This is a genomic window from Streptomyces sp. 1114.5, from assembly GCF_003635085.1.
Classification (GTDB): domain Bacteria; phylum Actinomycetota; class Actinomycetes; order Streptomycetales; family Streptomycetaceae; genus Kitasatospora.
The window spans coordinates 3030059-3086737 of sequence record NZ_RBXE01000001.1 but is presented as its reverse complement, the minus strand read 5'-3'; the positions used below and the strand labels follow the sequence as shown (position 1 = coordinate 3086737).

The 56679-nt window shown below is 71.2% G+C and carries 51 protein-coding genes and 1 pseudogene (1 of these 52 running past the window's edge); 31 read left to right on the top strand and 21 right to left on the bottom strand.

Annotated features, from left to right (window positions below; all coding sequences use genetic code 11):
* Together sucB and BX285_RS13620 are read left to right on the top strand one after the other, a co-directional pair.
* Positions 1-1704, top strand: the 3' portion of a protein-coding gene (sucB, locus tag BX285_RS13625) for a 2-oxoglutarate dehydrogenase, E2 component, dihydrolipoamide succinyltransferase (protein ID WP_121175281.1). Its footprint begins 78 nt before the window's first position; only the last 1704 of its 1782 coding nucleotides appear in the window; the start codon falls outside the window, past its left edge; its stop codon occupies positions 1702-1704.
* Positions 1705-1837: 133 nt separating this feature from the next.
* Positions 1838-2353, top strand: a complete 516-nt coding sequence (locus BX285_RS13620; protein WP_097238206.1) for a DUF4240 domain-containing protein — start codon at positions 1838-1840, stop codon at positions 2351-2353.
* Between the two features lie 78 nt (positions 2354-2431).
* On the opposite strand, the gene BX285_RS37885 is transcribed toward BX285_RS13620, so the two are convergent.
* The gene (locus BX285_RS37885) at positions 2432-3523 is read right to left on the bottom strand and encodes a DUF2510 domain-containing protein (RefSeq protein ID WP_121175280.1); all 1092 of its coding nucleotides are present in this window, start codon (positions 3521-3523) and stop codon (positions 2432-2434) included.
* A gap of 134 nt (positions 3524-3657) precedes the next feature.
* Positions 3658-4155 (bottom strand): GNAT family N-acetyltransferase, encoded by a 498-nt coding sequence (locus BX285_RS13610; protein WP_097238205.1) that lies wholly within the window; start codon positions 4153-4155, stop codon positions 3658-3660.
* 81 nt (positions 4156-4236) lie between these two features.
* Here BX285_RS13610 and BX285_RS13605 point away from each other — a divergent pair, with 81 nt between their 5' ends.
* Both BX285_RS13605 and BX285_RS13600 read left to right on the top strand, forming a co-directional pair.
* The gene (locus BX285_RS13605) at positions 4237-5142 is read left to right on the top strand and encodes a TIGR01777 family oxidoreductase (protein WP_097238204.1); all 906 of its coding nucleotides are present in this window, start codon (positions 4237-4239) and stop codon (positions 5140-5142) included.
* 414 nt (positions 5143-5556) lie between these two features.
* The gene (locus BX285_RS13600) at positions 5557-6888 is read left to right on the top strand and encodes an FAD-dependent oxidoreductase (protein ID WP_259470525.1); all 1332 of its coding nucleotides are present in this window, start codon (positions 5557-5559) and stop codon (positions 6886-6888) included.
* A gap of 111 nt (positions 6889-6999) precedes the next feature.
* Here the strand turns inward: BX285_RS13600 and BX285_RS13595 are convergent, their stop codons facing one another.
* A complete protein-coding gene (locus tag BX285_RS13595; RefSeq protein ID WP_259470524.1) occupies positions 7000-8898 on the bottom strand; it encodes a regulator in 1899 nt (632 codons plus the stop codon).
* Between the two features lie 309 nt (positions 8899-9207).
* On the opposite strand from BX285_RS13595, the gene BX285_RS13590 reads away from it, so the two are divergent.
* The 7 genes from BX285_RS13590 (at position 9208) to BX285_RS13560 (ending at position 16933) form a co-directional block, all read left to right on the top strand.
* The gene (locus BX285_RS13590) at positions 9208-9969 is read left to right on the top strand and encodes a 3-hydroxybutyrate dehydrogenase (RefSeq protein WP_121175278.1); all 762 of its coding nucleotides are present in this window, start codon (positions 9208-9210) and stop codon (positions 9967-9969) included.
* Between the two features lie 187 nt (positions 9970-10156).
* Positions 10157-11518: an MFS transporter gene (locus tag BX285_RS13585; RefSeq protein WP_121175277.1), complete on the top strand. Its 1362-nt coding sequence runs from the start codon at positions 10157-10159 to the stop codon at positions 11516-11518.
* An 84-nt stretch (positions 11519-11602) separates the two neighbouring features.
* Positions 11603-13639 carry a GAF domain-containing protein gene (locus tag BX285_RS13580; RefSeq protein WP_121177486.1) on the top strand — a complete coding sequence of 679 codons (2037 nt, stop codon included), beginning with the start codon at positions 11603-11605 and terminating at the stop codon, positions 13637-13639.
* Positions 13640-13792: 153 nt separating this feature from the next.
* Positions 13793-14563, top strand: coding sequence for a lipoyl(octanoyl) transferase LipB (lipB, locus tag BX285_RS13575; RefSeq protein WP_097240288.1), 771 nt, complete (start codon positions 13793-13795; stop codon positions 14561-14563).
* 153 nt (positions 14564-14716) lie between these two features.
* Positions 14717-15670 (top strand): lipoyl synthase, encoded by a 954-nt coding sequence (gene lipA / locus BX285_RS13570; protein WP_030061100.1) that lies wholly within the window; start codon positions 14717-14719, stop codon positions 15668-15670.
* 197 nt (positions 15671-15867) lie between these two features.
* On the top strand, positions 15868-16071 hold the full coding sequence (locus BX285_RS13565; RefSeq protein ID WP_373560570.1) for a hypothetical protein: 204 nt from the start codon (positions 15868-15870) through the stop codon (positions 16069-16071).
* A 163-nt stretch (positions 16072-16234) separates the two neighbouring features.
* Positions 16235-16933: a DUF4191 domain-containing protein gene (locus BX285_RS13560; protein WP_373560514.1), complete on the top strand. Its 699-nt coding sequence runs from the start codon at positions 16235-16237 to the stop codon at positions 16931-16933.
* 89 nt (positions 16934-17022) lie between these two features.
* Here BX285_RS13560 and BX285_RS13555 read toward each other — a convergent pair whose 3' ends face one another.
* Positions 17023-17490: an RDD family protein gene (locus tag BX285_RS13555; protein WP_097238198.1), complete on the bottom strand. Its 468-nt coding sequence runs from the start codon at positions 17488-17490 to the stop codon at positions 17023-17025.
* Between the two features lie 295 nt (positions 17491-17785).
* Here BX285_RS13555 and glnA point away from each other — a divergent pair, with 295 nt between their 5' ends.
* The 5 genes and pseudogenes from glnA (at position 17786) to BX285_RS13530 (ending at position 23745) form a co-directional block, all read left to right on the top strand.
* The gene (gene glnA, locus BX285_RS13550; RefSeq protein WP_097238197.1) at positions 17786-19198 is read left to right on the top strand and encodes a type I glutamate--ammonia ligase; all 1413 of its coding nucleotides are present in this window, start codon (positions 17786-17788) and stop codon (positions 19196-19198) included.
* A gap of 344 nt (positions 19199-19542) precedes the next feature.
* A pseudogene (locus BX285_RS13545) lies at positions 19543-20181 on the top strand (IS5 family transposase); the annotation flags it as partial.
* Between the two features lie 162 nt (positions 20182-20343).
* Positions 20344-21438, top strand: a complete 1095-nt coding sequence (locus tag BX285_RS13540; RefSeq protein WP_259470523.1) for an ABC-three component system protein — start codon at positions 20344-20346, stop codon at positions 21436-21438.
* Complete coding sequence (locus BX285_RS13535; protein ID WP_121175276.1) at positions 21435-21911, top strand: ABC-three component system middle component 2; 477 nt, start codon at positions 21435-21437, stop codon at positions 21909-21911. Before BX285_RS13540 ends, BX285_RS13535 begins: the two co-directional genes overlap by 4 nt.
* A 31-nt stretch (positions 21912-21942) precedes the next feature.
* The gene (locus BX285_RS13530; RefSeq protein WP_259470522.1) at positions 21943-23745 is read left to right on the top strand and encodes a hypothetical protein; all 1803 of its coding nucleotides are present in this window, start codon (positions 21943-21945) and stop codon (positions 23743-23745) included.
* A 339-nt stretch (positions 23746-24084) separates the two neighbouring features.
* Here the strand turns inward: BX285_RS13530 and BX285_RS13525 are convergent, their stop codons facing one another.
* Positions 24085-25041 (bottom strand): hypothetical protein, encoded by a 957-nt coding sequence (locus tag BX285_RS13525; protein ID WP_147465157.1) that lies wholly within the window; start codon positions 25039-25041, stop codon positions 24085-24087.
* 197 nt (positions 25042-25238) lie between these two features.
* Complete coding sequence (locus BX285_RS13520) at positions 25239-26510, bottom strand: hypothetical protein (RefSeq protein WP_121175273.1); 1272 nt, start codon at positions 26508-26510, stop codon at positions 25239-25241.
* 485 nt (positions 26511-26995) lie between these two features.
* On the opposite strand from BX285_RS13520, the gene BX285_RS13515 reads away from it, so the two are divergent.
* Complete coding sequence (locus tag BX285_RS13515) at positions 26996-29065, top strand: Shedu anti-phage system protein SduA domain-containing protein (RefSeq protein WP_121175272.1); 2070 nt, start codon at positions 26996-26998, stop codon at positions 29063-29065.
* A 441-nt stretch (positions 29066-29506) separates the two neighbouring features.
* Here the strand turns inward: BX285_RS13515 and BX285_RS13510 are convergent, their stop codons facing one another.
* Positions 29507-30355, bottom strand: coding sequence for a helix-turn-helix transcriptional regulator (locus tag BX285_RS13510; protein ID WP_121175271.1), 849 nt, complete (start codon positions 30353-30355; stop codon positions 29507-29509).
* A 235-nt stretch (positions 30356-30590) separates the two neighbouring features.
* Here BX285_RS13510 and BX285_RS13505 point away from each other — a divergent pair, with 235 nt between their 5' ends.
* The 3 genes from BX285_RS13505 to BX285_RS13495 all read left to right on the top strand — a co-directional run bounded on the left by BX285_RS13505 (position 30591) and on the right by BX285_RS13495 (position 32957).
* Complete coding sequence (locus BX285_RS13505; RefSeq protein ID WP_259470521.1) at positions 30591-32030, top strand: aldehyde dehydrogenase family protein; 1440 nt, start codon at positions 30591-30593, stop codon at positions 32028-32030.
* Positions 32031-32066: 36 nt separating this feature from the next.
* Entirely contained in the window at positions 32067-32423 is a 357-nt protein-coding gene (locus BX285_RS13500) for a nuclear transport factor 2 family protein (RefSeq protein WP_097238195.1), read from the top strand.
* 66 nt (positions 32424-32489) lie between these two features.
* Positions 32490-32957, top strand: coding sequence for a nuclear transport factor 2 family protein (locus BX285_RS13495; RefSeq protein WP_121175270.1), 468 nt, complete (start codon positions 32490-32492; stop codon positions 32955-32957).
* A gap of 48 nt (positions 32958-33005) precedes the next feature.
* Here BX285_RS13495 and BX285_RS13490 read toward each other — a convergent pair whose 3' ends face one another.
* The gene (locus BX285_RS13490; protein WP_121175269.1) at positions 33006-33800 is read right to left on the bottom strand and encodes an SDR family NAD(P)-dependent oxidoreductase; all 795 of its coding nucleotides are present in this window, start codon (positions 33798-33800) and stop codon (positions 33006-33008) included.
* Positions 33801-34138: 338 nt separating this feature from the next.
* On the opposite strand from BX285_RS13490, the gene BX285_RS13485 reads away from it, so the two are divergent.
* Genes BX285_RS13485 through BX285_RS13475 form a run of 3 tightly spaced genes read left to right on the top strand, consistent with a single transcriptional unit; the run spans position 34139 to position 37483 of the window.
* On the top strand, positions 34139-35629 hold the full coding sequence (locus BX285_RS13485; protein WP_121175268.1) for an FAD-dependent monooxygenase: 1491 nt from the start codon (positions 34139-34141) through the stop codon (positions 35627-35629).
* 28 nt (positions 35630-35657) lie between these two features.
* Positions 35658-36995 (top strand): amidohydrolase family protein, encoded by a 1338-nt coding sequence (locus BX285_RS13480; RefSeq protein WP_121175267.1) that lies wholly within the window; start codon positions 35658-35660, stop codon positions 36993-36995.
* A 2-nt stretch (positions 36996-36997) separates the two neighbouring features.
* Positions 36998-37483 (top strand): VOC family protein, encoded by a 486-nt coding sequence (locus BX285_RS13475; protein WP_121175266.1) that lies wholly within the window; start codon positions 36998-37000, stop codon positions 37481-37483.
* A 304-nt stretch (positions 37484-37787) separates the two neighbouring features.
* Here the strand turns inward: BX285_RS13475 and BX285_RS13470 are convergent, their stop codons facing one another.
* The 3 genes from BX285_RS13470 to BX285_RS13460 form a co-directional block, all read right to left on the bottom strand.
* Complete coding sequence (locus BX285_RS13470; RefSeq protein WP_121175265.1) at positions 37788-38414, bottom strand: TetR/AcrR family transcriptional regulator; 627 nt, start codon at positions 38412-38414, stop codon at positions 37788-37790.
* 363 nt (positions 38415-38777) lie between these two features.
* The gene (locus BX285_RS13465) at positions 38778-39131 is read right to left on the bottom strand and encodes a nuclear transport factor 2 family protein (protein ID WP_121175264.1); all 354 of its coding nucleotides are present in this window, start codon (positions 39129-39131) and stop codon (positions 38778-38780) included.
* 58 nt (positions 39132-39189) lie between these two features.
* Positions 39190-39975, bottom strand: coding sequence for an SDR family oxidoreductase (locus tag BX285_RS13460; protein WP_121175263.1), 786 nt, complete (start codon positions 39973-39975; stop codon positions 39190-39192).
* A gap of 99 nt (positions 39976-40074) precedes the next feature.
* Here BX285_RS13460 and BX285_RS13455 point away from each other — a divergent pair, with 99 nt between their 5' ends.
* Together BX285_RS13455 and BX285_RS13450 are read left to right on the top strand one after the other, a co-directional pair.
* A complete protein-coding gene (locus BX285_RS13455; RefSeq protein WP_183107069.1) occupies positions 40075-40593 on the top strand; it encodes a helix-turn-helix domain-containing protein in 519 nt (172 codons plus the stop codon).
* Between the two features lie 69 nt (positions 40594-40662).
* Positions 40663-40893, top strand: a complete 231-nt coding sequence (locus BX285_RS13450) for a hypothetical protein (RefSeq protein ID WP_121175262.1) — start codon at positions 40663-40665, stop codon at positions 40891-40893.
* On the opposite strand, the gene BX285_RS13445 is transcribed toward BX285_RS13450, so the two are convergent.
* The gene (locus BX285_RS13445) at positions 40862-41779 is read right to left on the bottom strand and encodes a glutaminase (RefSeq protein WP_121175261.1); all 918 of its coding nucleotides are present in this window, start codon (positions 41777-41779) and stop codon (positions 40862-40864) included. The genes BX285_RS13450 and BX285_RS13445 overlap by 32 nt on opposite strands.
* A 147-nt stretch (positions 41780-41926) precedes the next feature.
* On the opposite strand from BX285_RS13445, the gene BX285_RS38345 reads away from it, so the two are divergent.
* Positions 41927-42052, top strand: coding sequence for a hypothetical protein (locus tag BX285_RS38345; RefSeq protein WP_259470520.1), 126 nt, complete (start codon positions 41927-41929; stop codon positions 42050-42052).
* 510 nt (positions 42053-42562) lie between these two features.
* Here the strand turns inward: BX285_RS38345 and BX285_RS13440 are convergent.
* Together BX285_RS13440 and BX285_RS13435 are read right to left on the bottom strand one after the other, a co-directional pair.
* Positions 42563-42760: a hypothetical protein gene (locus BX285_RS13440; protein WP_121175260.1), complete on the bottom strand. Its 198-nt coding sequence runs from the start codon at positions 42758-42760 to the stop codon at positions 42563-42565.
* Positions 42757-44097: a hypothetical protein gene (locus tag BX285_RS13435; protein WP_259470519.1), complete on the bottom strand. Its 1341-nt coding sequence runs from the start codon at positions 44095-44097 to the stop codon at positions 42757-42759. Before BX285_RS13435 ends, BX285_RS13440 begins: the two co-directional genes overlap by 4 nt.
* 334 nt (positions 44098-44431) lie before the next feature.
* On the opposite strand from BX285_RS13435, the gene BX285_RS13430 reads away from it, so the two are divergent.
* On the top strand, positions 44432-45334 hold the full coding sequence (locus BX285_RS13430; protein ID WP_259470518.1) for a hypothetical protein: 903 nt from the start codon (positions 44432-44434) through the stop codon (positions 45332-45334).
* A gap of 137 nt (positions 45335-45471) precedes the next feature.
* On the opposite strand, the gene BX285_RS13425 is transcribed toward BX285_RS13430, so the two are convergent.
* The 3 genes from BX285_RS13425 to BX285_RS13415 all read right to left on the bottom strand — a co-directional run bounded on the left by BX285_RS13425 (position 45472) and on the right by BX285_RS13415 (position 49474).
* Positions 45472-46686, bottom strand: a complete 1215-nt coding sequence (locus BX285_RS13425) for an acyltransferase (RefSeq protein ID WP_121175257.1) — start codon at positions 46684-46686, stop codon at positions 45472-45474.
* Between the two features lie 141 nt (positions 46687-46827).
* Complete coding sequence (locus tag BX285_RS13420; RefSeq protein ID WP_121175256.1) at positions 46828-47979, bottom strand: PP2C family protein-serine/threonine phosphatase; 1152 nt, start codon at positions 47977-47979, stop codon at positions 46828-46830.
* Positions 47980-48226: 247 nt separating this feature from the next.
* Complete coding sequence (locus BX285_RS13415; protein WP_259470517.1) at positions 48227-49474, bottom strand: cytochrome P450; 1248 nt, start codon at positions 49472-49474, stop codon at positions 48227-48229.
* A 224-nt stretch (positions 49475-49698) separates the two neighbouring features.
* Here BX285_RS13415 and BX285_RS13405 point away from each other — a divergent pair, with 224 nt between their 5' ends.
* Positions 49699-50055, top strand: coding sequence for an arsenate reductase family protein (locus tag BX285_RS13405; protein WP_097238180.1), 357 nt, complete (start codon positions 49699-49701; stop codon positions 50053-50055).
* A gap of 24 nt (positions 50056-50079) precedes the next feature.
* Here the strand turns inward: BX285_RS13405 and BX285_RS13400 are convergent, their stop codons facing one another.
* Positions 50080-50550, bottom strand: a complete 471-nt coding sequence (locus tag BX285_RS13400) for a pyridoxamine 5'-phosphate oxidase family protein (protein WP_121175255.1) — start codon at positions 50548-50550, stop codon at positions 50080-50082.
* Positions 50551-50657: 107 nt separating this feature from the next.
* On the opposite strand from BX285_RS13400, the gene BX285_RS13395 reads away from it, so the two are divergent.
* Complete coding sequence (locus BX285_RS13395; RefSeq protein WP_121175254.1) at positions 50658-51227, top strand: DUF1697 domain-containing protein; 570 nt, start codon at positions 50658-50660, stop codon at positions 51225-51227.
* Between the two features lie 202 nt (positions 51228-51429).
* On the top strand, positions 51430-51975 hold the full coding sequence (locus tag BX285_RS13390; protein WP_097238177.1) for a DUF1707 and FHA domain-containing protein: 546 nt from the start codon (positions 51430-51432) through the stop codon (positions 51973-51975).
* Positions 51976-52024: 49 nt separating this feature from the next.
* Here BX285_RS13390 and BX285_RS13385 read toward each other — a convergent pair whose 3' ends face one another.
* From BX285_RS13385 to BX285_RS13375, 3 genes are all read right to left on the bottom strand, one after another.
* Positions 52025-52987, bottom strand: coding sequence for a DUF1152 domain-containing protein (locus BX285_RS13385; protein WP_121175253.1), 963 nt, complete (start codon positions 52985-52987; stop codon positions 52025-52027).
* 166 nt (positions 52988-53153) lie between these two features.
* Positions 53154-54017: a hemerythrin domain-containing protein gene (locus BX285_RS13380; RefSeq protein WP_121175252.1), complete on the bottom strand. Its 864-nt coding sequence runs from the start codon at positions 54015-54017 to the stop codon at positions 53154-53156.
* 329 nt (positions 54018-54346) lie between these two features.
* The gene (locus BX285_RS13375) at positions 54347-55396 is read right to left on the bottom strand and encodes an esterase family protein (protein WP_259470516.1); all 1050 of its coding nucleotides are present in this window, start codon (positions 55394-55396) and stop codon (positions 54347-54349) included.
* 424 nt (positions 55397-55820) lie between these two features.
* Between BX285_RS13375 and BX285_RS13370 the strand changes: the two genes are divergently transcribed.
* Complete coding sequence (locus tag BX285_RS13370) at positions 55821-56564, top strand: SDR family oxidoreductase (RefSeq protein ID WP_121175250.1); 744 nt, start codon at positions 55821-55823, stop codon at positions 56562-56564.
* The last annotated feature ends 115 nt before the right edge of the window (positions 56565-56679 follow it).

The window sequence follows — 56679 nt, the reverse complement described above, 5'->3', positions numbered from 1 at the left end:
GGTGAGCGTGTCGAGGTCGACGAGCCGCTGCTCGAAGTCTCGACCGACAAGGTCGACACCGAGATCCCGGCCCCGGCTTCCGGCATCCTCTCCTCGATCAAGGTCGGCGAGGACGAGACCGTCGAGGTCGGCGCCGAGCTGGCGATCATCGACGACGGCTCCGGCGCCCCGGCTGCCGCCCCGGCCGCCGAGGCTGCCGCTCCGGCCGCCGCTGCTCCGGCTCCGGTCGCCGAGGCCCCGGCTGCCGCTCCGGCCGCCCCCGCCGCCCCGGCTGCCGCTCCGGCTGCTCCGGCCGGCGACGCCACCCCGGTGCTGCTGCCCGCCCTGGGCGAGTCCGTCACCGAGGGCACCGTCACCCGCTGGCTGAAGGCCGAGGGCGAGACGGTCGAGGTCGACGAGCCGCTGCTTGAGGTCTCCACCGACAAGGTCGACACCGAGATCCCGTCGCCGGTCGCCGGCACCCTGGTGAAGATCCTGGTCGGCGAGGACGAGACCGCCGAGGTCGGCGCCCAGCTCGCGCTGATCGGCGCCGCGGGTGCGGTCGCCGCCGCTCCGGCCCCGGCCGCTGCTCCGGCTGCTCCGGCTCCGGCTGCCCCGGCTCCGGCTGCCGCTCCGGCTCCGGCCGCCCCGGCTCCGGCCGCCCCGGCCCCGGTCGCCGCTCCGGCTCCCGTTGCCGCCCCGGCTCCCGTTGCCGCCCCGGCTCCGGTCGCGGCTCCGGCCCCGGTCGCCGCCCCCGCTCCGGTCGCCCCGGCTGTCCCGGCTGCCCCGGCTGCCGACAACGGTGACGCCTACGTCACCCCGCTGGTGCGCAAGCTCGCCGCCGAGCACGGCGTCGCGCTGTCCTCCATCGCTGGCACCGGCGTCGGCGGTCGCATCCGCAAGCAGGACGTCATCGCCGCCGCGGAGGCCGCCAAGGCCGCTCCGGCCCCGGCCGCCGCTGCCGCCCCGGCTGCCGCGCCGAAGGCCGCCGCCGCGCCGTCCGCCCTGCGCGGCCAGACGGTCAAGATGACCCGCATGCGCAAGGTCATCGGCGACAACATGATGAAGGCCCTGCACGAGCAGGCCCAGCTGACCAGCGTGGTCGAGGTGGACGTCACCAAGATCATGTCGCTGCGCGGCAAGGCCAAGGACTCCTTCCTGGCCCGCGAGGGCGTCAAGCTGTCCCCGATGCCGTTCTTCGTCAAGGCCGCCGCCCAGGCGCTGAAGGCCCACGCGGTCATCAACGCCCGGATCAACGAGGCCGAGGGCACCATCACCTACTTCGACACCGAGAACATCGGTATCGCGGTGGACTCCGAGAAGGGTCTGATGACCCCGGTCATCAAGGGTGCGGGCGACCTCAACATCGCCGGCATCTCGAAGAAGACCGCCGAGCTGGCCGGCAAGGTCCGCGACAGCAAGATCACCCCGGACGAGCTGTCCGGCGCCACCTTCACCATCAGCAACACCGGCTCGCGCGGTGCGCTGTTCGACACCGTGATCGTGCCGCCGAACCAGGCCGCCATCCTGGGCATCGGCGCCACCGTCAAGCGCCCGGTGGTCATCGAGGCCGACGGCGGCACCGCCATCGGCATCCGTGACATGACCTACCTGTCGCTCTCCTACGACCACCGCCTGGTGGACGGCGCCGACGCCGCCCGCTACCTGGTCGCGGTCAAGGAGATCCTGGAGGCCGGCGAGTTCGAGGTCGAGCTCGGCCTCTGACCCCTCCACGGTCCCCGCGGAACCCCGCGTCGTCCCCGGACGGCGCGGGGTTCCGCCGTTCCCGGCGCCACGCCGCGCCGGGGCGGGGGCAGGGCATGCGCGGACGCGGACGAACGGGGATGCTGGAGCGGTGATGGACGAGACGGACTTCTGGCAGATCATCGACGACACCCGGGACGCCGCCGACGGCGACCCCGACGAGCAGGCCGACCGGTTGGTGGATCGGCTCGTCCAACTGACCCCGGACGACGTGATCGACTTCGCCCGGCTGTTCGAGGCCCGGTTCCAGCGCGCCTACCGCTCCGACCTGTGGGGCGCGGCCTACCTGCTGCTGGACGGCGCCTCCGAGGACACCTTCGACTACTTCCGCTGCTGGCTGATCGCCCAGGGCCGGGAGGTCTTCGAGGGCGGGCTGGCCGAGCCCGACGACCTGGCGGACCTGCTGCCCGAGTTCGACGAGGAGGAGGACGGCGAGGCCGAGGACATCGGCTACGCCGCCGACGAGGCGTACGAGCGGCTGACCGGGCTGCCGCTGCCCGAGGTGGGCGGGCGACAGGCCGGACGGCCGTCCGGGGCGTCGCTGGACTTCGACGACCCGGACGTGATGGCGAAGCGCTTCCCCAAGCTCTGGGAGCGGTACGGGGACTGAGCGGGCGCGCGTGAGCAGGTGGCCGGGCCCGCGGCGGCCGGCCGGCGGTTCCCGGGCGGAACTGCCGGCCGGTGGTTCTCAGGCGGAACTGCCGGACGAGCCGTCCTGCTTGACGCCCTTGAGGATCTGGTCCAGCACCGAGGAGTCCGGGGCGGCCGGGTCGTCGTCCACGCCGCCCTGGAAGACCACGTAGCCGCCGCCCTTGGCCGGGACGGCGGCCAGCAGGACGTAGCCCTGGGTGCCGTCCGAGGTGCGCACGTGCCAGCGGGTCGCGTAGCCGAGCACGCCGGCGACGGTGACGTAACCGGAGCCGTAGTCGGTGTGCGAGGTGATTCCGGTGAAGATCTGCCCGGCGTAGGTGGGCATCGCGGCGTCGGCGGCCGCCTTGGGGGTGGTGCCCTGGATGGTGTCCTTCTCGATCGAGAACTGGCCGCGGATGCAGGAGTTGCCGTCCGGGCAGGTGTACTGGCCGCTGCCGAGGAAGACCGTCGAGTGCGAGGGGTTGGGCGCCGCGTCCCAGCCGTCGAAGACCGGGACGGTGATCGCGTGCTGGGGGTCCGGGACGGTGGTCTTGAGGGCCGGCACGGGCTTGGGCACCGGAACCGTGGGGCTGGTGGTCGGCCGGGTCGGGGTCGGCGTGGGGCTGCTGCTCTGGGTGACGGTGACCGTGGGGTTCGGCGTCAGGTCCGCCTCGGGGTCGCCGCCGCCGTAGAGCGCGATCCCGGCGACGATCCCGCCCACGGCGAGCACGCCGACCGCGATGCCGACGATCATGCCGGTCCGGCTCTTCGCCGGGCCCTGCGGCGGGTAGCCCGGGCCCGGGTAGCCGTAGCCGGCGCCCTGGGCCGGGTAGCCGGCCTGCCCCTGGTACGGGTTCTGGCCCTGGTAGGCGTCCTGGGCGGGGTAGCCGTAGCCGGCCGCCGGGACGGCGTCCTGACCCGGGTAGCCGTAGGACGGGGCCGGGGCGGTGCCCGGGTACCCGTAGCCGGGCTTCTGCTCGGAGGACTGCCAGGTCGTCTGGGTCGGGGCGTCGGCGAGCGGGCCCGCGACGCCGCCCTGGAGCGGCCGGACCTCGCTGGTCCAGGCGTTGCCGTCCCACCAGCGCTCGTGACCGGGGGTGCCGTCCGCACCCGGAACCGGGTACCACCCGGGAGGCGTCGAGTTGCTCACGGCCGTACGGTACCCGGCGCGGCAGTGGTCCAGACAGGGCGGGTGTGTCACGACTCTGCACCGCCCCGGACACCGTTCGGGAGGCCGTCGGACGGGGTCCGGGGGGCGGTCGGACGGGCCGGGTCGGGGAGGGGTCAGTCGGCCAGGCGGCGGGCCATCCAGACGTCGTCCACGTAGGAGCCGTCGATCAGGAACTCCTCGGCCAGCGAGCCCTCGACGGCGAAGCCGCAGCTCTCGTAGAGGCGGCGGGCCGGGGTGTTCCAGCCGAGCACCCGCAGGCTCAGTTTGCGGGCGCCCTCGGCCCGGGCGGCGGCGCAGGCCGCCTCGACCAGGCGGCGGCCGATGCCCCGGCCGCGGACCGTGCCGTCGACGCCCAGGCCCTGGATCTGGCGGACGTGACGGTTGCTCGCCAGCGGGGTGGCCGGGACCTGGCGGACGTAGCCGACGATCCGTCCGTCCAGGATCGCGAGCAGGAACTGCTCCGGGGTGTGGCGCTCGTCGAAGACCGCGTCATCGGCGGGCGGTTCCGGGGAGACGTCGGAGAGCGTGGACCAGGCGGCGCGGTTGAGGACGGCGAGCTCGCGCTCGTCCTCGGGCTGCGCCGGACGGATGATCAGATCGTCATCGGGCATGCGGGCCATGGTAAGGCGTGCCTGACGGCCATTCGGGCCGCTGGGGACGGCCAGGAGCGTTCGGCCTGCGAGGATGGGCGCATGCGCATCGCTGTCACAGGCTCCACGGGATTGATCGGTTCGGCGCTCGTCCGCTCCCTGCTGGCGGACGGCCATGAGGTGGTCCGGCTGGTCCGGCACCGGTCCAGGACGGGCCCGCAGCCCGACGGCAGTACGGCGATCGGCTGGAACCCGCTGCTCGGCGAGGTCGAACGGGACGGGCTGACCGGCGTCCAGGCCGTGGTGCACCTGGCCGGCGCCGGGGTCGGCGACCACCGCTGGACGGACGCCTACAAGCGGGAGATCCGGGAGAGCCGGGTCTACGGCACCGAGACCCTGGCGGTCGCCCTGGCCGCGCTCAAGGAGCCGCCGCAGGTGCTCGTCAGCGCCTCCGCGGTCGGCTGGTACGGGCAGACCGGCGACCGGGTGATCGACGAGGACTCCCCCGCCGGTGACGACTTCCTCGCCGAGGTCTGCCTGGAGTGGGAGGCCGCCGCCAGGCCCGCCGAACGGGCCGGGATCCGGGTCGTCCACCCGCGCACCGGCATGGTGCTGTCCACCGCCGGCGGGGCGGGCGGGCGGCTGTTCCCGCTGTTCCGGCTGGGCCTGGGCGGGCGGCTCGGCAGCGGGCGGCAGTACTGGAGCTTCATCTCGCTGCACGACGAGGTGGCCGCGCTCCGCTTCCTGATCGACCACGAGGACCTGTCCGGCGCCTTCAACCTGACGGCGCCGAACCCGGTGACCAACGCCGAACTGACCACGGCGATCGGACGGGCGCTGAAGCGGCCGACGCCGTTCCCGGTGCCGGAGCCGGTGCTCAAGGCAGTGCTGGGCGAGCTGGCGGTCGAGGTGGTCGGCAGCCACCGGGTGGTGCCGCGGCGGCTGCTGGACGCGGGCTTCCGCTTCACGCACCCGGACGTGTACTCGGCGGTGCTCGCGGCGCTGTGACGTACGCGCGCCGGGCCTGGGCGGGCGGCGCTGTGACGTACGCGCGCCGGGCCTCGTGCGTACCTCCGGCTACGGCATCCGCCCTGGCCAGGGGCATATGCCGGGCGGGGGCCGGACGGAATCGGGCGGGGGTCGGACGGGGCTCCGGGAGGGGGCGCACGGGAGCACATGGCGGGCGCGTCGCACGCCCCCGGTGACCGTGCGCGCCCGTCGACCCCCGAACCCGGCCGCCGCGGCGCACTGTCCGTGACCGCGCCCCCGTCCGGCGCCGCACAACCCTGCCCGGCCCCCGGATCCGGTCCGATGTGCTTGTCTGATGCTCACACTGACTGGGCATCACCTTCCTCGGACCGTGTCCCGGCACCCCGCTGCCTGCGTCGGCCGGAGCCCCGGGACCAGGGAGGGAGCACCCCAGTGCCCACGTACGACTTCACCCGCCGCGCCCGTCGGCCGTCCGACCCGGACGTCGTCGTGGTCGGCGCCGGACTCGCCGGTCTGGCCGCAGCCCGGGCGCTCACCGGCCACGGCCTCACCGTTCAGGTCCTGGAGACCACCGAGCGGATCGGCGGCCGGATGGCCACCCGCGAGCTGGACGGATTCCGGCTGGACGACGGCAGCCACCTGCTGAACACCGCCTTCCCCGAGCTGCGCCGCACGCTCGACCTCGACCGCCTCGACCTGCGCCCGCTCGCGCCCGGCGTACTCGTGCACAGCGGCGGCCGCCGGTACCGCGCCGGGGACCCGCAGCTCACCGCCGCCCGGCAGGCCGCCACTCGGGCCCCGCTCGGCAGCCCGCTGGACAAGGCCCGCCTCGGCAGCTGGCTCGGCCGGCTCGCCACCACCCCGGTCAGCCGGCTGCAGGCCCGGCCGGAGACCACCGCCGCCCGCGCGCTGGCCGGCCACGGACTCGCCCCGCGCACCGTCGACGGCTTCCTGCGCCCGCTGCTCAGCGCCCTGCTCGGCGATCCGGCGCTCGGCACCAGCAGCCGGGTCGCCGACCTGGTGCTGCGCTCCTACGCCCGCGGGCGGCTCTGTCTGCCCGCCGGCGGGATCGCGGCCGTGCCGGCCCAGTTGGCCGCCGCCCTGCCCGCCGGCACCCTCCGCACCGGTGTCCAGGTCACCTCGATCGCCGCGGACGGCGTGGAGACCCTCACCCACGGGCGGATCGGCGCCCAGGCCGTCATCGTCGCCACCGACGCCCGCTCCGCCGCCGACCTGCTGCCCGGGCTCCGGCTGCCCGACTTCCACCCCGTCACGACCTTCTACCACGCGGCCGACCGCTCCCCGCTGGGCGAGGCCGTCCTGCTGCTCGACGGCGAACGGCCGGACGGGCACCCGCCGTTGGTCTCGCACTCGCTGGTGCTCAGCGAACTGCACCCGTCCTACGCCCCGGCCGGCCAGGCGCTGATCGCCACCACCGTCCTCGGGCGGCGCGCCTTCGACGCGGGCGGCCCCGCCGGGCTGGAACCGGCCGTCCGGGCCCGGCTCACCGAGCTGTACGGCGCCTCGACGGGGGACTGGCAGTTCCTCACCGTGCGGCACGTCCCGGACGCGCTGCCCGCGATGCCGCCGCCGCACAACACCCGGCGCCCGGTGCGGCTGCTGGCCGGGCTGTACGTCGCCGGGGACCACCGGGACACCAGCACCGTGCAGGGCGCGCTGGTCTCCGGACGGCGGGCGGCGCGGGCGGTGCTGCGCGACCTCGGTGTCCCGGCCGACGCGCGGGAGGCGGAGGCGGCGGCCTGAGGGCGGCGTCGCGTCGCGTCGGGCGGGGGGGACGTCGAGGATCCGGGCCGAGAGCTGGTGGCCCTCGGCCCCGCACGCCGGGACCCGGGGGACAGGCCCTGGGTCAGGCTCTCAGATCACCCCCGCCTGGCGGGCCGTCTCCTCGAAAGCGCGGGCCACCGGGCTGCCACGGTAGGGGGTGAGGCGGCGGTGGAAGTCCCGGACGTACTCCAGCGAGCGGGCCGAGCGCATCTCCCCCGCCGCACGCAGCGCGTCGGTGGCCATGGTGCAGGCCTCGTCCAGGTCACCCATGCCGAGCCGGGCGGTGGCCAGCACCAGCCGGCAGAAGATCCGGCTGCGCGCGTAGGCGGGCGAGCGCAGCCGCAGCGACTTCTCGGCGTGCTGCGCGGAGGTGCGCCACTGCTGGAGGTCGCGGTAGCAGTGGGCGAACTCGTCGGAGAGCTGGGCCTCGTCGAAGTACCGTGCCCAGGAGGGGAGTTCGTCGCCACTGCGGGCTGCCGCCAGGGCCCGCTCGGCGCGCACCAGGGCGGTGGTGCAGGACCGGACGTCGCCCAGCAGCCCGTGCCCGCGCGCCTCGGCGGCGTGCATCAGCGCCTGGACCACCGGCGGCACGGCGGTGCCCACTCCCTGCTGGGCGACCCTGGCGAGCTGCACCGCCTCCCGGCCGTGGCCCAGGTGGACGGCCTGCTGGCTCATCGTCACCAGCACGTAGCCGCCCAGTGCACGGTCCCCCGCGGCCTGGGACAGCCGCAGCGCCTGGACGAAGTAGCGCTGGGCCAGGCCGTGTGCGGCGATGTCGAAGGACGTCCAGCCGGCCAGCCTGGTCAGGTCGGCGACCGCGCCGAACAGGGCCCGGCCGATCTGCTCACCGTAGCGGCCGCGCAGCATCGGCTCGGCCTCGCTCTCCAGGTAGCGGACCAGTGCCTGGCGGGCGTGGCCGCCGCCGTAGGCGTGGTCGAGCGCGCGGAAGAGGTCGCCGACGGCGCGGATGGCGGCGATGTCGCCGCGGCCGACCCGCAGGACCGGACGGGACTCGCGGGCCGGGTCGGTGTACGGCGGTTCGACGGCGACCGGCGGGCGGCGGCTCTGGGTGGGCACCCGGCCGATGGTGGGGGCGGTGCCGGTCGTCCCGGCCGTGCTGCGTGCGGTGGGCGCGGCGGGCGGGTTGGGGGCACCGGGGGCGCCGACGGCCTGGCCGCGCGCCGGGCCCGTGGCGGACGCGCCGGGCGCGCCGGGCCCGTTCTGCGCGGGGGCGCCGGTGGCGGACGTGGCGGCGGCGGACGGTGGGCCCGTGGCGGCGTCCGGGCGGACCAGGGTGGAGCCGTCCCGGGCGACCCGCTCGTCGGTGCGGCCGATCAGCCAGTCCCGGCTGGGGACGACCAGGCCGGCCGGGGTGAAGGCGATCCGGCGCAGCTCGGACTGCGGGCCGTTGTCCTTGCGCCACATGCTCGCCACGATGTCCACCGCCTCCTGCGGGGTCTCGGCGAACTCCAGGCCGGCGTAGACCGGGGCGCAGGCGTCCAGACCGAGGTCCTGGGCGGTGAGGCGGCGGCCGAGGCGGCGGGTGAAGACCTCGGCGATCAGGGCGGGGGTGGCGCCGCGGGGCTGCTGGCCGCGCAGCCAGCGAGTCACCGAGGTCTTGTCGTAGCGCAGGTCGAGGCCGTGCTCCAGGCCGAGCTGGTCGACCCGGCGGGCCAGGCCGGCGTGCGAGAAGCCGGCTTCCTCGATCAGTGCGGCGAGCTGGCCGTTCTGCGGGCCCGGACCCGCGTGGCCGGTGCCCCGCGGGGCGGCGGGGGCGGCGGAGGTCTCGTGCCGGTCGGGTGTGGCCTGCGCGGGCAGCCGCAGTTCGTCGGCGGTCGGGGCGTCGGCGGTCAGCGTGTCGCCGGTCAAGGCGTTGGGGGCCAGGGCGTCGGGGGCGTCCGGAAGGGTCCGGCCGACCGGCCCTCGGTGCTGGCCGAGCGGGTCGAGCGGTCCGTACGCCGGGCTGTCGGTTGCAGGCCGTTGGGGCATGTCTGTCAACACCTCTCGGACGTCGCACCGGGCTCTACCAGCACTTCGGCTGCCTGGGGCGGCGCCCCCTGTCGGGAATCGGCGTGAATGTAGCGAGCATTCGGGCGCTATGGGTGGATCTGACCGAGCAATCCTCCGAACGGGTGAAGCAACCGCGCCCATTGTGGGGAAGCGGGGTCACCATGGGTTTGGCCTTCCGCGGTCGAACCGTCGATCGACCTTCGTAGTGGTTGCCGCCACAGCTCCCGGGGACGCTGTGGCGGCCCGCCACATGGGAGCCGGGGCGGCGGATTCCTACCGTTCTCGGCCATGGACACCACTTCAGCCCGCCCGCTCGACGGCCGCACGGCCCTGGTCACCGGGGCCGCCTCGGGCATCGGCCGGGCCTGCGCCGAGGCCCTCGCCGCGGCCGGCGCCCGGGTCTACGTCGTCGACCTCTCGGCCGGCCCGGCCGAGGAGCTCGCGCAGCGGATCGGCGGCCGCGCCATCGTCACCGATCTCTCCGACCCCGCGGCCGTGGACGCCCTCCCGGACGACGCCGACATCGTGGTCAACAACGCCGGGCTCCAACACGTCGCGCCGGTGCACGAGTTCCCGCCCGACCGCTTCACGCTCCTCCAACGCGTCATGGTGGAGGCCCCGTTCCGCATCCTGCGCCGGACCCTGCCGCACATGTACGAGCAGGAGTGGGGCCGGATCGTCAACGTCTCCTCCGTCCACGGGCTGCGCGCCAGCGCCTTCAAGTCCGCGTACGTCACCGCGAAGCACGCCCTGGAAGGCCTGAGCAAGACCGTGGCCCTGGAGGGCGCACCGTACGGCGTCACCAGCAACTGCATCAACCCGGGGTACGTGCGGACCCCGCTGGTGGAGAAGCAGATCGCCGCCCAGGCGCTCGCCCACGGCATCCGCGAGGACGAGGTGGTGGAGCGGATCATGCTCGACCGCACCGCCGTGAAGCGCCTCATCGAACCCGAGGAGGTCGCCCAACTCGCCGTCTGGCTCTGCTCCCCCGCCGCGTCCTACATCACCGGCACCAGCCTCCCCGTCGACGGCGGCTGGACGGCGCACTGACCGGCGCACTGGCCGACCCACTGACCGGCGCGGGGCAGTGGCTCCTGCCACCACGCCTGTGCCGACCGCTGTGTGATCCGCCCACATGGGCCTCCGCACGGCGGATTCCTACCTTGTGGCGACGTCGTCTCCCCGACGTCTCCTCCTCGTCTTCTCCCTCCTCCCCCGGCCCTGGAAGTGGTGGCACATGAACGCCCCTGCAAGCGCTGCGGCTACGCGCAGTTCACTCCCGAGAGTGGTGGCTGCCAGCCTGATCGGCACGACCATCGAGTGGTACGACTACTTCCTGTACGGAACGGCCGCGGCCCTGGTGTTCGGGAAGCTGTTCTTCCCGCACAGCGATCCGCTGACCGGAACGCTGCTGTCGTTCCTCACCTACGCCATCGGTTTCGCGGCGCGGCCGCTCGGGGCGTTGGTGTTCGGTCACTTCGGGGACCGGGTGGGGCGCAAGCGGCTGCTGGTGGTGAGCCTGCTGCTGATGGGCGGCTCGACCACGGCGATCGGGCTGCTGCCGACGTACGACTCGATCGGGGTCGCGGCGCCGGTGCTGCTGACGGCGCTGCGGCTGGTGCAGGGGTTCGCGCTCGGCGGTGAGTGGGGCGGCGCCGTCCTGCTGGTGTCGGAGCACGGGGACCAGCGGCGGCGGGGGTTCTGGGCGTCCTGGCCACAGGGCGGGGCGCCGGCCGGGAACCTGCTGGCGGCGGGCGTGCTGTCGCTGATGACCACGCTCCAGTCGGACGCGGACTTCCTGACCTGGGGGTGGCGGGTGCCGTTCCTGCTGTCGGCGGTACTGGTGGGGGTCGGGATGTGGATCCGGCTCGCGGTGGAGGAGTCGCCGCTGTTCCGGCAGGCGATCGCGAACAAGGCGAACCAGCCGGAGGCCGAACAGGCCCCACTGGTCGGGGTGTTGAAGCACCACTGGCGGGAGGTGCTGGTGGCCATGGGGGCGCGGATGGCGGAGAACATCTCCTACTACGTGATGACGACCTTCGTGCTCACCTACGCCGTCAGCCACGCGCACTTCGGCAAGCAGAGCGCGCTCAACGCCGTACTGATCGCCTCCGCCATCCAGTTCGCGCTGATCCCGCTGTTCGGCGCGCTCTCCGACCGGGTCGGACGCAAGCCGGTGTACCTGGTGGGCGCGGCCGGGGTCGGGGTCTGGGCGTTCGTGTTCTTCGGGCTGGTGGACACCCGCTCGTTCCCTCAGCTGGTCCTCGCGGTGACCGTCGGACTGGTCTTCCACAGCGCGATGTACGCACCCCAAGCCGCCTTCTTCTCCGAGCTGTTCGCGACCCGGCTGCGCTACTCGGGCGCCTCCATCGGCGCCCAGTTCGCCTCGGTGGCGGCCGGCGCCCCGGCCCCGCTGATCGCCACCGCGCTCCTCAAGGACTACGGCAGCTCCACCCCGATCTCGGTGTACGTCGCCCTCGCCGCCGTGGTCACCGTGCTGGCCGTGCTGTGCGGACGGGAGACCAGGGGGCGGGACCTGACCCGGATCGAGGAGCAGCCGGCCGACGGCGCCCCGGTCGGAAAGCCCGCGGTGGCCTGAGCGTTGAGCCGATAGCATCGCGAGTTCTCGCACCTCGCGAGTACCCGCACCCGTCGGAACCGACGCCGATTGGCGGCCCGCACCATGAACCACCCCGACGAGAGCGCCGCGCCCGCACTGCGGCGGCTGCTCGACCTGCTCGCCTCGGGCGCCGCCACCGAGGACTTCGCCGACGTGCTGGCCGACGCCCGCCACCGCGGGGCGCCGGCCGCCGTCCTCGCCGAGATCGACGACGCCACCTGGCAGGCCCTGCGGGTTCACCGGACCCTGCGCCAACACCGGCGCCGGGAAGCCGAGTTGACCGCCCTGTTCGACACCGCCGGGGACCTCGCCGCCTCCCGGGAGCTGGACACCGTACTCCAGGCGATCGTCCGCCGGGCCCGGATGCTGCTCGGCACCGACACCGCGTACCTGACCCTGCCGGACGAGGCCGCGGGCGACACCTACATGCGGGTCACCGACGGCTCGGTCTCCGTGCTGTTCCAGAACCTGCGGCTCAGCCTCGGCGACGGCCTGGGCGGGCTGGTCGCACAGACCGCCCGCCCGTACGCCACCCCCGACTACCGCACCGACGAACGCTTCCACCACACCGGCACGATCGACGCGGGCGTGCTGGACGAGGGCCTGGTGGCGATCATCGGGGTGCCGCTGCTGCTCGGCGGGCAGGTCATCGGCGTCCTGTTCGCCGCCGACCGCTCGGCGCGCGCCTTCTCCCCCGACGAGGTCGCCCTGCTCTGCACCCTGGCCGCGCACGCCGCGATCGCCCTGGACACCGCCAAGTCCCTGGCCGACACCCGGGCCGCGCTCGCCGAGCTGAACGCCGCCAACGAACTCGTCCGCGCCCACTCCGCCGCCGTCCAACGCGCCGAGCAGGCGCACGACCGGCTCACCGACCTGGTGCTGCGCGGCGCCGAGGTACCGGACGTCGCCGCCGCCGTCGCGGCGCTGCTCGGCGGGGAGATAGCGGTCCTGGACGCCGAGGGCGAACCGCTGGCCGGACGGTCCGTACCCGCCGCCGAACTGGCCGGGGCCGTCGCCGCCTCCCGCGCCGAGGGCCGGTCCGTACGGCACGGCGAGCAGTGGGTCTGCGCGGTGCTCGCCGGGCACGACACGCTCGGCACCATGGTGCTGCGCGGACGGCCCGACCTCGACGACGCCGACCGGCGGCTGTTCGAGCGGGCCAGCGTGGTCACCGCGCTGCTCCTGCTGCTGCGCCGCTCGGTGGCCGAGACCGAGAACCGGGTCCGCGGCGAGCTGGTCACCGACCTGCTGACCGCTCCCGAGCGCGACCCGGCCGGGCTCACCGCCCGCGGCCGGCGGCTCGGCGTCGACCTCGCCCGGCCGCACCTGGTGCTGGTCGCCGAGCCTGCGACTGCGGCTACGACTGCGGCTACGGCTGCGGCTACGGCTACGGCTACGGCTACGGCTACGGCCGGCGACGTGACCGGCACCGCGACCGCCGGGGGAGCCGGTCGCGGTGCCGGTGCCGTCGCCGACCGGGGGCGGCTGGCGGGCGCGGCCCGGCGGTACCTGTTCGGCTCCCGGGGCGTCAGCGCCGAACACGGCGAGGCGGTCGTCCTGCTGGTACCCGTCGAGACCGGCGGCGCCCAGCACCCCGAGAACCCCGGAGACCCCGAGGAGGCCGCCCGGCAGGCCGCCGAACGGCTGGCCCGGCTGGCCGGCTTCCCCGTCACCGTCGGCGCCGGCCGCCCGGCCGCCGGCCCGCCCGCGCTGGCCGCCTCGTACGCCGAGGGCCTGCGCTGCGTACGCGCCCTGCGGGTGCTCGGCCGCGCCGGCGAGGGCGCCTCGGCCCGCGCCCTCGGCTTCCTCGGGGTGCTGCTCGGCGACGGCCACGACGTGGACGGCTTCGTCGGCGCCGCCCTCGGCCCGCTGCTGGAGTACGACGCCCGGCGCGGCACCGAGCTGGTCCGCACCCTGCGGGCCTACTTCGACTGCGGCGGCAGCCTCACCCGGGCCAAGGACGAGCTGCACGTCCACGTGAACACGGTGGTCCAGCGGTTGGACCGGGTGGAGGCGCTGCTCGGGCGGGACTGGAACCACCCGGAGCGGTCGCTGGAGCTCCAGCTCGCGCTGCGGCTGCAGTTGCTCGCCGGGGACTGACGCCCGCGAGGGTCCGGTTCGCCGGGGGCCGAGCGGGACGGCCGAGCGGGACGGCTGACGGGGACGAACCGGGCTGGGCGTACAGTGGCGAGGTTGGTCTCGAACGCCTGGCAAGGAGCGGCAGCGGTGAGCGAGAACGTGCGTTTCGTTTCGATGGGCATAGGTGAGCGCACCGTGCCCTACCAGGAGGCGTGGGAGGAGCAGCAGCGGCTGCACGCGCTGCGGGTCGCGGACGAGATCCCCGACACGGTCCTGCTGCTGGAGCACCAGTCCGTCTACACGATGGGCAAGCGCACCAACCCCGCCGACCTGCCGCTGGACGGCACCCCGGTGGTCGAGGTCAACCGGGGCGGCGAGATCACCTGGCACGGCCCCGGTCAGCTGGTCGGCTACCCGATCGTCAAGCTGCCCGATCCGATCGACGTCATCGCCTACGTCCGCCGGCTGGAGGAGGCGCTGATCCGCGCCGCCGCCGAGTTCGGCGTCGGGACCACCCGGGTCGAGGGCCGCAGCGGGGTCTGGGTGCTGGGCCAGTCCATCCCGGACGCCGTGGTCGACCCGGCCCAGGTCGTCGACCTCGGCAAGCTGACCCTGCGGATGGGTCTGCCGCTCGGCATCGACCCGCGGCTGGCCGGCCCCGAGTACGCGCCCTCCAACGCAGGTCAGCGCGGCGACGACCGCAAGCTCGCCGCGATCGGCGTGCGGGTCGCCCGCGGGGTGACCATGCACGGCTTCGCGCTCAACTGCGACCCCGACATGACCTGGTTCGACAAGATCGTGCCGTGCGGCATCCGGGACGCGGGCGTGGCCTCGCTCTCCGGCGAGCTGGCGCGCGGGCTCTCCGTCGCCGAGGCGGCACCGGTGGTCGAGCGGCACCTGGCGGAGGTCTTCGCCGAGCTGCCCGAGCCGGCGCTCGCCCGCTGAAGCCCTCTGAAGCCCTCGGCATGAGGCCGCAGCGCTGGGAATCTACTGACCGGTAGCCGTGTTGCCCTGCGATTGCAGGGCGGCAGGCCCGGCGAAGGCCGTACAACCACAGGCGTACCCTGGGGGTACCCCGTCTAGTTCTAGGAGTCGCACGTGTCCGCTGTCGCGCCCGACGGCAGGAAGCTGCTCCGCCTGGAGGTCCGCAACAGCGAGACCCCCATCGAGCGGAAGCCCGAGTGGATCAAGACCCGCGCGAAGATGGGCCCGGAGTACAACGCCCTCCAGTCGCTGGTGAAGAAGGAGGGGCTGCACACGGTCTGCCAGGAGGCCGGCTGCCCCAACATCTTCGAGTGCTGGGAGGACCGCGAGGCGACCTTCCTCATCGGCGGCGACCAGTGCACCCGCCGCTGCGACTTCTGTCAGATCGACACCGGCAAACCCGCCGAGTTCGACCGTGACGAGCCCCGCCGCGTCGCCGAGTCCATCGTCACCATGGACCTCAACTACGCCACCATCACCGGCGTCGCCCGCGACGACCTGGAGGACGGCGGCGCCTGGCTGTACGCCGAGACCGTGCGCCAGGTCCACGCGATGACCGCCGACCGCGCGGCCGGCCGCACCGGCGTCGAGCTGCTCATCCCCGACTTCAACGCCGTCCCCGAGCAGCTGGCCGAGGTCTTCTCCTCCCGCCCCGAGGTACTGGCGCACAACGTCGAGACCGTGCCGCGGATCTTCAAGCGGATCCGCCCGGCCTTCCGCTACGAGCGCTCGCTGGACGTCATCACCCAGGCCCGCGCGGCCGGGCTGGTGACCAAGTCCAACCTGATCCTGGGCATGGGCGAGACCCGCGAGGAGGTCAGCCAGGCGCTCGCCGACCTGGTCGGCGCCGGCTGCGAGCTCATCACCATCACCCAGTACCTGCGCCCCTCGCTGCGCCACCACCCGGTGGAGCGCTGGGTGAAGCCGCAGGAGTTCGTCGAGCTCCAGGAGGAGGCCGAGGAGCTGGGCTTCGCCGGCGTCATGTCGGGCCCGCTGGTGCGCTCCTCGTACCGAGCCGGCCGGCTCTACCGCCAGGCGCTGGAGCGGCGCGAGCAGGCCGCGGTCTGACCGGGCACGGTTCCCCGGCGCGTTTGAGCCATTGAGCTGTTGGAAGGGCGGAGCTGCGGCTCCGCCCTTCCGGTTTTCACCACGCTTTGACTGCCTGGTCACGGACTGGTAACACGGGGTGGGGACGATGGACGCCCAGCAAGCGTTCGATTCTTCTCAGCCACGATCAGTCACGAGAGGAGCTGTTCGGCATGGCGATGGGAATGCGGATCCGGTCGGTGCGATCGGTTCGGTCGGTCGGGGCGGCGCTGCGGTTCGCCGAGAGCGTCCTGCTGGCGCCGGGCCAGCAGCACGCGCGCCGCAACGCGTGGACGGCGGTGTGCGAGAACCGCCGGTACGCGGCGGACCGCCGGCACGACGCGGTCGCCGCCGGAGCGACGGCGAAGCCCGTACGGCCGTGAAGCCCGGACGACCTGAAGCCCGTACGGCCGTGAAGCTCCCGTCACGCTGAAGTCCCTACCGCCGTGAGGCCCGTCGCTGTCCGCGACGGCGTACGGGCACAAGGGTCACGGTTCGGGCGAACGGGTACCCGGGCTTGGATATCCCGTACCCGTGCCACGTACCATGAGCGTTATGGCGAGGGAAACATCCGAGAACCCCGGACGGCTGAAGCAGATCCGTCTGGCGTACACCATGACCAAGAAGGTCGACACCAAGATCGGCCTGATCATCGCCGGCGTCGGCCTGCTGACCTTCGGCGTGTTCCTCGCCATCGGCTTCGCGATCGAGCACCCCGTCTATCTGGGCATCCTGGGCTTCATCGTGGCCGTGCTGGCCATGGCGATCGTCTTCGGGCGCCGGGCCGAGCGCGCCGCGTTCGGGCAGATGGAGGGGCAGCCGGGCGCCGTCGCGGCGGTGCTGAACAACATCCGACGCGGCTGGAGCTCCAACACCACGCCGGTGGCGGTCACCCGTAACCAGGACGCCGTGTACCGCGCGGTGGGCCGGGCGGGCATCGCGCTGATCGGCGAGGGCAACCCGAACCGGGTGCGCCAGCTGCTGGCCTCCGAGAAGAAGAAGATGGCCCGCGTGGTCGGCGACGTGCCGGTGCACGACATCGTGGTGGGCAACGGCGAGGGCGAGATCCCGCTGAAGAAGCTGCAGATCCACCTCATGCGACTGCCCCGCGCCATCACCGCCGCCCAGGTCACCGAGACCAACGACCGCCTGCGCGCGCTGGGCGACCTGCTCTCCAAGGCCCCGATCCCCAAGGGCCCGATGCCGAAGGGCGCCCGGATGCCCAAGGGCGGCCAGGTCCGCTGACTCTCCCCCTCCCCTGACGACACGAGAACGGCCCCGCCGCGGAGCTTCCGCGGCGGGGCCGTTCCGACGTTCCGGCTCGGCGGAGCCGGTTAGATCCGCACCTCGACCGTGCCGACCGCCTTGTCGTGCAGGCCGCGGTGGTCGCGGTCCCAGACCAGCGGGGGCACCACCAGGCAGAGCAGCAGGGTGCGCAGCAGGACCTGCGGGATGGTCGCGCGGCCGCCGTCCAGGCGGACCACCCGGAGGCCGAACAACCGCTTGCCGACCGTCGTCCCGGTGGTCGACAGCAGCAGGGCCGCGACCAGGAAGAACAGCGGGCTCGTCCACAGGTTGGCCTCGGCCTGGTCGCCGCGGGCGATCAGCCCGTAGGAGATCAGCGCGACCAGCCAGCCGTCCACGAACAGCGCGCCGATCCGGCGGCCGGGGCCGGCGATCGAGCCGGAGCCCTCCTCGGGCAGGCCGAGGCGTTCGCCGCGGTAGCCGAAGTCGGCGCCCATCTTCTCGGCGGCCGCCTTGGGGCCGTCGATCCACGATCCCAACGCTTCTCTGGTGTCCACGAATCCACACTAACCGGGCTGACGGTCCGGACCGCCACCGGCTCCCCTCCGGGCGGGGCGCCGTCGCGGCGCCGTCCCCTGGGGAGTGAATCCCAGCACCTGGGCGTTCCCGACGGCTTTTCCAGTGGTCCAGACCACTTGTCGGAGCCCGCCCAGGTGGGAGGGGCGTTTTGCCCCGTCCCGTACATCTTTGCCGCCCGCCCGGGGGCCGTGGTTAACATCTAGGAAACGAGCGGGTCACCGTCCGGAAACGACCCATTCCTAGGGTGAGCCCCATTCGCACCGAGGAGGATGGATGTTCAACAACGCCGCCGAAGTGAAGCAGTACATCCAGGACAACGACGTGAAGTTCGTCGATGTCCGGTTCTGTGACCTGCCGGGCGTCTTGCAGCACTTCTCCGTACCCGCGGCGACCTTCGATCCGTCCGAGATCCTGATGTTCGACGGCTCGTCGATCCGCGGCTTCCAGGCCATCCACGAGTCCGACATGGCCCTCGTCCCGGACCTCGCCACCGCGCGGCTCGACCCCTTCCGGGCCGAGAAGCACCTCAACATCAACTTCTTCATCCAGGACCCGGTCACCGGCGAGGCCTACAGCCGCGACCCGCGCAACGTCGCCAAGAAGGCCGAGGCCTACCTCGCCTCCTCCGGCATCGCCGACACCGCGTTCTTCGGACCCGAGGCCGAGTTCTACGTCTTCGACTCGGTCCGCTTCGACACCAGCGCCAACGCGTCCTTCTACCACATCGACTCGGAGGCCGGCGCCTGGAACACCGGCGCCGCCGAGGGCGACGCGCGCGGCTACAAGGTCAAGTACAAGGGCGGGTACTTCCCCGTCCCGCCGGTGGACCACTTCGCCGACCTGCGCGCGGAGATGTCGCTGGAACTCGCCAAGGCCGGGCTGGAGGTCGAGCGCCAGCACCACGAGGTCGGCACGGCCGGCCAGGCGGAGATCAACTACAAGTTCAACACCCTGCTGCACGCCGCCGACGACCTGATGCTGTTCAAGTACATCATCAAGAACGTCGCCTGGCGCAACGGCAAGACCGCCACCTTCATGCCGAAGCCGATCTTCGGCGACAACGGCTCGGGCATGCACGTCCACCAGTCGCTGTGGACCGAGGGCTCCCCGCTCTTCTACGACGAGCAGGGCTACGCCGGCCTCTCCGACACCGCCCGCTACTACATCGGCGGCCTGCTCCGGCACGCCCCGTCCCTGCTGGCGTTCACCAACCCCTCGGTGAACTCCTACCACCGCCTGGTCCCGGGCTTCGAGGCGCCGGTCAACCTGGTCTACTCCCAGCGCAACCGCTCGGCCGCGATCCGCATCCCGATCACCGGCTCCAACGCCAAGGCCAAGCGCATCGAGTTCCGCGCCCCGGACCCGTCCTCCAACCCGTACCTGGCCTTCTCCGCCATGCTGATGGCCGGCCTCGACGGCATCCGCAACAAGATCGAGCCGCTGGAGCCCGTCGACAAGGACCTCTACGAGCTCGCCCCCGAAGAGCACGCCAACGTCCCCCAGGTGCCCTCCTCCCTCCCGGCCGTCCTCGAAGCCCTCGAAGCCGACCACGAGTACCTCCTCGCCGGCAACGTCTTCACCCCGGACCTGATCGAGACCTGGATCGACTTCAAGCGCACCAACGAAATCGCCCCCATCGCCCTCCGCCCCCACCCGCACGAGTTCGAGCTGTACTACGACCTGTAGGAGCACCGCTGACCTGCGGAAACGCAGTTCGATCTCTCACCGTTTCCGCAGGTCAGGCAAGGTCCTGACCTGCGGAAACGCCGGTCGGTCGCGTCACGTCGATTGCTCTGGGGCTCCCGATGTGAAATGAGTGTGAACTGAGCACGCGTAGATCGAACACGCGATGATCATCCCGTCGCCCTTGCCAGCGCTGGGCGGTGCACCATCTCGCTACTTTCAGCAGTCGCCACTCATGAACTGCCGACTCACCAGGTTCGATCTTTTGCCAGCCCTGCCGCTCCCTCGGGCTAGGCCCTATCCTGCGGGTCATGTGACTTCCCCATGCCCGACTCGTTGTGCCCGGCATGGGGCGGGGTGATGTGACGAACGATGAATGGGCCCGACTGGCTCCGCATTTGCCGGGAGGCGGTCGGCGGGGCGGGCGCTGGAATGACCACCGTAGGGTGATCAACGGGATCCTGTTCCGGCAGCGGACCGGTGTCCCGTGGCGGGGCCTTCCGGAGCGTTTCGGCAGCCGGAAGACGGTCTACGAGCGGCACCGGCGCTGGTCTGCGGACGGCACGTGGGACAGGATCCTGCGTGCGGTCCAGGCGGATGCCGATGCGGCGGGCCACCTCGACTGGAGCATGGTGAGCGTGGACTCCACCTCCTGTCGGGCTCACCAGCACGCCGCCGGAGCCCAGAAGAAACCGCCCCGCGTGCCGGGAAAGGATCAACGCCTCGGCAGCACCGCCCCGATGAAGGACTCTGGCATTCCCGGGGCGGGCTGACGACGAAGATCCACCTGGCTGGCAAGGGCGGGCGTCGCCCCACTGGGCCTGCTGGTCACGCCGGGCCAGTGGGGCGACGCCCCGCAGCTCATACCAGCCATGGAGCGCATCCGCGTCCCGCGCCCTGGCGGCGGGCACCCACGCACGCGCCCCAACCGGTCCACACTCTCCTGCGCACACACCAGGCGCCTTCGGATAAGGGGGCGTGAATACCCCCTCCGCGCCCAAGCGGCTCAAGGTGGTGACGCGTCCGGTCCCCGCCGAGCCTTTCCGAGTGCTGCCAATGAATGATATTACTGCTTGCTCAGTAAGTGATCACACAGCGTGCACAGACCCGGGGGCGAGATGGCCAGGAAGCACTCGTACTCCTACGAAATGGAGCCGCTGTTCACCGACCTGCCGCTGCCGTCCCAGACGCCGGTGACAGTGCTATCCCCCATGATGGCTCCACCTCCGCACATGACACCGAAGCAGATTCTGATGAGTCAGTCGGCCGAGCAGTGGGAGGAGTTCGTCCGTGAGTGGCTGCTGGCGCTGAAGGGGACAGGGTACGTCGACGTGGTGGGCATGGGAGGGGCCAACGACCGGGGAGCCGATGTCGCGGCGTTCCTCACCCAGCGCAAGACCGACGGGCCGTGGCACTGCTTTCAGTGCAAGCGCTACGAGCGATCGCTCACCCCAGCCATCGCCTACCCAGAGATGCTCAAGATCCTCGCCGCAGTGGCCGTCCGGCGCTACCGCGAGTTCCCCGAACGCTACGTCTTCGTCGCGCCAAGGATCGGCGCGTCCCTGGTCCAGCTTCTGGCCAAGCCCGGTGAACTCAAGGACGAGTTCCTGCGCGCGGTGGCACCCGGCAGCAGGCTCAGCGCGGAGTACGACGACGACACACTGGCCGCCGCACTGGACCTGGCGCAGGTGACGGACTTCTCCTGCTTCGAGGCCGCCAACCTCGACAAGATCCTGGAGCAGCACGCCGAAGGCCCCTACCACGCCCAGCGGTTCGGCACACCACTCAAGCCACGGCCCGCTACTGGTCAGCCTCCCATGGAGCACACCGCCAACGAGGCGCGGTACATCCAGTTGCTGTTGGAAGTCTACGAGGAGAGATGGGGCTGCCCGGCCGACTCCCCTCTCAACGCCCGGGCTCACCCGCACGCTGGTCGGCACCTGCAGAGCCAGCGCGAGGCGTTCTTCTGCGCGGACGCACTGCGACTCTTCGCCCGAGACAGCGTCCCGCCCGGAACTTTCGAAGCCCTGCAGGACGACATCTACAACCGAGTCGCCGACTTCGAGCTGCGGGACTTCCCCAACGGCTACGAGCGCCTCAACAAGGTACTGGACACCGCCGGCGACATGCCGCTGGCGAACAACATCCTCGTCGACTACGTGCACTCCAATGACCGCAAGGGAATCTGCCACCAGTTGGCCAACGATGACCGTCTGACCTGGTGCCCGAAGGAGGGATCGTGATTCCACTCAACGGCCCGCTCGAGGTGGGCATGAGAACGCTGGTCCTGCTGTCAACGTCGTTCCCGCAGCCCCTGGACCTGGCTCAGCTGGTCTACCTCGACCACGTGATGCTGCACAGCGCAGACCTGGACGGTCCGCCAAGCTTGCATCCCTCACTCCCTGCAGGTCCCGGCGAGCTCGCCATGAAGCGCCACCTCATCGAGCAGGGCCTGGTCGTCCTCCTACGGGCCGGACTGGCCGACGTCGAGGCGACCGCAGACGGCCTGGTGTACCGCGCGAGCGAGGAGGGTCCGGGGTTCGTCAACGTCCTTGAGGCCCCCTACATCGGTGACCTGCGCACCCGGGCCAACTGGATCTTCAGAGACCTGCGCCTTCCCGCGGCCGAAGTCCGGGACGCGACCCGGCAGATCACCGACCGCTGGGTCCACAAGTTCCGCGACAGCCTGCCTCTTCCCGGGAGTGACCTTGTCTAGCCTCAGGCTCCTTCACCTGACCTTCGCCGGCATGGGTCTGGAGCCGGCACAGGTCACCTTCCACCCGCGGTTGACCGTCGTCTACGGAGCTTCCGACACCGGCAAGTCCTTCGTCACCGAGGCGATCGACTACATGCTCGGCGCCCGCAAACTCAACGTCATCCCCGAGGCCGAGCACTACTCTCAGATCCTTCTGGGCGTCGTTCTGCCCGACGGCAGCGTCATCACTCTCGTGCGCGGGCTGCGGTCCACCATCATCAAGGTCTACCGCAGCGATGTACGAGACGTCGTTCACCACAGCCCCGACCTGGTGCTGGCCGCCCAGCACTCCACCAAAGGCAGCGCGAACCTGTCCCGGTTCCTGCTCAGCCAAATCGGCCTCGACAACACCCTCATCAGCACCAACGACCGCGGCAACACCAAGCTCCTAGCCTTCCGCGACCTACTGCAGCTATGCCTGGTCAGCGAAACACGCATGGTCTCACCCGTACCCCCAGCCCTGCGGGCGGCGGGCACCAACGGCCAGACTGCCTACCGCTCGGCTCTCAAGCTCATGCTCACCGGCGCCGGGGAACCGCCCACCGCCACCGGACCCAACCCCGCACAACGCCGTGTCCACAAAGGCAAGATCACCCTCCTCGACGGGCTGATCATCGACCTCCAACGGCAGCTCACCAACGACAGCAACCAACTCGACCTCGAGCAACAGCTCGCCCGCCTGCTCTCCACGCTCAACTCCCGCTCCTCTGCGCTGCGGGAGGTAGCCGACCGGCACGTCGAGGCCGTCGCCCACCGCACCACGCTGTCGGTGACACTCGCGCAGTACGACGAACGCCTCGCCGAGATCGACAGCCTCCTCGGCCGGTTCGGCCTGCTGCGCAGCCAGTACGAGTCCGACCTCGCGCGTCTGGCGATGGTCAACGAAGCCGGCAGCCTACTCGGCTACTTCGCCACCGGCGCCTGCGTGTTCTGCGGTGCCGAGCCCGAGCATCAACGCCCGACACACAGCGAGCAGGAGACCACCGCACTGCACGCGGCCGTCGACGCGGAGAGCACCAAGACCCACCACCTGCTGGGTGACCTCCTGCTGACCATCGACGGCCTGCGCGTGCAGCGCGACGAGCTCGCCCAGCTGCGCGACAACCACCGTGCCCAGGCTGAGACGGTGACCGGAGAGATCACGCGCATCACCGAGGAGGAGCTACGGCCTTTGGAGGCCGAGACCGCCGAGCTGATGGCCAAACGCTCAGAAATCGAACGCGACTTGGGCCTGCACGAGCGGATCGAGGAGCTCGAGACCGTGAAGCAGTCACTCGTCGCTGAAGGTGCCGTCCCCGGAGGGCGGCCAAGCGGCAGCATTCCCGCCCGCGTCATCGTCGGATTCGAGCGGGCTATTCAGCACGCACTCGAGGTGTGGAGAGTCCGCTTCACCGGTGAGGTGGACTACGACCAGTACACCGCAGAGATGTCCGTCGGCGGCAAGACGCGCGCCGGCCACGGCAAGGGCATGCGTGCAGTCCTCAACGCGGCGTTCACCGTCGCCCTGGCCGACCTGTGCCTCTCCCAGGAGCACAGCCACCCAGGGTTCGTCGTCCTCGACTCCCCGCTGGTTACCTACCGCGAACCCGGAACCCGCGACGCCGCTCTCCCGGACAGCGTGAAGGACTACTTCTACCGCGGCCTCCTCCACAACTTCGCCGGACAGGCCATCGTCGTCGAGAACGGCGACCCGCCCGCCGATATCACCGAAGAGGCACAGGTCTACATGTTCAGCCGTGAACGGGACGGGCAGAGGTTCGGCTTCTTCCCGACCGAGGCCGCTGCCGGGCAATGACGCAGCCCGGGACCGCCTGCGTCGAACAGGAACACCCCGCACACACCACAGCCCTGGCGGTCATGCGCCACATCACCTCGGCGCCTGGGTACACCCGTTCCGACGCCGGGCAGCGGCAGGGCCACGCCGAGGCTTCGACTCGGGCGGCTCAGACAGGTCGGTGCCGACCGCGCCAGGCAACATCTCCACTGCAGGTTGCAGGTCATCCTCGAGATCAGGTCTTGAGTGGAAATCTCCCGGGCAATGCAGCCCTCGATCCGGTGCTAAACAGCGAGTCCAGCGCAACGATTGTCATCGCATACCGGGCAGCGGTCTCCACTCGAATCAGGAAGTTGCGCCTTAGCTTTGGGGGTCGCCCAGCGAAAGCTGCCCTGGGATCTGCTCCTGTGAATCAACGAAAAAGTCATCAACAACAAAGGCCCGAGCGGCTGACCGAAAGCTGGGCTTGAGCCCTGCCGCCGCTACCAGAAACCCCGCAACGTCGGCCACCAGTTTCGCCGCCAAGGGCTGGGAGAAATTTCCAAAAGCGTCACGAATACTGTGTGGATCGTCGATAGCGAGAGAGAAATTCATCCACTCCGAATAGCGCATTGCCGCCGCAAACATGGACGGATTTCTGATCAGCCGACCGATGAGTTCCAGAAGCCCCGGATACCAATCTGGCAGGACGCCCCCCAGAGAAGGGTCGTCACCAACCAAGCTGCGCATCCGAGTAGCCAGCTGCTGCTTCTCCCTGAAACCAACTTGCCCCCCAAACAGGTACGCCTGGAGATTCTTGTCCACATCTGAGATGTGCGTAATCCGCACGTATTCAATTGCTTTGGCACAGGTCGCCAGGTAGAGCCAAACACAATCGAATAGGATAGCCAAGTGGCGCGGATTATTCGGACTGAGAACACCTCGGACATCCGCAAGGTGAGCGACCATCTGGGCGAGATTCCGATAAGGGTCGTAGACCCAGTAATCGAACTCGAGGTACTCCATGAGCGACTGGAGCCGGTCGTCAACCTGCCGACTCCTCTCTAGCTGCCTCGCAATCGATGCGGGATCGAATAGCTGCGCCAGAGGACCAATCGTAAAGTCGAATGGAACCCTGTGAAGTTTTTCCATCTCTTCGACATCGGCAGGAAGCAACGCGCCAAGATTCAATCGCGAAGCAAGCTGTCGAGCCGAATCGGTGACAGCCTTACTGCGCAGCATGTACGCCATATCGGCTTCGAAAAAGTCGGCGAGACCTCGAAGCCAGAACATCCTCTCGGTTGAACCCGACTTTGTTGTCTTGCAGTCGATGACCACACGCTGCGTCTGAAACCCAGGGCTAAAGGCAATACCAAGGACGTCAAGGTCCGTGTATGACTCAAACCCGGTGCTATTTCTCCCTCCTCGGGATCGTACAGGGACGTACGAGCGCATCTGGACATCCACCCTGGTGGAGAACCCCATGGTCCACAGAAGGCGCCGGCCAAGCGCCTTCAGCTCCAGATCCAACTCAGTCACAGCGATCCCCTTCCCATCAGCGCATCCCAGAAGCCACGGTACTGGGAGGGAGTGACATCCGGCCTCGTGCGCGTCCGGGAGACCGTCTGAATGGGACGCAGGTACGAAGCATCCAGATCAAGCAGCTGTCGCGTCTCAGGAGACGGAGTCCTGCCAGCCATCGTCTCGCCAGCCCCAATCAACTCGCGTGCAATTTCCATCGCTTCACGATTGTCCGGAGTATCGACAAAAACAGGCTGGACCCACGTGCCGCCGGGATACGGGTCAGCGCCAAATCGGATAACCCCAAGATTCCGCATCAAAGCGTATTGACGTTCGTGAGAGCTGTGCGGCGCCAGCTTCCCCCTCCCCGGATCAAGCAGCGCAGAGATGATCGCAAGTGCACTTGAGACATTGGTGGAGCCACCGAACTGTTGACCGCACCTCACACATGCAACGATTGCCAGCGCCTTGTCCAGGACCGGCTTTCGCTCTGTGAGCAACTCCCGATCCAGAGTGTAGGGAAGGACGGCAAAGGACATCTCTTTCCCATCCGGCAGCGCAACAGAGGGCGCAGAAATGAGTCCACGGGCGACAGCATCTGTGAGCATTGGATAGGTCCCTGCCGTAATGGGGAGGCCCTGATGCCCATGCAGTTTCTCAAACTCGTCCTGCATCTGGGCACTTCCGTGTTCCACTAGAAGCCCATTCAAGACTGACGGATTCTCAAATGCCGAGAAGGGGGAGTAAAGGATGTCTCCGTCGAGCGTCGACTCAACCTTGAGGATGCTGGAGTCGCGCCCCAGCATGACGATATCGTCAGGATGTGAATCGATGCCAACTTCCGAAGCAAGCGACTCAACCGGAACCGGACCCTTGGCCAGGCGTCGCACAACGGCGAGCATTTCCTCCTCGATCTGCCGAGGACGACTCTCTCGCCATGCCAACCCAAGGTCCTCGTAGAGCGTCCGGTAGACGGGCACGTTCTCGGTGAGTCCGACAGGCTCGCCTCGGTTGTTGCGGACAAGATCGACAAAGCCAGCGGTCTCGAGGACCTCCAACACTTGCTCGAACGAGGACGGGGCCACGTCGAGCTCCCTAACCGCTATCACCTGTAGCGCGGACACATCCTGGACCACTTCGCGCCCTCGGATCAGGGAAGCGACGTCAGCAGCGCTGCCGACCAGCCGAGTCTTCGTTAGCGGGACCAAGGCCGGTGAGTGCGGGTCCATGTTGCGCAGCCCTTGATGGACATCCTGGCTCCTGAGCCCAGCCTCATAGTTCTCCATCGAACCCCCTACCGATCAGGCACTCGCGCCGAAAGCGCACCTAGACCTCGCAGCCCCGCGCGCCGGAGAGTTGACCACCCACAGCGGCCCGGGCTTCACGCCGCTCCTACAGCTGATTGTAGAGATCACGCCAGAGCTATGTCTCGCAGTAGATCGCTCTCAGTCGCATGCACTTGAGTCCCCGCCGGCCAAGCGTGACCTGCCTCCCACACACTGCGCCGCCGCCGGCTCCCAGCTCAGGTCCCGGCCAGCTACTCGCACTGCCCGTCGATGCTGTGTTGGCTGCGCAACCGGAACGAGGGGACATCCTTCGTGTCTTTCCAACTCGGTGAGGTGGCCAACGTGGCGACCCTACCCTGAACGTGACGGCGCGATATTCAAGCTCCACCGGACCAAGATCACGGTCCTCCTCGCCATACCGGGCGATGGGCTCGAAAGCCGTCAATCTCCAGACGAGTTAGTACCTGGAGGTCCATTCTGAACGCATGACCCTGTCCAACGCCTCTGCGGCCCCACCCGCCATGACGAAGATCACCGCAGTGACGCGGCGTGACATTTTTGACTACCTGCGCAGTACCGGCACCCCGTGGTGGGGGCGACTCGACGACGAGATCGCGTTCCTGGAGCGTCTCTACAAACTGGACGAGTTGCCGTCGACCGACAGCCGGTTCACCACTGCACGCGGCGACATAGCTCAGCACCGGCTCAACAACGACGACTGGGACGACGACTGGATCTTCACGGATCCACGCCTGGGACTCCGATCCGGTCCGGACGAGGTACTGCTCGCCTTCCTCGTGGAGGCCCTGCACCCGGAAGTGCTTTCCGACGTCGACCAAGCCTCACGGCACGTCGATCAACTGAACCGCATCTTGGAACCCGATGGCTGGGCACTTCGCGCTTACCAGTTCCTGTCAGGCCGGCCGATCTACTCACCTGTCCGGGTACAGGCTGCCGGCCTGCTGGTGTCGTTGCCCTTGAACGACGATGACGCGGGCAAGCTCGACCTCGTTCTCGGCCAGGTCTACAGCCTCCTCGACTGCGACGGGCAGGAGGCCGCCCGCGACCTCCTGCCCAAGACCAGACTCACGTTGCGTCGCGACGGCGGCTTCTACCACCCCATGCCGGGCGACAACTGGACTGCCAGCACGTACGAAGCCGTCCTCACCGTCGACCGCCCACTCATCCCCGCGTTCACGCCAGCGGTGGCCGAGGCGACCTGGCACCAATTGGGAGCAGTACTCGCACGGCTCGGACGCGAAGACGTGCAGTCGCTCGTGATCGAAGGCGATATGGGGCCGATGCCCTACATCCCGCACGACTGGAGAGGCCGCGCGGTCACACCGGCTTCCCCCGTGATCCGCGGCGCCCGCCTCAACTTCGCTTCCACCGACTTCGACGTTGTGCGCCAGGACTTCTCCGACCTTGAGATCCGCTCCGCTGCGGACGGCGGCTTCCACTACCTCTACGACACGCGGGCGAACAGGCCGGTCACCGACTTCGTGCTCGACGACCGACCCCAAGTAGCGACGCTGTGCAACGTCACCATCATCAGGAAGGGCGATATCTACTCCCCCCGAATCAAGCTGTGGAAGAAGGACAAGAGCAAAGCCGAGAAGGCAGCGGCCATGGAGGTCATTCCCGGCACCGAGAGCACACAGCTCATCAAGGCGGTCGTCGACACCAGCGACGCCCACGAGAACTTCTGGAAGGTCATCAACTTCCTCCAAGGGTGCACCGGGCTCCACACCCCGGGCAGTCGTGCCGGTCTGGCTGTCGGCGATGCCGATCAGCTCGCCGAAGTTCTGACCGGCCAGGACCGGACTATGCTCCTGCAAGCGCTCAAGACCGCCATCGGTGGTTCGCTCACCGAAGAAGACATCCGCCTCATCAGCAACCGCAAGATCCAGCTCCAGCGCTTCGACCGGCTGCTGAACGACCCTGAATATTTTCAGGAGGAGAAGGACCGAACCGCCAAGTCCAGCGAAGCGCTCTGGCAGGACTACTTCGAAGGAAATTCCTGGATCTTCGGCTACGGTCTCAACCTCGTCGCCTGCGAGACCCTCGATGACGGCAAGCTGGAACGCATCACCACCGGGGCCAACATCTTCACCGGAGCCGGCAAGCGGATCGACGCGATCATGCGCTCCAAAGGTTTCATCAGCAGCATGCTGTTCTGCGAGATCAAGACCCATGAAACGCCACTGCTCGCCAAGACCCTCTACCGCACCCCGGACGTCTACCAGGTCTCGACGGAACTCGGAGGCGGAGTCGCCCAAGTGCAGAAGACCGTCCACAAAGCCCAACGGCTGATATCCAAGGAACTGACCCGGCTCTACCAGGCTGACGGCACCCCGACCGGTACCGAACTCTCGACCACCAAACCCCGCCAGGTCCTCGTGATCGGCAGCCTGGCCGAATTCAAACACAACGGCGAGGTCAACCCAGAAAAGCTCAGCTCCTTCGAACTCTACCGATCCTCCGTCCAAGGCATCGAGGTCATTACGTTCGACGAACTCTACGACCGAGCATGCTTCATCGTGGCGGACCAGTAGGACTCTGTCGCCCCCTCGCGGCCAGGGAGGGCTCGCACTTCGGTAGCTCTCCGTAGGCCGCACAACGAGCAAGCGGCGCGACCTCTCATCACCACCCGACACTTTCCGGTGTCCCTCATTCGTTGAGGCCGCCGCGTGTGCACTGGTTGTGAAATGATCTTCCTTGAGAGTCATTTTTCCGCAGATCAGAGGCGCGTTCGATCAGAACTACGACCTGTAGGACCCTCTCTGACCTGCGGAAACGCAGTGTGATCGCTCATCGTTTCCGCAGGTCGGACACCCTTCTGACCTGCGGAAACGCTGTCTTCGGACCCGCCGTCGGACATCCGGTGGCTCGCGATGTGAAATCGGAGTGAAACGGAGCACGAGACCGCAGACCGCCGAGCCCAACAGCTTCTCCCGCGCATGGCCGACAGACGGCCCTCGCCGGACGGCAATCGGTCAGCTGCCGGCGGGCCGTACGTCGTCCCGGTGTCCCGCTGCGTGGAGGGAGCCGAGGAGTGCGAGGGAGTCGGTGTCGGTGCTGCCCGGCGCCGTGGTGCCGACGAGGAGGTACTGGCCGTCGGCGCCCTGCACGTCGAACGCCTGGTAGGTGAGGGTGATGCGGCCGACGTCGGGATGGTTGAAGACCTTGGTCTTGCGGCCCAGGCCGCTGACGCTGTGGTCGCGCCACAGGGCGGCGAACTCCGGGCTGTCGGTGATCAGTTCGCGCACCATGGCGGCGAGCTCGGGGTCGTGGCGGTCGTGTCCGGCGGCCAGGCGCAGTGCTTCGACGGTGTCGCGGGCGACGCTGTGCCAGTCCGCGAAGAGTTCGCGGGCGGCCGGGTCGTGGAAGAGGGAGCGCACCATGCGGCGCGGGTCGGCCAGGGGTGAGAGCAGGGCGTCGGCGAGGGAGTTGGAGGCGAGGACGTCCAAGCGGCGGTTGATGACGTAGGCCACGGCCGTGGGGAAGGCGTCCATGAGCTGGAGGAGGGCGGGGTGCACCTGGTCGTGCGAGTGGGCGGGCGCCGACTTGGGTAGCAGGCCGGCCAGGCGGTAGGCGTGCCAGCGGGCGTCGGTGCCAAGGCGCAGGGCGCCGGCGATGGCGTCGATCACCTGGCCGGAGGGGTTGGTCTCGCGGCCCTGTTCCAGGCGGGCGTAGTAGTCGGCGCTGACGCCGGCCAGAACGGCGACTTCTTCGCGCCGCAGGCCCGCGACCCGGCGGGAGCCGGAGGTGGGCAGGCCCACGTCGGCGGGCGTCACCCGGGAGCGGCGTGCCCTTAGGAACGCGCCCAGCTCGTGGCCACTCATGCTCGCATCGTACGCCGCCCAGGCCACCGGCTCGCCGGGGCGGCTCGCACCGGTCGTGGCGCGGATTCGGGCGTCTGTTCCTGGGTGTGGCACTCCTAGGCAGGCCCGGCCTTCCTGGTGGCCTGTGCGGTGCCGATAGTCGATGGTGTGCCGGTCCGCGGCCTTGGGGCACCGGGCCGGACGTCCGCCCCGAAGGCGGGCACACACCAGCGATCGTCGTGCCAGGAGAACCACCATGGACGCCAGTGCCTTCACCGACTTCACCATGACCATCGCCGGCCGGGCGGTGCCGGGTGCGGCGTCCTACGAGGTCCTCGACCCGGCTGACGAGACGGTCGTGGCCAGGGCGCCGGTCTGCTCGCCCGAGCAGCTCGACCAGGCGGTGGCGGCGGCCAGGGCAGCCCTGCCCGGTTGGTCGGCGACGCCGTTGGAGGAGCGGCGCAGGCTCGTGCTGGCGGTCGCCGACACGGTCGAGGCGCACCTGGAACCCCTCAAGTGGCTCCTGACCCGGGAGCAGGGCAAGTCGTTGGACGACGCCGCCGCGGAGATCCTCGGGTTCGGGTACTGGCTGCGGGGGACGGCGTCGCTGTCGCTGCCGGAGACGGTGAACGAGGACAGCGCGGAGCGGCTCTCGGTGACCCGCCGGGTGCCGCTGGGGGTGGTGGGCGCGATCGTTCCGTGGAACTACCCGCTGGGCAACGCGGGGTTCAAACTCGCCCCGGCGCTGCTGGCGGGCAACACGGTGGTGTGGAAGCCGTCCCCGTCCACCCCGCTGGTCACCCTGAAGGTCGGCGAGCTGCTGTGCGAGGTCCTGCCGCCCGGTGTCCTGAACGTCGTCTCGGGCGGCGCCGAGCTGGGGCCGTGGATGACCGCGCACCCCGGCATCGACATGATCAGCTACACCGGCTCCACCCGCACCGGCCGCCGGGTGATGGCCGGCGCGGCGCCGACGCTGACCCGGGTGACCCTGGAACTGGGCGGCAACGACGCGGCGATCGTCCTGCCGGACGTCGATGTGCCCGCCGTCGCGGAGAAGCTGTTCTGGGGTGCCTTCGCCAACAGCGGCCAGGTGTGCCTGGCGATCAAGCGGCTGTACGTCCACCGCGACATCCACCAGCCGCTCCTGCGGGCGCTGGCCGCCTATGCCGCCACCGTGCGGGTCGGCCGCGGCACCGAGCCGGGCGTGAGGCTCGGCCCGGTGCAGAACCGCCCGCAGTACGAGCGGGTCCTCGACCTCCTCCAGGACTCCCACGCCCAGGGCCACCGCTTCGCCACCGGCGGCCGGGCCGGAGCGGGGCCGGGCTACTTCGTGGTGCCGACGCTCGTGGACGATCCCCCGGAGTCCTCGCGGATCGTCCAGGAGGAGCAGTTCGGGCCGGTCCTGCCGGTGCTCTCCTTCGACGACGTCGAGGACGCCGTCGCCCGGGCGAACGCGAGCGAGTACGGCCTCGGCGCCTCCGTCTGGTCGTCCGACCCGCGGGCGGCCCTGGCCGTCGGACGGCGCCTGCGGGCCGGCACGGTGTGGATCAACGAGGTCCAGCACCTCACCCCGCTCGTCACCTTCGCGGGCCACAAGCAGTCCGGGCTCGGCTCGGAGAGCGGCGCCGAGGGCCTGCTCGAATACACCGCGCCCCAGACCTTCACCCTCCGCCACGCCGCTGCGGCCTCGGCCTGAGACCCGGGCGTGGACCGACGACGAAGGAGGCCGGCGATGCCGACCGAACAGCAGGTCAACGACTGGGTCCAGGCGTACGTGCGGGCCTGGCGCAGCAACGCGCCCGAGGACATCGCGGCCCTGTTCTCCGCCGACGCAGAGTACCACGAGTGGCCGTATGAGACCGACTGGATCGGCCGCGAGGAGATCGTGAAGGGCTGGCAGTCCCGCCAGGCCTGGCAGCAGGGCGGCTGGGACTTCGAATGGTCCATTCTCATGATCAACGGGGACACGGCCGCGATCAAGGGCACCGGCGCCTACGAGGAGCTCGGCACCTTCGCCAACCTCTGGACGGTGACCTTCGACGACCACGGCAGCTGCGTGATGTTCCGGATGTGGAACAACCAGGTCTGACGCGGCGCGGACAGCAAGCGGCACGGGCCGCCGGCCGGCGGCCCGTGCCGGGATTCGGAAGACACGATGAGCGAGACGATGGTCGACTACGCGCAGTTCAGGGCCCTGGGCCCCTTCATGGAACTGGTCGAGGAGTCACTGGCCGGTCTGACCGACGGCGAGCACTACTTCGACCTGTTCGCGGACGACGTCGTCATGGAGTTCCTCTACGCGCCCCCGGGCACACCGCCCGCGCTGCACGGACGCCAGGCGATCATCGACTCGTTCCGCGGGTACGGGCGCATCATCGCCCTGGAGCGCATGAGCGATTCCAAGGTCTACCCGACCACCACCCCGGACGTGGTGATCCTGGAGTACGCCGGCCACGGCACCGGGGTCGCCACCGGCAGGCCCTACCACCAGCGCTACGTCTCGATCGTGACGATCCGACAGCGGCGGATCGTCCACTGGCGGGACTACTCCAACCCCCTGGTCGTCATCGACACGATCGGTGGTGCGCAGGAGATGACGAAGGCCATGTTTCCCAGTGCCTGACCACACCGGTGGCCCCGGCTGCCGTGGCGGCCGGGGCCCGTCCCCGATTCACTGCGGTGGAGCGAAGTGGCCGTCGACGGCCGTCCACCCGCCGTCGACGGTGAGCACGCCGGCGGTCACGTAGCTCGCGGCGTCCGAGGCCAGGAACACCACCGCACCCGCCATCTCCTCGGGCTGCGCCCAGCGGCCCAGCACGGTCTTGGCCGCGTACGAGTCGTAGCGCGCGGGGTCGGACGTGGCCCAGGTCGTCATCGGCGACTCGACCACCCCGGGGGCGAGCGTGTTCACCCGCACGCCGAGCGGGCCGAGTTCGGCGGCCGCCGTGTTCAGCAGGGCCACCAGGGCGGCCTTGGTCGCGGAGTAGATGCCCTGGGCGGGTTCCACGGTGACGGCGCGGATCGAAGAGACGCCGATGATCGAGCCGCGGCCGCGTTCGGCCATCGGGCGGCCGAAGGCGCGCAGGAGGTCGAAGGGCGCGCGCAGGTTGAGGTCGACGATGTGGTCGAACTCCTCGTCGGCGTAGTCGACCAGGTGCCTGCGGATGTTCGTCGCCGGGGTGAAGACGAGCACGTCGACGTCCCCCAGGTCGGCGGGCGCGGCCCGCACGGCTGCGCGGTCCAGGACGTCCAGCGGGTACGGTTCGCCGCCGGTCGCGGCAGCGGTGGCGGTGGCGGCGGCCAGGTCGCGGTCGGCGCAGACCACCTCCGCGCCGTGGGCGGCGAGGGCGCGCGCGCTCGCGGCGCCGATGCCGCTGCCCGCGCCGATCACCACCGCCCGCCGCCCGTCGAGCCGGAAGAGGTCCGCGGTTGCGGCTGCGGGCCGGGGTGTGGAGTTCGCTGTCATGGATTCTCCCCTCGCGAGAAGGCGCCGAGCACGGTCGACTCGATCATGCGCACCCGCCGGGGGCCGGGGAAGGCCGTGTCTTCCTCGGTGCACCGCACCCGGGAACAGGCGGTGAGGCCCCGGGCGGTGGGCCGTCGGGCCGTCGGGCGGTGCGCGCTCGGGCCGCGTGCGCGGGCCGGTGGGCCCGCCGGAAATCCCACCCCAAAGCGAAACGACCGTTTGCGCTATGAGGTGGCGAATGCTACCGTCGACGTGAAACGGAAACGTTCGTTTCCGCTTGGTGTGCTGCTGCTCGGAGTCCTCCGGCGGCCGCCCTCCTGTACGGCGAGGAGCGTGTCATGACCGCCTTACCGCTTGTCGAACCCCTTCCCTGCCAGACCGCTGTGCTGATCGTCGGGGCCGGTCCTGCCGGTCTGGCGCTGGCGGTGAGCCTGCGCCAGCTGGGCGTGGACCATGTCTTGATCGACCGGGGCGCCGGGATCGGCCCCGGCAGCCGGGCGGCGGCCGTCCAGCCCCGCACCCTGGAGTACCTGGACCGGATCGGGGTCGGCGCCCCGCTCGTCCGGGCCGGGACGAAGGCGCGGGGGTTCAGCCTCCACGACCGTGACCGGACGCTCCTGCGGGCCTGCTACGACCAGTTGGACACCCCCCACCCGTACATGCTGCTCGCCTCCCAGCAGAGGACCGAGGAGCACCTGCTCGCGCGGCTGGAGGAGCTGGGCGGCGCCGTGCACCGCAACCACCGCCTGCTGGGCATCACTCCCGACCGTCCCGGCGTGAGCGCGACGGTCGCCGGTCCGGACGGGGTGCTGCGTGCCGTCTCCGCCCGCTACCTCATCGGCTGCGACGGCCTGCACAGTACGGTGCGCACGGCGGCGGGCATCACCTTCCCCGGCACCGCGCGGGAGCAGCTGTTCGCGCTCGCCGACGTCCGCCTCAAGGCCGGCACGCGGGCCGCGGACTGCGAGGACCCCACGTTCTTCCTCTCCTCGGCGGGCATGCTGCTGCTCTCCCCGCTCGCCGGCGGCCTGCACCGGCTGGTCGCCCCCGCCGCTGCCGGATCGGCCGCGCCGTGCGCGGCGGACGTCGAGCGGCTGCTGGCCGAGCGCGGTCCCGCACAAGGGGCGGCGCGGGTCGCCGAGGTGGTCGCCGCCTCGACGTACCGGGTGCAGGAGAGGGTCGCCGAGTCGTTTCGCGCCGGGCCCGTCCTGCTGGTCGGCGACGCCGCCCACACCCACAGCCCCGCCGGCGGGCAGGGCATGAACACCGGCATCCAGGACGCCGGGAACCTGGCCTGGAAGCTGCACGCCGTCCTGAGCGGGACGGCACCGGAGGAACTGCTGGACAGCTACCACCGGGAACGGCACCCCGTCGCCCGCGCACTCGTCTCCTTCACCGCCCGCTTCGCCGAGGCCGCCGCCCTGACCGACCCGGCCGCCTGCACGCGGCGCAACGCCCTGCTGTCCGCCGCCGCCGGCACCCCGGGCACCACCGGCTGGATCGCCGCCAAGCTCGCCCAGCTCGACATCGGCTACACCGACCGGCCCGACCTCGACACCCCGCGCCCCGGCACCCGGGTCAGCCCGCGGCTCGTCCCCCCGGACGGCCTGCACTGGACCCTGGCCCTGCCCGGCACACCCACCGCAGCGGCCGCCGCCCCCGACACGTCCGCGGTGCACGGCCTCCTGACGGTCCGGCACATCCCCGCGCTGGACACCACCCTGCTGGTCCGCCCGGACGGCTACCTCGCCGCCCACGGCCTGCCGGCCACGCCCGGCGAGGTGGCCGCCCGCCTGGCCGACCACCTTCCCCTCGACCCCTCGGCCTGAAGACCGCACCTTCGAAGGAGTCACGGACATGACCACTGCCGCCTCCCGCCCCACCCTCATCCGCCGGGCCGCCGTCTTCGACGGCACCCGCCTCCACCCCGCCCGCGACGTCCTGATCGAGGGCCCGCTCATCACCGCCGTCGGCGACGCCCTGCCGCTGCCCGAGGACGCGCACCTCGTCGACGGAGCCGGCCGCACCCTGCTCCCCGGCCTGATCGACGCCCACACCCACGCCACCGACACCGGACAGCTCCGCCAGTCCCTGCTGTTCGGGATCACCACCGAACTCGACATGGGCGGCGCACCCGCCACCGCCCGCCGGCTGCGGGCCGCCGCAGGCGACCGGGACGACCTCGCCGACCTGCGCGTCGCCACCACCGGCGCCACCACCCCCGGCGGACACCCCGGCCAGCTGGTCGAGTCCGGCCTGCTCGACCCCTTCCCCACCGTCGCCCGGTGGCAGGACGCCGACGCCTTCGTCGCGGCCCGGGTCGCCGAAGGCGCCGACCACCTCAAGATCTTCATCGAGGACGGCACCGCCATCGGCCACCCGATGCCGCTGATGTCCGCGCGGACCGTCACCGCCCTGGTGCGCGCCGCCCACGAACGCGGCCTGCGCACCATCGCCCACACCCTCACCCGCACCGCCGCCCGCCAGGCCGTCGACTGCGGCGTCGACGGCCTCGCCCACGCCCCCGCCGACGGCCCCAGCAGCGACGACCTGATCGAGGCCGCCGCCGCCCACGGCGTCTTCGTCGTCCCCACCCTGACCGCACTCACCGGCATGACTCCCACCCCGGCCGAGTACGCACTCGCCGACGACCCCCGGCTGCGCCCCTACGCCGAGGCGCGATGGCTCGAAGAGCTCGACCGCATCCGCACCACGAACCCCGCGGAGCGCGTCGGCCCGATCAGCATGGACCCGGCCCACGCAGCCGACGCCGCCCTGCGCATGTTCCGCCTCGGCGTCCCCCTGCTGGCCGGCACCGACGGCACCGGCGGGATGGGCCACCCCACCACCCACGGCATCAGCTACCACGGCGAACTCGCCCTGCTGGTGGCCGCCGGACTCACCCCCGCCCAGGCACTGACCGCCGCCACCGCCGCACCCGCCGACGCCTTCGCCCTCACCGACCGCGGCCGCATCGCCCCCGGGCTGCGCGCCGACCTGCTCCTCGTCGACGGCGACCCCACCCACGACATCACCGCCCTGCGCGCCATCACCCGCCTGTGGCGCCGCGGCACCCCCGTCGACCGCCCCGCCCTCGCCGCCGGCGGCGCCGGTGCCAGTGCCGCTGCCGGTGCCGCTGCCGGTGCCGGTGCCGCTGCCGGTGCCGCTGCCGGTGCCGCAAAGATCGGGAGCTGACGATGAACCCCACCACCGCCCCGCCCTACACCGGTATCCACCACCTCAAGCTGCCCGTCACCGACCTGGAGCGCAGCGCCCGCTGGTACACCGCGGTCCTCGGCGCCCGCCGCGTCGAGGCCCTCGACCACCGCCGCCCCGACGGCACCCTGTTCGCCGTCATCCTCGACACCCCCGGCCTGGACACCCGCCTCGAACTGCGCCTCGACCCGGCCACCTGCACCGCCCTCAACGGCTACGACTTCCTCACCCTCGCCGTCGACGACCGCCCCGCCCTCGACCGCTGGACCGCCCACCTCGACGCACTCGACGTCCTCCACTCGCCGCCGGTCGTCGCTCTCTCGGGCTGGCTCCTCGTCGTCCCCGACCCCGACGGGCTGCGCCTGCGCCTCTACACCAACACCCCCCACGACCTGGGCCCCGAGCACGTCGAGTACGACTCGCCCTGGCTCGCCCCCTCCCACCGGCCACGGCGCCCCGCTCCGTGAACCCCGATCCGTCTCCGGCGGCCCCGGCCCCGGCCCCGGCCGCGGCCGGGGGCAGGCCACCGTACGGCCGGGGCCGCGGGCGGTGAGAGGACACCCGGACGGAAGGCCGGGCTGCGGTCCTCGGCGCTCGGCAACTCCCGGAAGAGGCCGACGAGTTCGCCGCCATCGGGAGAGGGTGCGGCTGTCGCCGCCCGAACGAGCGCCTCCGGGCGCGGCATCCGGTAGTCCCGCCACCGGACCGGCGAACGGCCCGGTCTCATCCCGGCCCGGGGCCCGAACACGAGCTGACGGTTCCGCAGAACCGCTACAGCCCGTCGCCGTCCTGCCCCGGAGGGAATGCCGAGGCGAGGGCCGACAGGCCCTCGACCATGCGGTCCACCGAGACCGGGTCCACCAGGTAGCGGCCGACCAGCAGCCCCGGCATCAGGGACATCAGCACCGACGCCACCGCCTCCGGGTCCGCCTGCGGCCCGAGCCGGCCCTCCTCGCGCCACCGCCCGGCCAGCTCGGCGAGACTGCCGCGCACGTCCAGGTAGAAGGAGCGGGTCCGCTCCGCCAGCTCCGGCCTGCGCAGCGCCTCCCCCCACGCCTGGATGGCGATACGCCGCAGGTCGTCACCCTGCCCCGGCTCACGGTCCCGCAGCTCGGCCACCATCGCGGCCACGACCTGGGCCGGCGACGGGGTGGGACGCTGCTCCAGCAGCCCGCTGAACAGGTCGCGGACCAGGGCCAGGGACTCGTCGGTGGCGGCCAGGATGAGGTCGTCCTTGCTGCGGAAGTACCGGTACACCGCACTGGAGGACATACCGGTCGCGGTGATCACGTCGTCCATCGACGTGGCGTGGAAGCCGTCGCGGGAGAAGCAGCGCCAGGCGCTGGTGAGGATGTGGCGCCGCCGCTCCTCCCGCGTCTCATCACTCAGTCGAGGCATACCCCACACCCTAAACGAAAACGCCTGTTCCCGTTTCAGGCTCGGCGGGGCGGGTGGGCGGGCCGACCACTGGAGGAGGAAGCGCGGTGCCTCCTGGGAGGGGGCGCGGCGGTGGTGAACGTGGCCGCCACGGTCACCGGAGCCCGACCCTCGTGCCACCCGGAGAGCACCATCATGACGACGGACATCACCTTCCCCGGCGCCGGACCGAAGCTCGCCGGCCACCTCCGCACCCCCGCGGGCGAGACCGGCGTGCCCCGCCCCGCGATCGTGCTGGGGCATCCCGGCGGCGGCGTGAAGGAACAGACCGCGGACCCGTACGCGCGGCGCCTGGCCGAGCACGGCCGGCAGCAGGGGGCGGACTCAGGGCTCGATGACGAGGCGTTCGATGAGGTCGTCGCGGAGTGTGAACTGGTAGCGCAGATCGACGGTGCCGCCGGGGAAGTCGCCTTCGAGGTGGTGGGTGGCGATGTAGTGGGTCGCGTCGCTCTGCTGGGCGTTGGTGAGGTGGATGGTGTAGGTGAATTCGGTGGCGGATCGGCCGAGCCACCCCTCGATCTCCTCGGTGCCCTGGTAGGTGTTGCCGTCGTCGATCACCGTGGCTTCGCCGGTGAACGCCGTGACCGCGGTAGCGGTGTCGTGGGCGCGGTGCGCTTTGAGGTAGCGGGTGATCACCTCGGGCAGGGCGTCCGGGGTTCGGGGCTGGTTGTCGTGCATGACGATCCTCGGGGTGTGGCGGGTTCAGACGGTGGGCGGGTTCAGACGGTGGGCGGGTTCAGACGGTGGGGGTGGTGCCGCCGTCGATGACGTGTTCGGCGCCGACGATGGCCGAGGCGCGGTCGGAGACGAGGAAGGCGACGAGCTCGGCGACCTCCTCGGGCCGGTTGGGACGGCCGAGCGGGATGCCGCCCAGGGAGTCCATGAGCCGTCCCAGCGCCGCTTCCTGGGTGATGTCCGCGTCGTGGGCGATCCGGGCGACGAGGTTGTCGGCGGCCGAGGTCTGGACGAAGCCGGGCGAGACGGTGTTGACGCGGACGCCGTACGGGGCGACCTGGTTGGCCAGGCCCTTGCTGTAGGTGGTCAGGGCGGCCTTGGCGGCGGCGTAGGCCAGGGTGCCGTTCCACAGCGGCATGCGGCGCTGGATCGAGGTGACGTGCACGACCGCGCCCTTGCCCGTGGCGATCATGTGCGGCAGGAGTGCGCGGTCCAGGCGGACGGCGGCCAGCAGGTTCGTGTTCAGCTCCCTGGCCCAGTCGTCCTCGCCGAGCGCCGCGAACCCTCCGGCCGGTGCCTCGGAACCGCCGAGGGTGTTGACCAGGATGTCGACGCCTCCCACGCGGGCGTCCACCTCGGCGGCGACGTGGGCGGCGCCCTGGGCGGTGGACAGGTCGGCGGTGATGAACGCCTTCTCGTCGGCGCCGTCGGGGCGGGTGCGGGCGGTGACCAGCACGGTCGCGCCGGCCTCGGCGAGCCGTCGGGCGATGGCGGCTCCGGTGCCCTTGGTGCCGCCGGTGACCAGAGCGCGTCGGCCTTCGAGGGATTCGCTGATGGATGTGGTCACGGTGTGCTCCGTCCTCGGGTGCGGGCACGCAAAGCACCGCTACCGCTATGACTGCTAGAATAGAAGCCACTTACTTCTACTTTAGCAGTAACTGAGGGGATGGTCGCCGTGGCAAGCCGGATCAGGCTGGAGGACCGGGAGTGCCCGCTGTCCACGACGGTGGAACACGTCGGCGAGTGGTGGACGCTGCTGATCCTCCACGACGCCTTCGACGGCTACACCCGCTTCGACCAGTTCCAGGAGAGCCTGGGCATCTCCTCCAGCATGCTCACCACCCGGCTGAAGACCCTCGTCGCGGACGGACTCCTGGAGCGCCGGCCCTACCAGACCAACCCCGTGCGCCACGAGTACGTCCTCACCGAACTCGGGCACTCCCTGCGTCCGGTGATCGTCGCCCTGGCCGCATGGGGCAACTCCCGTCTCACACCGGCCGAGCGCAGCATGATCCTCATCGACGCGCGCAGCGGCGAGGAGGTCGAGCCCGTCGTCGTCGACGCCAGGACCGGCCGCCGACTCGACGACAGCGGCACCTATGTCTTCACCGCGGGTCCCGCAGCGAGCGACGCGATGCGCAACCGCTACGCGACACGGCAGGCCATCCCCGCGAACGAGGTGTAAGGCTGCTCGACAGACCTGAGCCGGGCCGGGAAGGGCCGTACCCGATCCACCAGGCCGCAACGACTCGTCGTGCAGATCGGCTTCGAGTCACAGGAGGCCATGGCCGAGGCGCTCTCGACCGACGCGTACAAGAAGGCCCACGAGCTGCGCGAGCAGTACATGCGCGAAACCTCCTTCGGCGTCCACTCGGCACGCCTCGACGAGACCGTCGCCCTCATGTGCGACCGGACGGCAGCCGGCTTGCCCCGGCCGGTCCGTGCACCGCCGGTCAGAAGATGGACCAGCCGGTGTGGGTGGTGAGGGCGTCGAGCGCGGTGATGCCCGCGATCGAGTTGCCGTGACCGTCGAGGGCCGGCCCCCAGGTGCAGAGCGTTCCGCGCCCCGGGATGACGGCCAGTATGCCGCCGCCGATGCCGCTCTTGGCGGGCAGGCCGACGCGGTGGGCGAACTCGCCCGCGGCGTCGTAGGTGCCGCCGATCAGCATGACGGCGTTGATGCGCTTGGCCTCGCTGCGGGTGAGCAGCCGGGTGCCGTCGGCCCGGAGGCCGTGCCTGGCCAGGAACCCTGCGGCGAGGGCGAGGTCGCGGCAGCTCATGGTGAGGGCGCATTGCCAGAAGTAGTGGTCGAGGACGTCCGGGACGGGGTTGTCGAGGCGGCCGTGGTCGGCCAGCAGGTGGGCGAGCGCGGCGTTGCGGTGTCCGTGCTGGCTCTCGCTCCAGGCGACCTGGGCGTCGAAGTCGATGCGGGGGTTGCCGCTCTCGGTGCGGAGGAACTCCCGCAGGGTGCCCCGGGAATCCCCGGTGAGGGTGAGCAGCCGGTCGGTGATCACCAGTGCGCCGGCGTTGACGAACGGGTTGCGCGGGATCGCGTTCTCCCGCTCCAGCTGGGCGAGGGAGTTGAAGGGTGACCCGGAGGGCTCCTTCCCCACCCGGGTCCACAACGAATCGCCGTCAACGGCCAGGACCAGGGCGAGGGTGAACACCTTGGAGATGGACTGGATGGAGAACGGGACCTGCCACTCCCCGGTACCGCGCGGCGGTTTGCGGGTGTGGGTGTCCGCGATCGCGAGGCCGAACCGGTGGGGGTCGACGGCGGCGAGGGCCGGGATGTACTGGGCGACGGTTCCCTCGGCCAGGACGGGGAGCACTGCGTCGTTGATGCGTGCGAACAGGTTCTCGTAGTCCATGCCGATCCCCCTCCGCGGGCGGGACTCCGTTGTCCGGCCCGGAATCAGCATGCGCCGGGGCGCTCGCGGGGGGAAGAGCACCCGGAGCGGAGAGGAGGGGTCCGATTACCCGCTATGGCGGCACTCCACGGAACCGTCATGAAGTGCATGGGCCGCACCTACCGGGTGACCGTGCCGGACACGGCCACGGCGTTCACCATCACCGACGTCACGGACATCACCCGCCCCGCCCTACTAGGGATCAGCCAGACGGCAAGGGCGGCCGAGAAGTGATCGGGTTGATAGTTGGCGACAACGAGACCGAGCTGATCCGGGCCGAGTTCCTTCGCTCTGGCCGAGCGCGGCCTGACAGGGGTCCTGGTCATCGGCGACCTGGCTCACTTGGGTCAGCGATCGCACCGATGGAGGGCATGGCGCAGAAGATCGATGCAGTGCGCCTGGTACCGCTGCAGGCCGCGGTCCCCGGGACATCAGTGGTTGACTGTCGGACTGAGCCAACCAGAAGCGCTGGCGCGATTCGTCGAGCGCGTCGAGCAGATTCGGAACGAGCAACGCCGGCGCCAGCAACAGCTCGACCGACCTGCGGGCGGCCAGACCCTCGAACCCGGCGAGTAGACACCGGTTGGCTCGGTCGGGGGTCCGCCGCGGCGCCCCATGGCGAGTAACCGATGCGATCTCTCTGTCGCAACTCGGCACTTCTCAGCACCTCGTGCCCTTGAGGCGCCGTGACGATCCGACGTGTCCGGTGCGAAGGCTGCGGGAAACAAGGGGCCCCGGGTGGACTCATCCGGTGCCGGTGTCCGGCTCGTTGCCATGCGCGTCCGGGCCTGGCGTCTGGGGGACTGCGAGTTCCTGTCGCACCCGGCGCCAGGCCCGGATGAGTTCGGGCAGTTTGGCCAGCACCTCGCGGATCTGGGCGAGCACGAGCATGACGCATCCGAAGGCCGCGAGGATGCCGATGGTGATTCCGTCCCAGTTCACCGCGGCACGTCCGCTTCCGGGTCGAACACGCCCCGGCGGCAGAGCCAGTCGAGCGCGTCCGCGCCCAGTCGGTCCGGTGCTTCCCGGAGTGCGGCGTCGACGGCTGCGAGGTCGTGCAGCGTACCGGGCGCGTCCGTACGGTCCAGTGCGCTGATTCTCTGCAGGGCGGTGGCCGCGATGGCGGGCCAGCCCGGCATGCCGAAGTGGCCCGAGGCCTTGACCGCGGCCGACATCGCCCGGTGCATCAGCGCAACCCGCCAGCCCAGTTCCTTCATCTGCTTGCCGGTGAACCAGATCCGGTTGTCGACGTCCTGGCGGAACTCCTCGGTGGGCTCTCCACAGGCCAGGAGGGTGAAGGAGGAACCGCCCGCCCACCGCAGCCGCACGTCGGAGGCGATCGCCTGGAACGCGAGCAGTTCCTCCGGGCCGCCGTCCCGGGCGGCGAGCAGGGTCGCGCGGGCCGCCCGGTAGAGGTCGACGCTCTGGGCGAAGACCTCGCCGTCGGACGGCCCGGTGGCGGCCGCGAGGATCGCGTCCAGCGGGCCGTCGCGCCAGACGTCGGCCACCAGTCCGACCGCGGCTGCGTCGACGAGGACCTCGGTGTTCTCGTGGTCGAGCCCGAAGTACGCCAGCACCTGCCCGTACTTGTGCACCAGTTCGTCCGGGTCGCCGTCGAAGCCGGTGAGCGGCTCCTCCTCGACCGGCGGTCGGCGCGGTGGCGGCGGGAGGTCGTCGGGGCGTTCCAGCTCGATGCCGTGGCGGGCCAAGTCCTCGAAGACGGCGTCCGGTCCGCAGTCGATGTGTTCGCTGTCGTGGCGGCCGGAGCAGGACTCCGGGCACTCCATCTCCGCGCAGACCTCCGGTTCCGGCAGTGCGGCTTCGTTGATCAGGTGGTAGACGAGGCGTCGCGCCACGGCCTCACGGGCGGAGATCATCTCCAGCGAGAGCCGGAAGCCCGCCTCCCGGAGCTCCTCGTCCGCCGACTCCGAACCGGGCGGCCGGGAAGCCTGCTCGATGGTCCAGGAGTGCGCCGACTCCAGCGACACCAACAACCATGCCAGTTCGAGCGGTTCGACGTCGTCGTCCTCGGCGAGACCTGTCACGGCCTCCGCGGCCCGCCTCACGTGTTCGAGGGAGGCCAGGTGGCGGAGGCGGATCGCGGTCCAGGCCGCCGACTGTGCGTGTGCCAGGTCGGCCTCCTCGACGAGCTCGCTGTCGCGAAGCCGGCGGGCCCGCTTCACCAGCCGGGTCAGGCACTCCCGGCACCCGAACAGACCTGTGGTCGGAGTCGGCCCGAGCGGGACGACCACCCGGCCGCCGAACGGCTGGTCGCACAAACAGCAGTCCAATGCAGCTACTTGACGCGATGTGGGCACCAGCGGCAGGGCGGAGCGGATTGTGGCCCGGGCATAGGCGGGAATGTGCACAGGTGTGGCTCCTCAGGGACAGGACGCGGCCGCGGTCCGGCGCGTACGCCCATCCTCGACACTGACGCCAACAGCCTGTCACCATTCTGACAGTCACTCCCCGAGAAGTCTGGCAAAACCTGACAGCCACCGAAGCAGGATCGGGCGGTCGTCGGGCATCCGACCCAGGAAGGCGGTCTGTCGAGCCGTGGCAGCCACTCCACCTCACCAACCGACCGGCGCGCACCAGGAGTTGATCCGCTCCTTGCAGGAACTGCAGCGTGCGGCCGGGCAATTGAGTTCGCGCAGGATCAGCGCACTGATCGCGAACCGGCCCGACCTCCCGGGCTGCCCCAGCCACGAAGGCGTCCGCACCGCCCTCAACGGTCTCCACGTACCGAAGTGGGACACCGTCCGGGCGATCGTCGCGGTGCTGGCCGACCAGTGCGACCCGCCCAGGGACCCGCAGGGCGAGGTCAGGCGGTTCGAGCGTCTGTGGCGGGCGGTGCACACGGGCGAAGCGGGCACCATGAGGTCCGCCCGGGAGCTGACCCTGCACGGCTGGGGCGGCGAGAACGGTGAGTGGACACCGGAGCTGGTCGCCGGAATGGTGCTGAATCCGTTCAACGCCGTCGAGATCCACCCGTCCCTCGCCGTCCCGCACGAGCCCCTGCTGACAGAGGACGACTGGGTCAGCTCCGGCGTCCGGCTCATCGAGGAGCACGGCGCGGAGTTCGCCCTGCGCGCACTGCTGCGCATCCTCAAGGGCGACTACATTGGGGCCGAGAGCGGCTCGCCCTACGGCTACCAGGACCCGGACTACGAGGCGCTGGAGATGCACCTCGGCTTCCGCTACGGCTGCCAGGAGATCGTCCGGCGCCTGCGCGCGGAGCCGAACCTGCTCCCGGCCTCGATCCGGGCCATGCATGCCGACGACACGATGAACCGCGAGGACCGCATCGAGATGCTGCGCGCCGAGGCCGATCACAGCCTGCTCCGCGAGGTGATGACCCTGACCCCGGACACCTGGGACGAGATCTCCGAGGAGGCCCAGCACCAGGTCTTCGGCTACCTCGTGAAGAGCATGATCCCAGTCGGCCGGCCCGGCCAGTCCCCGTCGGAGCGCTTTCTGATCACCTGGCGTATCCCAGAAAGCCGCAGCGAGTAGGCGCTGTGTGCACCCGGACGCGCGGGGCCTCCGGTGGCTTCGACCCGAAGAGGCGGTGTGCCGCCTGCGAGCCGTTGTACGGGACAGGGCCCGGCGCCGGGTGGCGGCGGGCCCTGTCGTGCGCCTGCAGGGGTGGGTCAGTACGGGCCGGGGCCGTGGGGCGTGCGGTAGTGGTCCGGGGCCTGGGCCGGGTACGTGGGCGCGGTGGGGGGCGGGGGCCAGGTGGCGGCGGGGACGGTCTGCAGGGCCGGGGCGGGCTCGGGGGTAGCCGGGGCGGCCGGGGCGGGCAGGGGTTCGGCGGCGCGGAGCTGGTCGATGCTGTCGGTCATGCCGCGCTTGAGCAGTGGGGTCAGCGGCTTCTCGATGAGCCGGTGGACCAGCCAGGAGGCGACCAGCATGCCGGTGGTGACGATGCCGACCGCGACCCAGGGCTTGGTGCCGTGGTCGTAGAGGGCGCGCAGGGCCGTCCAGCCCATGGTCTCGTGCAGGAGGTAGAGCGGGTAGGTGAGCGCTCCGGCGAAGGTGAGCCAGCGCCACTGGATCCGCGAGGCCCAGCCCAGCGCCACCACGATGATCACCAGATAGGAGAGGGTGGTCAGCAGGACGGCCGGCCAGGTCGGCAGGTCGGGTTGGCCGAGGTAGGGGTTCACGTCGTGCTGGTGCTGGATCGTGTAGAGGACGGAGAGGATCCAGCTGATCCCGACGATGCCGAAGAGCATCAGGTTGGGGCCGTACCGGTGGACCAGGTAGAGCGCGAGTCCGGCGACGAAGAACGAGGAGACCTCGGACATCGCGAAGAACTGCAGCACCGGCCACTTGGTGCTGGTCGCGACGATGCCCGCGACCGTCCAGATCGAGCAGAAGGCGACGATCCGGCGGTAGGTCACGCCCTTCCACACGACGATGGCGAAGAGCAGGTAGAAGCGCAGCTCGATCCAGAGCGTCCAGTAGACGGCGTCGACGTCCGGGATGCCCAGGCCGCCGTGGAACATCGTGAGGTTGGCGAGGACCTGCTCCGAGGCGAGCGGGCGGCGCACGACCGGCCACATCGTCACGACCGCGGTGGCTGCCAGGACGGCGAACCAGTACGCCGGGTAGAGCCGGATGACGCGGGAGCGGACGAAGTCGCCCACCGGGCGGCCCCAGCTGCTCATGCAGATCACGAAGCCGCTGATGACGAAGAAGAGGCAGATGCCCGTCCACATGTACCCACCCGGCACGGAGGCCCGGTGGAACACCTCGTGGACCGGCTTGCCCCAGGCGCTGTCGTCCGGCTTGGTGCCGCCGCCGTATCCGACGTAGTGGTGGAAGACCACCATCAGCGCTGCCAGGATGCGCAGTCCGTCCAGCACGGCGAGGCGGCCGCCCCTGCCGGATTTGCGGCGGCCCGAGGATCCTGGTCGTTGCCTGGGGAAAATGCTCACGGCAGAAGATAGCGCACACACGGTCAGCCGACTACGACGGGCTTGGTCTTGACGGCCCTGGCTCTGGCGTTACGGGGTGCCCGGGGTGTAAGGCGCGTCGGTGGGGCGGAGGGCGCCCGAGACCTCCGAGGTGTCCGGGGTGAGGGCGAGGACGGCGAGGTCGTCGGCGAGGAGGCCGGCGTAGTGGCGGACGTCCTGGGCGAGGAAGGAGACCAGGCGGTCGGGTTCGGTGGTGCCGAGGGCGGCGAGGCGGGGGGCGAGGGGGTAGAAGGCGCCGGCGGGGTCGCGGGCCTCGCTGACGCCGTCGGTGTAGAGCAGGACGGTGTGGCCCGGGGGCAGGGCGACGGCGGTCGGTTTGCCGCGTTCCTCGGCGGGGCCGAGGTGGCCGAGGCCCAGGGGGAGCTCGTCGGCGCAGGGCACCGGGGAGATCGCGTCCCCGGAGAGCAGCAGCGGGGTGGTGTGGCCGCGGTTGACGATCTCCACGCAGTCGGAGCCCGGCCGGTACTGGAGCAGGACGGCGGTGGCGAACAGTTCGTCGTCGCCGCGGTCGGCGGCGTCGCGCAGGACGGTGCGGTCCAGCTGGTCGGCGAGGTCGACCAGGCCGGGGGTGTCGTGGGCGGCCGCCCGGAAGGCGCCGAGGACGTCGGCGACGGTGCGGACGGCCCCGAGGCCCTTGCCCCGGACGTCCCCGAGCAGCACCCGGACGCCGAAGCGGGTGTCGCAGACCTCGTACAGGTCGCCGCCGACCAGCACCTCGGCCTGCGCCGAGCGGTAGAGGCCGGCCACCCGCAGCCCGCCGGTCCGCTCGGGCACCGGGCGCAGGACGGTGCGCTGCAGGGTCTCGGCGACCGTACGGGCCTGGAGCAGGTTGCGGTTCTGCCGGGTGCGCTGCCAGGACAGGGCGGTGCCCATCACACCGGAGAGCAGGGTGGCGATGTAGACCCAGACGTGGTGCTGCTCGTTGACGTGGCCGGCGTGCAGGGCCAGGAGGATCTGCAGGGCCAGGGAGCCGACCGTGGCGGCGGCGGTCAGGACCGGGCCGTAGCTGAACGCGGCCACCACGGGCAGCGCGGTCAGCAGGAAGCCGGCGGCCACGGCGTCCGGGACGATCGCCTCGGTGATCAGGTCCAGCAGGAGGAGGACGACGGGGAGCCACGGCACCCAGCGCGGCACCCGGGGCTGCGGCGCGGCAGGGCGCGGCGGGCGGGGTGCGGTGGGCACGGCGGGACCTCCTGGCTGGAGGCGGAGCCTCCTGGCTGGCGGCCGGACCGGGGGGGGGGAAAGCTCCGGGTGTGGCCGGTTTTGTCCCTCCATGCTCTCCTACGAACGGCCCAGCTACGAACGGTCGGACGTCCCGTTCTCCGTACCGGGCCGGCCCCGACACGGACGGTCGGGGGCCGGTCGGCGGACGGTCACCGTACCGAGCGAACGGTCACCATTCCGATGGGAGGGCGACGGGCGGCGGCCTTCAGCGCACGGTCACCGGCAGCGTCTCGAAGCCGCGCAGGACCAGCCGGTCCCGCCGGGTGGGGACGCCGCCCGGGGCAAGCCGCGGGAAGCGGTCCAGCAGGGCGGGCACCGCGACCTCGGCCTCCAGCCGGGCCAGCTGGGAGCCCAGGCAGAAGTGCGGGCCGCCGCCGAAGCTGAGCGGCTGGCTGTCGGTGCGGGTCGGGTCGAACACCCCGGGGTTCCGGTACCGGGCCGGGTCGTGGTTGGCCGCGCCGATCAGCAGGGTCACGCCGCTGCCGGCCGGGATGGGCAGCCCGTCGATGTCCAGGCCGTCCGCGAGCGCCACCCGCCCGGTGGCCTGCACCGGGGAGTCGAAGCGCAGCACCTCGTCGGTGAAGCCGGCCGGGGTGATCGCACCGTTGCGCAGCCCCGCGGCCGCCTCGGGGTGGCGGAACAGCAGGGCGAGGCCGTTGCCGAGCAGGTTGGTGGTGGTCTCGAAGCCGGCCACCAGCAGCAGCACCAGGTTGGCCAGCAGCTCCTGGGCGGACAGCCGCTCATCGTCCTCGGCGGCGATCCGGGCCAGGTCGCTGACCAGGTCGTCCTGCGGCCGGGCCAGCCGTTCGGCGGCCAGCTCGGTGAAGTAGTGGGACAGCTCGTCCGCGGCGCGGTCGGCCACGGTCAGTTCGTCGAGGTCCGCGAGGATCTCCAGGGCGACGGTCAGGTCGGAGGCCAGGCCGCGGAAGCGGTAGCGGTCCTGCTCGGGGACGCCGAGCAGCTCGCAGATCACCCCGACCGGTAGGCGGAAGGCGAAGGCGTCCATGAAGTCCACCGGCGAACCGTCCGCGCCCTGCTCGGCCATCCCGTCCAGCAGCTCGGCGACCGCCTTCTCCACCGCCGGGCGCAGCGCGGCGACCCGGCGCGGGGTGAACACCGAGGCGATCAGGGAGCGCACGCGGGGCTGGTCGGGGGCGTTGCGCTGGAGGATCGAGCGGCCGAAGAGGGCGAGCGAGGAGTGCGCGGTGAACTCCGGCTCCAGGCCGGACATCATCTCGGCGGTGGCGACGCCGAAGGCGGGCGTGCGCAGCGCCTTGTTGACCGCCGCGTAGCCGCTCGCCACGAACATCCCGTCCCCGGCCGGTGTCACCGGGCCGAGCTGCAGCGCCTTCGCGTAGAGCGGGTACGGGTCGGCCCTGACCTCCGTGGTCATCAACTGCTCGATGATCGCCGCGCCGTCCATGCGGTGCTCCCCTCCCGAGATCACGGTCACGCTTCCTGGTGCGTGAACCACCGGCGGGCACGGCGGAGTTCCCGTACGGCGGGGTTCGCGGGCGTTTCCCAGCCCTTTCCCCGGTCGGTTCCCCGGCCGGCTCCCCGGTCGATTCCCCGGTCGATTCCCCGGCCGGCTCCCCGGCCGGCTCCCCGGTCGATTCCCCGGTCCGTTCCCCGGCCGGCTCCCCGGTCGGGTGCCGACCGCTCGGTAGGCTGGGCGGTATGGAGATCTGGATCAACCCGCGTTGCGGCAAGTGCCGGTCGGCGCTCGGCGAGCTGAACGAGGCCGGCGTCGAGTACACCGTGCGGCGCTACCTGGAGGACCCGCCGACCGCGGCCGAGCTGGAGCAGGTGCTGGAGCGCCTGGGCCTGGAGCCCTGGGACATCACCCGCATCGACGAGCAGGTCGCGAAGGACCTGGGGATGAAGGGCTGGCCCCGGGAGGCGGGCGAGCGGGCCCGCTGGATCGCGGCGATGGCCGAGCACCCCATCCTGATCCAGCGCCCGATCATCACCGCGGACGACGGGCACGCCGTCGTGGCCCGCACCCCCGAGGCAGTGAGGTCCGTCCTGCCGTAGGGCCTGCCCGGGGGCGCCGGCCGGTCAGTGGAGCTGGATCGTCTCCACCGGCCGGCCCGGGTGCCAGTTGCGGACCAGCAGGTGCTCGCCCTCCACGGCGGTGTGCACGACCTGGTCGATCTCCAGCCGGAAGGCGTGGAACGGGGTGGGCGGCGGCTCGGGCAGATAGGCGGCGAACGCGGCGAGCTCGGTCTCGTCGGTGATCTCGACCGCCCGGCCGGAGACCTTGGAGTCCCCGCCGGCCATGGTCTCGTCCCCGGGGTGCGCGTGCAGGGCGAACCGGGCGTCGCGCTGGAGGTCGCGCGCCTTGACCGCCCCGTACATCGACCCGAGCCAGAGGTCGGCGCCGACGAACTCGACCTCCGTGCCGCTCACCCGGGGCGAACCGTCCTTGCGCAGCGTCGCCAGGACGTGGTGCTTGTTGGCCTCGAACCGGGCCCGTACCAGGGGCGCCAGATCCGGGGCCGCCTGCTCGAAATCCTGCCAGGTAGCCATGGCGCCAGTCTGGCACCCGGCACCGACAGCCGCCGCGGTACGCCCTTACGCAGCTGCTGCCGCAGGACGCAGGCGCCGCTGTCGTAGGGCGGTGCCACACTGACGGGGTGACCACCACGACCACCTACATAGCGTTCCTGCGGGCCATCAACGTCGGCGGCCGCACGGTGAAGATGGAGCGGCTGCGGGCGCTCTTCGCCGAGCTGGGCCTGGGGAACGTCCGCTCGTACATCCAGACCGGCAACGTCTTCTTCACCACCGAGGAGCCCGCGGACGAACCCACCGCCGGGGCGGCGCGGGCCGCGCTGACCGGGCGGATCGAGGAGCACCTGGAGCGCTCGCTCGGCTACCCGGTGCCGGTGATGCTGCGGACGGTGGACGAGGTGGCCGGGCTGCTCGCCGCCGAGCCGTTCCGGGGCGTGGCGGTGACGCCGGACGTCCGGCTGGTCCTGGCCTTCCTCTCCGAGCCGCTGCCGGCCTCGCTCCCCCTCCCCTTCCGCTCGCCCAAGGGCAACGTCGAGGTGCTGGGCGCCGACCAGGGGGCCGCGTACGTCGTGGTCCGCCAGGACGGCAAGTGGGTCACCGAGGGCATGTTCGGCAAGGCCTACCAGGGGTCGGTCACCTCCCGTTTCCTGCACACCACGGAGAAGATCCTGGCCGCCGCCCGCAAGGCGTGAACAGGCACAGGGCCTGAGCAGCCCGCAGGCTCAAGCATCCGCAAGGCCTGACGACGCACAGGCCTGACGGCCCGTAGGCCTACGGGAACCGTACGGAACCGCGCGCCCGGACGGGGCGTCTGGACTGCCGTGACGTACGAAGCGAGCGCCCGCGCACGGCGTGATCTGGACAGCCCGAGCCGGCCGAGCCGACAATCTGGCCATGACGCCTCCTGAGTTCCCGACCGGTCGGATCCGGCCCTCCGACGCCGAGCGGGAGTTGGCGCTCGGGGTGCTGAAGGACGGCGCGGGCAGCGGGCGGCTCTCGCACGACACCTTCCTCGGCCGGATGGACATCGTCCTGCAGGCCACCAGCCGAGGGGAGTTGGACGCGGCGGTGGCCGGGCTGCCGACCGGCGGGCCGGTCGAGCGCTTCGTGCTGCGCACGGTCGGCCGGGTCTCCGCCTTCGGTGACCGGATGAACCGGGCCTGGCGCACCGAGCGGCTGCCCGGGCTGAGCCTGCCGCAGGCCGGTGCCGGGCTGCTGACGATCGGCCGGATCCCCGGCTCCGGGCTGCGGCTGCACGACGCCTCGGTCTCGCGCAACCACGCCGAACTCCGGCACGAGAACGGCGGTTGGACGCTGTACGACCTCGGCTCGACCAACGGCACGCACGTCAACGGGCGCCGGATCGCGGGCGGCGTCCGGGTCCGGCCGGGCGACCAGGTGCGGTTCGGGAACCTGGAGTTCCGGCTCGCCGACCTCTGACGGCCGCGACCCGGGGCCCGCTGCATCCAGGCCGAAAGCCGCCCAGGCCTCAGTGCGGGAACTGACGGGGCGGGCGCTGCCGCGGCAGCTCGTCCTGGAACTCGGCGATGGTGGTGGCGATCTGGCGCATCACCACGGTGTTCTCCAGCCGGTCCAGGTAGCGGTTCTCGGCGGCCAGCGCCTCGACCGTGACGCCGAAGTACATCGCCATCAGCGGATTGACGAACAGCTCGCTGTCCTTGGTCCGCTCGGTGAACCGGACGTTGCCGAACTCGCCCCGCAGGGCCGCCGCCACCGAGCCGTTGACGATGCTGGGGTGCTCGGGGAAGGCGGCCCGGGCGTGCTCGACGGCGTCCAGGTAGAGCACCGCCTCCCGGCTGTCGCGCGGGATGGAGAAGGCACCGAGGTAGCCGCCGGCCCGGTCCAGCGCGGCGAGGTTCTCCAGGACCAGCGTGTGGTTGACGCCGTGGTGGGCGTCGATGCCGAAGCCCAGGCAGGCGACCAGCCGCTCGGGTACCTCGGTGAGGCCGGCCACCGCCGCCAGGCTGGCCATGTCCTCCTCCGGGGTGCCGAGTCCGGCCTCGTCGCCGCGCATCAGGATGTCGGTGCCGCCGTCCACCAGCAGGACGGCGTCCACGCCCAGCCGGCCGACGAGCGCCCGGTAGGCGTCGCGCAGCGGCTGCACGCCCTCCGTCGGGAAGGCCCACACCGTGTCGGGCATCCCGTGCAGGTGCAGCCAGCGGGCCAGGGTGCGCTCCGGGAAGTAGCCCGCGGGGGCGGCGGTGTCCGGCCGGATCATGGCGAGGTCGGGCTCCGCCCAGACGTCGGCGGGCAGGCCGTAGAGGTGGGTGAAGGAGAGGTTGGCCAGGTGGACCTCCTTGCCCGCGGCGCGCAGGGCGAGGGCGATCGGGAGCCCGGCGTACACGTCGAATCCGCCGCCGGCGCCGGCGATCAGGATGCGTTCGGCGGCCAGCAGCCGGGTGATCAGCGGTGGTTGGAGCAGAGAAGTCATCGGCGGACCGTAACACCACGGGCCGGAAGGGCGGACCTCGGGAGGAAGCGGGCGCGGGTGGGCCGCCGGGGAGGTACCGAGCCGAGCGGATGCCCGACGTCCGTGCAGCATATGCCGAGAGCGTATGCCACGCGCGTAGATCGAAGGCCCGCGAAAAGCCCGGCGCTCAGTCGGCGACGGTCCCCAGGCCGTTGGTCCCCAGATCGCCGGTCCCCAGATCGCCGGTCCCCAGGTCGCCGGCGACGGCCTCACCCGGAGCGCTGTCCTCCAGGCCGTCGCCCGGACCCCACAGCTGCGCGGTGCAGCGCTGGTAGGTCGCCTGCCAGTGCGGCCAGTTGCGGGCCACGTCGTCGTCGCACTCCGCCAGCAGCCGCTCGACCGCGGCCGGCTGGACGCCCTCCAGCAGCCAGGCCAGCGCGTCCGCCGTGCCCGGGCCGTCCGCCACCCGCAGCAGGTCCAGCAGCTCACCCAGGCCGCCGAGCCGGGAGCCGTCGGCCACCACCCGCTCCATCCGGGGCAGCAACTGGCGCTCCTCGATCCGCAGATGGGTCTCCAGTCGGGCCGCCAGGTCCTCCATGGCGTACGCGACGGGCCAGGCGCTGCCGGTGTCCCGGCTGGCGATCCGGACCAGCGTGGTGACCCGGGTGAAGGAGTGGTCGAGGTTGTGGTGGTCGGCCTCCAGCCAGTTGAGCAGCAGCCGCAGCTCGGGCGCGAAGCGGCGCACGATCGGCCAGAGCCGGGTGTCCTGCTGCTCGTGGTGGCAGGTCAGCATCGCGGTCAGGAAGTTCCAGTGCCGCAGCAGCGCCTCGCCCTTGTCGTCCTCGCCGGGCTGGAGCAGCCGCAGCGCGTTGGGCAGCCGGGCGAGGTCGCGGCGCAGCGCGGCGTGGACGAGGCGCAGTCCGGCGAACCGTACGGTGGCCGGGTCCTCGTCCGAGGCCGATCCGTACGCGTCGGCGACCCGGGAGTCGGCTCCGGGCTGCCGGGGCGCCGGCACGATGGGGGCGGGCTGGGGCAGCAAGTGGATCGGCATGACACTCTCTTCACGGCTTGGGTCAGGGCGGGCGGTGGCGGCCGGTGCAGGACCGCCCAGCCAAGGTGCTCGAAGTCGATCAGAAGCGAATCAATGTCCGATTGACGCGCAGGTCACAGGCCTGCGCGGGGGTTCCCGGGAGCCCGCCGGGGACGGCCGGCGAAGGGACTTCGGGGAAGGCCCGCGAACCCGCGAACCGCACGGACCCGGCGGAAACGCCGACCGCCGGTGCCGGGGACGCGAGCGCGTCGCCGACACCGGCGGTACGGAGGACAGGTGGTGCGGGCAGGAAGCGGGGACTCAGTCCGCCGCCGGATCCGCCAGGCGGCTCAGTCTGCCGCCGGCCCCGCCAGGTTCTTGGTCAGCCACACCAGCGTGTCCGGGATCATCTTCTTGAAGTCCGAGGTCAGGTGCTTGCCCCCGGGCTGTTCGTAGTACTCGATGGTGGTCGGCGCGACGGCCTTGCCCACCCAGCTCTTGACCACCTTGGTCTCGTACGGGTTGGCACCGCCCGCGGTGACGTACATCTTCACGTCGGCCTTGCCCTGCGTGACCAGCACGTCGGGGTTGTTGGCCGCGCGCTCGGCGTCGTGGCCCTTCCACAGCAGCGAGTCCGGGATGAAGTAGCCGTCGATCGGTACGGCGGCCTTGTAGACCTCCGGGTGCTGCAGGGCGAGCTTGGCACTGCAGAACCCGCCGGTGGAGGCGCCCATCACGCCCCAGCCGTCGCGGCCCTGGACGGTGCGGAAGTTGGCGCGGACGAAGTCCGGGATGTCCTCGGCCATCCAGGTGCCCATCTTGGGCTGGCCCGGGATGTCGGAGCAGTCCAGCGCGTTCTTCTCGTCGCCGTTGAAGTTCTGCACCGGCATGATCATGATGAACGGGTGGGCCTTGCCCTCCTTGACCAGCTGCTCGTTCTCCTCCTGGATCGGCAGCTGGTTGTCGGTCCAGGTGTTGTAGCCGTTGCTCTGGCCGCCCGCGAAGAGGGTGAGGACCGGGAAGCCGGTCTTGGCGTACTTGGGGTCGTTGTACTCGGGCGGCAGCCAGACCCAGACCTTGCCGGAGACGCCCGACTTCGCGCCGGTCACGGTGGTCACGAAGATCGGTCCGGCGGCGGTGTCCCGGGCCTTGACCAGGCTGGCGTTCGGGCCGGTCGGCATCAGCACCTTGCCCACGGCCACGGCGGGCGCCCCGCCGCCCGGGGTGCCCGTGCCGGTCGGGGTCCCGGTGACGCCGCCGGTCGCGGACGGGGTGGCGTCCGCCTTGGCACTGTCCCCCTTCCCACCGCCGGAACTCCCGCAGGCCGCGAGCGAGGCGGCCAGGGCGAGCACGGCGGCGCCGGACAGGACGGCACGGGAACGGGACGACTGCCTAAGCACGGTGAGGACTCTCCGACCGAATGTCGCGCCCGGTCCGGCTGACCGGGCGGCGGCCCCCCGGTGGGGCCGGACAGACCGGGGCGCGACGCTGGTGCGGCCCCCGGAGCAGTGGCGCGCCGCCCCTCGCGGGGGCGCGCCTTCCTGCGATCTTATGACGTGGGCCGGGGTGGCCCGGTTGCGCGTCGGCCACCGGAAATCCAATGTTTGTTCGCGATCAGGTAAAACCCCCTGTCGCTCCCGCCGTTCGGCGGGGGCCGGATGGCGGGGATCGACCGCGGGAGCCGACGGCGCATTCCCGGCCGGCCAGCGGATTTTGGGCACTTCGACGAATGACGGCGGCCCGCGGATCCGGGACGATCTCTCCGGGCCGACCGGGCGGAGAGCCGCCGGAACAGGCACGAGAACAGCCAGCGAGGAGAGCGCCATGCCCCAGCAGATCGCCGTCGTCACCGGAGCCGGGAGCGGTGTCGGCCGCGCCGTCGCGGTCGAACTGGCCGCGGCCGGCTGGCTGCCGGTGCTGGCCGGCCGACGGGCCGAGCCCCTGCACGAGACCGCCCGGCTCTGCGGCGCCCCGGCCGACGTGCTGCCGACCGACGTCACCGACCCGGCCGCCGTGGACACGCTGTTCGCCACGACCGCCGAGCGCCACGGCCGGGTGGACCTGCTGTTCAACAACGCCGGCAGCTTCGGCCCGGCCGTCCCGGTGGAGGAGCTGGAGGTCGAGGCCTGGCGGGCCGTGGTCGACCTCAACCTGACCGGCGCCTTCCTCTGCGCCCGGGCCGCGTTCCGGCAAATGAAGGCCCAGGACCCGCAGGGCGGCCGGATCATCAACAACGGCTCGATCTCCGCGCACGTCCCCCGCCCGCACTCGATCGCCTACACCGCGACCAAGCACGCCGTCACCGGCCTGACCAAGTCGCTGTCGCTGGACGGCCGCCCGTACCGGATCGCCTGCGGACAGATCGACATCGGCAACGCGGCGACCGACATGACGGCGGCGATGAGCGCGGGCGTGCGGCAGGCGGACGGCCGGATCGCCCCCGAGCCGACCATGGACGTGGCGGACGTCGCACGCACCGTGCGGCACATGGCCGCGCTGCCGCTGGAGGCCAACGTGCAGTTCGCCACCGTGATGGCGACGGCCATGCCGTACATCGGGCGCGGCTAGGGCCTGTCCGGCTTCGTACGGCGTCATGCGGCGTCATACGGCCTCGGACGGCTACGGACGGGTTCGTACGAAACCGTACGAGGGAACCCCCGTCAGCCGGAGCTGACGGGGGTTC

What these genes read in the sequence shown, in the direction of transcription:
- BX285_RS13620 (WP_097238206.1), top strand. Translation starts at nt 1,838, where the DNA reads ATGGACGAGACGGACTTCTGGCAGATCATCGACGACACCCGGGACGCC.
- BX285_RS13610 (WP_097238205.1), bottom strand. Translation starts at nt 4,155, where the DNA reads ATGCCCGATGACGATCTGATCATCCGTCCGGCGCAGCCCGAGGACGAG.
- BX285_RS13605 (WP_097238204.1), top strand. Translation starts at nt 4,237, where the DNA reads ATGCGCATCGCTGTCACAGGCTCCACGGGATTGATCGGTTCGGCGCTC.
- BX285_RS13595 (WP_259470524.1), bottom strand. Translation starts at nt 8,898, where the DNA reads ATGCCCCAACGGCCTGCAACCGACAGCCCGGCGTACGGACCGCTCGAC.
- BX285_RS13590 (WP_121175278.1), top strand. Translation starts at nt 9,208, where the DNA reads ATGGACACCACTTCAGCCCGCCCGCTCGACGGCCGCACGGCCCTGGTC.
- BX285_RS13585 (WP_121175277.1), top strand. Translation starts at nt 10,157, where the DNA reads ATGAACGCCCCTGCAAGCGCTGCGGCTACGCGCAGTTCACTCCCGAGA.
- BX285_RS13580 (WP_121177486.1), top strand. Translation starts at nt 11,603, where the DNA reads ATGAACCACCCCGACGAGAGCGCCGCGCCCGCACTGCGGCGGCTGCTC.
- lipB (WP_097240288.1), top strand. Translation starts at nt 13,793, where the DNA reads ATGGGCATAGGTGAGCGCACCGTGCCCTACCAGGAGGCGTGGGAGGAG.
- BX285_RS13565 (WP_373560570.1), top strand. Translation starts at nt 15,868, where the DNA reads ATGGGAATGCGGATCCGGTCGGTGCGATCGGTTCGGTCGGTCGGGGCG.
- BX285_RS13560 (WP_373560514.1), top strand. Translation starts at nt 16,235, where the DNA reads ATGAGCGTTATGGCGAGGGAAACATCCGAGAACCCCGGACGGCTGAAG.
- glnA (WP_097238197.1), top strand. Translation starts at nt 17,786, where the DNA reads ATGTTCAACAACGCCGCCGAAGTGAAGCAGTACATCCAGGACAACGAC.
- BX285_RS13540 (WP_259470523.1), top strand. Translation starts at nt 20,344, where the DNA reads ATGGAGCCGCTGTTCACCGACCTGCCGCTGCCGTCCCAGACGCCGGTG.
- BX285_RS13530 (WP_259470522.1), top strand. Translation starts at nt 21,943, where the DNA reads ATGGGTCTGGAGCCGGCACAGGTCACCTTCCACCCGCGGTTGACCGTC.
- BX285_RS13520 (WP_121175273.1), bottom strand. Translation starts at nt 26,510, where the DNA reads ATGGAGAACTATGAGGCTGGGCTCAGGAGCCAGGATGTCCATCAAGGG.
- BX285_RS13515 (WP_121175272.1), top strand. Translation starts at nt 26,996, where the DNA reads ATGACCCTGTCCAACGCCTCTGCGGCCCCACCCGCCATGACGAAGATC.
- BX285_RS13510 (WP_121175271.1), bottom strand. Translation starts at nt 30,355, where the DNA reads ATGAGTGGCCACGAGCTGGGCGCGTTCCTAAGGGCACGCCGCTCCCGG.
- BX285_RS13505 (WP_259470521.1), top strand. Translation starts at nt 30,591, where the DNA reads ATGGACGCCAGTGCCTTCACCGACTTCACCATGACCATCGCCGGCCGG.
- BX285_RS13500 (WP_097238195.1), top strand. Translation starts at nt 32,067, where the DNA reads ATGCCGACCGAACAGCAGGTCAACGACTGGGTCCAGGCGTACGTGCGG.
- BX285_RS13495 (WP_121175270.1), top strand. Translation starts at nt 32,490, where the DNA reads ATGAGCGAGACGATGGTCGACTACGCGCAGTTCAGGGCCCTGGGCCCC.
- BX285_RS13490 (WP_121175269.1), bottom strand. Translation starts at nt 33,800, where the DNA reads ATGACAGCGAACTCCACACCCCGGCCCGCAGCCGCAACCGCGGACCTC.
- BX285_RS13485 (WP_121175268.1), top strand. Translation starts at nt 34,139, where the DNA reads ATGACCGCCTTACCGCTTGTCGAACCCCTTCCCTGCCAGACCGCTGTG.
- BX285_RS13480 (WP_121175267.1), top strand. Translation starts at nt 35,658, where the DNA reads ATGACCACTGCCGCCTCCCGCCCCACCCTCATCCGCCGGGCCGCCGTC.
- BX285_RS13475 (WP_121175266.1), top strand. Translation starts at nt 36,998, where the DNA reads ATGAACCCCACCACCGCCCCGCCCTACACCGGTATCCACCACCTCAAG.
- BX285_RS13470 (WP_121175265.1), bottom strand. Translation starts at nt 38,414, where the DNA reads ATGCCTCGACTGAGTGATGAGACGCGGGAGGAGCGGCGGCGCCACATC.
- BX285_RS13465 (WP_121175264.1), bottom strand. Translation starts at nt 39,131, where the DNA reads ATGCACGACAACCAGCCCCGAACCCCGGACGCCCTGCCCGAGGTGATC.
- BX285_RS13455 (WP_183107069.1), top strand. Translation starts at nt 40,075, where the DNA reads ATGGTCGCCGTGGCAAGCCGGATCAGGCTGGAGGACCGGGAGTGCCCG.
- BX285_RS13445 (WP_121175261.1), bottom strand. Translation starts at nt 41,779, where the DNA reads ATGGACTACGAGAACCTGTTCGCACGCATCAACGACGCAGTGCTCCCC.
- BX285_RS38345 (WP_259470520.1), top strand. Translation starts at nt 41,927, where the DNA reads ATGGGCCGCACCTACCGGGTGACCGTGCCGGACACGGCCACGGCGTTC.
- BX285_RS13405 (WP_097238180.1), top strand. Translation starts at nt 49,699, where the DNA reads ATGGAGATCTGGATCAACCCGCGTTGCGGCAAGTGCCGGTCGGCGCTC.
- BX285_RS13400 (WP_121175255.1), bottom strand. Translation starts at nt 50,550, where the DNA reads ATGGCTACCTGGCAGGATTTCGAGCAGGCGGCCCCGGATCTGGCGCCC.
- BX285_RS13390 (WP_097238177.1), top strand. Translation starts at nt 51,430, where the DNA reads ATGACGCCTCCTGAGTTCCCGACCGGTCGGATCCGGCCCTCCGACGCC.
- BX285_RS13385 (WP_121175253.1), bottom strand. Translation starts at nt 52,987, where the DNA reads ATGACTTCTCTGCTCCAACCACCGCTGATCACCCGGCTGCTGGCCGCC.
- BX285_RS13380 (WP_121175252.1), bottom strand. Translation starts at nt 54,017, where the DNA reads ATGCCGATCCACTTGCTGCCCCAGCCCGCCCCCATCGTGCCGGCGCCC.
- BX285_RS13370 (WP_121175250.1), top strand. Translation starts at nt 55,821, where the DNA reads ATGCCCCAGCAGATCGCCGTCGTCACCGGAGCCGGGAGCGGTGTCGGC.